The following is a 57226-nucleotide window of genomic DNA, read 5'->3' as shown; positions in this document are numbered from 1 at the left end:
AACCCGGAGAAGATCTGCCGCCGGATCGGATGGTCCCAGTTGCGGAACGTCCCCCGGCACGCCACCGGGTCCACGGCGAACGAACCACCGCGCAGCACCTTGTACCCGGGGCCGAAGAACACCTCCGAGTACTCCTTGTACGGGAACGCCGTGAACCCCGGATAGGGGAGGAAGTCGCTCGCCGTCCACTCCCACACATCCCCGATCAACTGCCGTACGCCCAGCGGTGATTCACCCGCCGGGTAGCCGCCGACGGTCGCCGGGCGCAGATGCCGCTGACCCAGGTTGGCGTGCTCGGGCGCCGGGTCGGCGTCGCCCCACGGGTAGCGGGTCGTACGGCCCGTCACCGGATCGTGGCGGGCGGCCTTCTCCCACTCGGCCTCCGTGGGCAGCCGCCGCCCGGCCCAGCGGGCGTACGCGTCGGCCTCGTACCAGCACACATGCAGCACCGGCTCGTCACCGGGGACGACCTCGGTGACCCCGAAGTGCCGTCGCAGCCACTGCCTGCCGTCGCGCCGCCAGAACAGCGGGGCGCGGATGCCGTGCGCCTTGATGTGGTCCCAGCCCTCGGCCGTCCACCAGCGCTCGTCGTCGTAGCCGCCGTCCTCGATGAACGCCTGGTAGGCGGCGTTCGTTACCGGCGTGGTGTCGATGTGGAAGGCCGGCACGAACCGGCGGTGCGCGGGCCGCTCGTTGTCCAGCGCCCAGGGTTCGGTGGAGGTGCCCATCATGAACTCCCCGCCGGGTACGAGGACTTCGGCGGGGCCAGTGAACAGTGGGGCGGGATCGGGATCGGGCGCCGTCAGGACGTTCGGGCCCTTGCGGAGCTGATGGGTGATCAGCATCGTCTCGTCGTGCTGCTGTTCATGCTGGGCGATCATGCCGAAGGCGAAGCCCGCCTCGGTGAGCCGGGTGCCGTGGAAGTCGGCGCCCTCCAGCACGTCCAGCGCCCGGCCGCGCACCTCGGCGAGATACCGCCGGGCCTCCTCCGGCGGCAGCAGCGGCAGGGAGGGCCGCACGGCGCGCGGATGCTCGAACGCGTCGTACAGCCCGTCGATCTCGGGCCGTATCGCCTCCCGCCCCGCGACATTGCGCAGCAGCCACAGCTCCTCCTGGTTGCCGATGTGGGCGAGGTCCCACACCAGCGGCGACATCAACGGAGAATGCTGGGCGGTGAGATCGGGTTCGTCGACGACGGTCGTCAGGAGCGCGGTGCGGGCGCGTGCGGTGGTCAGCGCGTCGAGCGCGCGCTCCCGGAGTATGTCGGGGTCGGTGTCATTGGTCGATTCGGCGTTCTCGGCTCCGGTCATGCCGGGATGTCCTTCCCGTGGAACAGGTCGAGCAGATCGTCGGCGGGGCAACGGCCCCGGGCCACATAACGGTCGATGAACTCGGCGACGGCGCCCCGCACCCGCTCGCTCGCGCCCAGCCGGGGCAGCGCCTCGGCCGCGGCGGCGAAGCACACGGCCGCCGCCTCCCGCAGCTCGGGGTCGGCAAGGCCCGCGCGGGCGGCGGCGATCCACAGCGGATCACGCGGCGGCAGCAGCGAACCCGACCGCTCGGCAAGGGGTTTGACGGTCCGATAGGCGGTCTCGGCGGCCTCGGCGTCCTCGAACAACGCCGTCGTCACCGCGAGCGGCACCAGCCATCCGTCCTCGCCCGGCTGCGCGTCGATCATCCGCAACTCGATGTGCCCACGCGGCCGTACCGGCGGGAACAGAGTCGTCAGGTGGTACTCCAGATCCTCACGGCTCGGCGGCACATCGGTCCGCGTCCACTCCCGGAACGTCATCCCGCCGGGCACACCCCACGGCCCCTCCTCGGAGCGGATGCACATCACCGGAGCGTCCAGCACCAGCCGCGCCCACGCCCCGCGCGGATCACCGTCCAGCCGGGGCGCGGTCGTACGGCCCGGGTCCATCGCCGCCCACAGCGCCTGCCGGGTCGAACGCCAGCCGGTGACCCGGCCGCGCGCCAGCGGGGAGTGCGCGAACGCCGCCATCAGCACCGCGCCGAGCTGATGCGCCATCCACCAGCGCCGCTCATGGCCGAGGGGCCCCGGCTCCTCGTACCCGGCGTCCAGACACACCTGGACGGAGGCCGACGAGCACATCATGGAACGGCCCTCGGGCCCGAAGCGGTCGAGGTAGACCTCCATCGCGTCGTACCGGGGCTCACGCAGATAGCGGGTCGGGGGGTTCCAGGGTTCATGGCCGAAGCCGCTGATGCCGAGGCCCGCCTCGCGCAGTGTCGCGCGTACGGCGTCCAGGTCGGCCGAGACGGACTCCTCACACTCGGTCAGGGAGGCGGCCGGAGCCGAGCTGAGCTCCAGCTGGCCGCCCGGCTCGACGGTCAACGCCGAGGCCAGGGGGAGGGTCCGCAGTGCGGCGTAGGCCGCCGCGAGTCGTGCGGGTGGTGCCGGGAGCCGCGGTTCCCGCAGCTCGTGGACGTGCCATTCCAGTTCGACACCGAGGACGCGGGGTGGGCCGGTCTTGAAGCAGATGCCCCGCACCAGGGCCTCCACCTCCGCCTCGGTGACCGTGGAGCGCCGCTCCGTACAGTCACTCAGCGCATCTGACATATCGGGAACCTCCTGAGATGCCACCGTGTCGCCGATCCGTATCGGGTGGGTCCGGATCGGCGGTGCTCGTCCCACCCAAGACCCTCATTCGGCTCCGCACAAGGGTGCAGATCGCCGCAATACGGTTCGTCGATCTCTGTTTCCCGGCTCTTCAGGCACCTCTTCCCGGACCCCTGCGGGCCCGTTCACAGCGGAAACTCCATTGCGGTCTCTCCTCAGCATCACCCACGATGCCCATATGAGCACGACGGGGGAGCGCGCGCCTGTCGCGCTCGTGGCACCCACGGGGGTGGAGACGCCATGAGCGCACGACTGCGCGGAATCGCACGGGAGACGGAAGAAATCGTGGCGGCGGGCGGCTATCGGGCCGCCGGCGGCCGCGAGATATCGATAGCGGCGGAAGTGAAGGCGGCGAGGGCCGGTACGCGTCTGTACGGCCCTGAACCGCTGGAGATCCCGCAGGCCACCCCGGTCGCCCCGATGGGGACGCGGATCGAGGTGACGGGCGAGAGCAGCCTGGAAGCCGCCCATCGCCTGACGGCCGCCGCCGATTCCCCCGTCGCCGTCCTCAACTTCGCCTCGGCCCGCAACCCCGGCGGCGGCTTCCTGAACGGCGCCCAGGCCCAGGAGGAGGCCCTCTGCCGGGCCTCCGCCCTGTACACCTGCGTCCGCGAAGCCCGCGCGTACTACGACCACCACCGCACCCACCGCGACGCGTTCTACACCGACCGTGTCATCCACTCACCCGGCGTCCCGGTCTTCCGCGACGACCGGGGCGACCTCCTGCCCGAGCCGTACACGGTCGGCTTCCTGACCTCCCCGGCCCCGAACGCGTCGGTGATCCTCCGTACGACCCCGGAGCGCGCCCCCGAACTACCGCGAGCCCTGTCGGTACGCGCCGAACGCGTACTGGAGGTCGCGGTCACCCACGGCTACCGCCGGCTGGTGCTCGGCGCCTGGGGCTGCGGGGTGTTCGGCAACGACCCGGCGCGGGTGGCGGGCGCGTTCCGAGCCCTGCTGCTCGGCGGCCGCTTCGAGGCCCACTTCGAGCACGTCGTCTTCGCCGTACTGGACCGCACGAGGGGAGCGGTGGTGCGGACCGCCTTCGAACGAGTGCTGGAGGCCTGAGACCTACCGCCAGCCGTAGCGCTCCCGCAGCCGATGAACCACGGAGTTGAACCGCATCCGGTCCAGCGCACAGGCCTCCCGCCGCATGCCCTGCTCATGCAGCCGCAGCACCCGATCCACATCGACCCAGGAATCCCGCCCGGACCGATCCCAGGGCCCACTCCCGATCGGCACCCACTCCCGGTCCCCGTCGTGCCGCTTGCTGGACAACTGCACGGCGAGCAGAGTCCCCCGGGCCTCCCGAGCGACGACGAGCACGGGCCGATCCTTCCCGCGCCCGTCGTTCTCCTCGAAGGGCACCCAGGTCCACACGATCTCACCGGGGTCCGGGTCCCCGTCGTGGGCGGGCGAGTACTCGGTACGGACCCGGCCGACATCACGGGGGTCGGCTTCGGCGGTGGCGAAGGGCCCGTAGCGCCCGGGTACGTCAAGTTCTGAGCGTTCAGCAGAGGAAGTCACGGCGGCCACGGTAACTGTCATGGCAAGGAGCGCCCCAACCGCGCCCCGTTTTTTAGGGGCGCGGGGAACTGCGCGATCAACCACATACAACCCGCGGCCGTTCACTTACAGTCGGAGCTACGGCGGTCACGACTCCTTGTCCACCGGCACCTTCTCAACTGGCACCCCATTGACGGAGGCCGGGCCAGGCGCAGCCGAGTTGTTCATCGAGGCCAGCAACTGCCGAGCCAGACCCAACCCGGTCCCACCCATGGTCAGCGCCTTGGCGAACATGTCCCCCATCCCATCGGCCCCGTTGAGCAACACCATGTTGTCGACGTTCCCGAACGCACTGGCCCCGGCCTCCACGATCTCCGGCCACCGCTCGGCAAGCTGCTGAGCGATCACGGCCTCCTGGTTCTCAGCCAGCGCAGCGCTCCGCGCCGCGATGCCCTCGGCCTCCGCGAGCCCCTTCGCCCGTACGGCCTCGGCGGTGGCGAGCCCCTTGGCCTGGCGGGCGGCGGCCTCGGCATCCCCGGTGGCGCGGGTGGCGTTCGCCTCGGCGGCGGCCGCGAGTTCGGTCTCCTGGGCCTTGGCCTGGGCGGCGGAGATACGGGCGTCGCGCTCGGCCTCGGCGAGAGTCCGTTTCTCGTAGGCCTTGGCGTCGGCCGGCTTGCGGACATCGGCCTGGAGCTGCTGCTCACGCCGTGACGCCTCCAGCTCGGCGACCCGGGTCTCCTGGACGACGACCTCCTGCCGGGCCGCGGCTTCGGCGAGGGGCCCCGCCTGCATGGCCTTGGCGGAGGCCTTGTCCCGTTCCGCCTGGTAGCCGGCCTGGAGGATCTCGCTGTCCCGGGTGGCCTCCGCCATCCGGGCCGCGGCCTGCTGCTCGGCCTCGGTGGCGAGCCGGTTGGCCTCGGCCTGCGCGATGCGCGCGTCCCGCTGGACGGCGGCGGCGTGCGGCATGGCGAGGTTCTTGATGTAACCGGTCGGGTCCTCGATCTCGTGGATCTGCAGCGAGTCGACGATCAGTCCGAGCTTCTCCATCTCCGTACCGCAGGCCGCGCGGGTCTGCCCGGTGAGCTTCTCCCGGTCGCGGATCATGTCCTCGACCGTCAACCCGCCCACGATGGACCGCAGATGACCGGCGAACACGTTGTGCACCCGCTCCGAGACCCGTTTCTGCTGGTCGAGGAAGCGGCGGGCGGCGTTGGCGATGGACACGAAGTCGTCGCCGACCTTGAAGATGACGACACCGCGGATCTTCAGCGGGATGCCCTGATGGGTCACGCATTCCACGGCCAGCTCGGTCTGGTTGAGGTCGAGCGACAGCTTGCGCACCGCCTGCATCCCGGGCAGCACGAGCGTGCCGCGCCCGGTGACGATACGGAAGCCCATCCCTTCCTCCAGGCCCTCCATCTTGTGCTTGGAGCCGGAGATGATGAGTGCTTCATTCGGTTCGGCGACCCGCCACATCAGTTTGAACAGGCCGACCAGTACCAGGACGGCTCCGACGGCCGCCCCCGCGATCATGCCGACGAACATCGGCAAACCCCCTTGGCCAGGTGCCCTTTCGGCACCGAACGTCGGGAGTGTCCCGCGTCACACAACGGTGGTACAGGTGCGGGGGACCGCTGTAGCAGTCCTGATGCGAACCGGTACAGGACCGTCATACGACGGACCGTCAACTGTCGTACGCCGCCGAGACATAGACCGTGCGCGGCGGCAGATACTCCATCACCATCACGAGCGTCCCGGGCTCGATCCGGTCCTTCGCGGTGGCGGGGTAGGCCAGGAAGTGCTCGGCGCCACCGCGTACCCGGATGATCACCTCGCCGACGAGCCCGGGACCGACCGCACCGGTCACCCGTCCCATCAGCCCGACCATCGACGCTTCGTCCATGGTCACAGCGTACGGGGCGGGGAGGGCGGACCGAACAGGTCCCGGGGAGCGGATTGAACTGGTCACGCGGGATGATCCGGAAAGCTGTTCACCGCCCGGTCGTCCGAACCGGCTTACACGGCAGGCGAGTTCGCGGTGGCCCACTCCGGTGGCTGGGGCGGCCACCGTTCGTGCCAGCGCTGGTCCGCCTCCAACTGGGCGGCCAGGGACAGCAGAAGAGGCTCGCTGTTCGCCGGTCCGAGCAACTGGGCGCCCACGGGCAGATCCTCGCCGACGAAGCCGGCGGGTACGTTCACCCCGGGCCAGCCGAGCACGTTCCACGGCCAGGCGTAGGGGCAGGCGGCGATGATCGCCCGGTCGGTGCCGAGTTGGCCGAGGTCGAGCATGGAACCGATGCGCGGCGGGGGAGTGGCGGTGGTCGGGGCGAGCAGCACGTCGTAGCCGGACGAGGTGAAGAGCGCGCCGATACGCCGGTGCAGGGTGGCCTCTGCGCGGCGGGCCAGCCGCAGGGGCGCCCCGCCGAGCAGCCGGCCGAGGCGGGCGGCATCGCGCGTACGCGGGTCGAGGAGGTCCGGTCGGGTGAGCTCGCCGACCCGTTCGGCGATACCGGCGGTGGCGCGCGGGAGGAACGCCAGCCCGATCTGCCCGTAACGCGGCTCCGCCTCCTCCACCACGTGCCCGAGCGCGGCGAGCCGTTCCGCGACCGTGCGGACCCGTTCCCGTACGCGGGGGTCGAGTCGTGCGGGCAGCGCGGTGAACGGGGGCTTCAGGGAGAGCGCGATCCGCAGCCGGCCGGGGTCGCGCCGCACGGCTTCGGAGGCGTCGATGGTGTCGGGGCGGTGCAGATCGCCCTCGTGGTTGCCGCAGGCGGCGTCCAGCAGGAGGGCCGCGTCGGCGACCGTGCGGGCGAGGGTGCCGTTGACGGTGATTCCGTGGAAGGACTCCGGGCGCGGCCAGGTGGAGATCCGGCCACGCTGGGGTTTGATGCCGACGAGATGGGTCCAGGAGGCGGGGATGCGTACGGACCCGGCGCCGTCCGAGCCCAGCGCGGCGGGGACGAGCCCGGCCGCGACGGCCGCCGCCGAGCCACCGGAGGAGCCGCCGGGGGTGTGGTCGTGATGCCAGGGATTGCGGGTGGCGCCGAAGGCGGGCCCCTCGGTGAACGGCCACTGGCCCAACTCGCAGGTGTTGGTCTTGCCGACGACGACGGCCCCGGCCGCCCGCAGCCGCCGTACGGCTTCGCCGTCCTCGGCGAGGGGCGGGAATTCACCCCGGCAGCCGAACGCGGTGGGCTCGCCGGCCACGTCCATGTCGTCCTTCACGGCGACGGGGACCCCGAGCAACGGCCGCCGTCCGCCCGTCGCCAACTCCTTGTCCGCCGCGTCCGCCTCCGCGAGCGCGGCCTCCGCGCGTACCCGCCGAAACGCGTTGACCGTCCCCTGAGCTTCCTTGATCCGCGCGAGCGCCTGCTCCACGAGCGTCCGGGACGTCACCTCCCCGGCCGCCAACGCACGAGCACACTCCACCAGACCCGGCGCACGGTCGGCCGCCATACGGAACACCTCCGAAGAGCAGATGGGCTACCGAACGGTAACGTCTGTTCGGACGCCACGCCACGGCGAGGGGAAAACCTCCCGCCGCGGACGGCGTCTCACCGATGTTCGCCTACGTCCGTGCCAAGTGCCGCATGGTCAGGGCCAGATGGAGGCGGAGGCGGCCCTGAGGGGTGCGCAGGGGCCAGCCGAGGAGTGCCTCCGCGTGGGTGAGCCGGTCCTGGAGCGTGGAGTGGTGCACATTGATCCCGGTGGCCGCGGCCCGAAGGCTGGACGTGGTCGCGATGGCGTGGAGAGTGGCGAGCATCCAGGGGGCGTCCGCGGCGGCCCTCTCCAAGTGCCGTACATCCGGAGGGGGTTCGGCCCCCGGGATGATCGACTCGGCGAGCAGCGCCAGCCCGCCCAGATCATCGGCGTGGACGATCCGCTCGCCCGGATCTTGCGCGGTGCCCTCGGCGGTGAACCGCAACGCCGTCCGCGCCGCCGCCCAGGAACCGGGCAGCCCCAGCACGGCCACGGCGGGCCCGACCCCCACCCGCCCGGCGGGCAGCCCGACCGCGCCCGCGCCGCCGTCCTGCCGTACGACCAGGACGCGGGGCCGGCCGGAGAGGGGAGCGACGGCTCGGGCCCGGGTGGTGGACGCATCGGGGTCGAGGCCGAGGCGGCGGGCCGCGTGCAGCCGGGCGCTCTCGGTGGCGGTGGGGTCGAGCACGGTCTCCACGAGCGCCGGGTCGTCGGCGGGGGAGAGGGGCGCACGACCACGGGTCCGGTCCAGCACGACACGCAGGGCGCCGGTGGCCCGCTCCAGTATCACCGCGTCCACGACGCCGGGTTCGGCGGCTCCGGGGCGCTCCAGCCAGAACGCAGGGGCACCGCCGGGGACCAGGGGTGCCGACGGCCACCCCGGATCGGGCGCCGCGTCGCTGTCCCGGCGCTCCCCGTCCGTCTCGACCCGCACCCGCACCCGCCGCTCCGCGTCGACGAGCCGCGCCGGACAGCCCGCGAGCACGGCCGCGCCGCGCACCAGCGCCTCGATCCCGGCCCGTGACTCGGCCAGCGCGTCGAAGTAGGCGATGACCCGGACAGCGGCCCCCGCGTCCGGGTCCAACGCGGTCAAACGCCCGGCCAGCTCTTTCATACGGTCCATGGTGCGGCATGTTTTTTGGGCGGGCGCCTGAGAGCACCCCGGCGTCCCGTACCTCGACGTCCGTGACGCGCGGGCGTCGGCCGCAGGCGGTGAGCACCTCACGGAAGCCTTCGACGTCGGGCAGTTCGGGCATGGGCGATGTCGCCTCCCTCCCTCACGCGGCCCGTACGGTCGACGGGGCCGCCGTACCGCTGTCGTACCGATGCCGCGCCGCTGACGTACCGCTTCCTACCGCTGACCGAGTACCCGCGCCCCTCCGCATCAATGGCGTTCCGCCCGTCGGGGGCTTCATCCTGGAAAAGGGGCGGACGACGGAGAGGGCGGTATGGACTGGCGCAGGTTCGCCGAGGAGATGGCGACGTTGGCGCGCGATCTTCTGGCGCAGGACTCGGTGGACGCCACGCTGCGGCGGATCACGCGCGCGGCCACCCAGTTGGTCGAGGGCTGTGACGCGTCCGGCATCCTGACCCTGCGCGACGGCCGGGTCGACACGCTGGCGGCCACCGAGGACCTCGTCAACGAACTCGACCGTCTCCAGGAGCACCTCGGTCAGGGCCCGTGCTACGACGCGGCCCGCAGCTCGGTGGGTGAGCGGGTCTTCCGTATCCCGGACTTCACCGAGGAGGAGCCCCGCTGGCCGGAGTATGTGCCCCAGGCCCGTAAGCGGGGGCTGGGCAGCATGATGGGCTTCCTGCTGTACACCGAGGACGAGGATCTCGGCGCGCTGAACCTGTACTCCCGCCGCCCGGGCGCCTTCACGCCCGCCAGCGAGACGGCGGGCTGGCTGCTGGCCTCGCACGCGGCGGTCGCCTTCTCCAGCGCCCGCACCCACGCCCAGCTGGAGCAGGCGGTCTCCACCCGTCATGTGATCGGCGAGGCCATGGGCATCCTCATGGGCGGCCACCACCTCACCGAGGAACAGGCCTTCGACGTACTGCGCCGCTACTCGCAGGAGAACAACGTCAAGCTGCGCGAGGTGGCCCGTCTCGTCTGCGAACAGGGCCACCTGACCTGATGCCTGTGGGGGGGGGCGACGGCCCCCTGCCGCCGCGTCGCCCGGACACGGCGGCTCCCCTGGCACCACTGCCGAACCAGGGGGGCCTGAGCCGGGCCGACCCCCAGGGGTTCGCCGTCGGCCCGCCCTACAGGCCAGGTTTCCCGTCCTCGGCGGCACACACCCGCCCGCGCCACATTGCCGGGGCCTCGCGGTCCTCAGCCCCGTGGTTCGGGGAGCGCGGCCTCACCCCGCACCGTGTCGACGAGGGCCGTCGGGTCCCGGGGCAGGTCGTCGCCGCGCCAGGCGACATGGCCGTCGGGGCGGACCAGGACGAAGGAGCGCTCGTACAGCTTGGCTATCTCCGTGTCGTGGCCCTGGTGCACGGTCAGCGGTACGCCCCGTTCGGCGAACGCGTGCTCGAACGCGGGGAGGCCGTCGTGGCCGGTGAAGCGGAGGAGGACGAAGCCGTGGCCGAAGAGGTCGAGGGTGGAGGTGGTGGGGCGGCCGGGCCCCAGGTCCCACCAGGCGTGCGCGGCGCGGTGGCCCGGCTCGCTGCCGGGCCGCCAGTCGGGGTCCGGCCGGCCGTGGCGGATCGGTAGGTCCCGGTCGTCGATGATCGCCGGGGAGCGGTAGCGCAGCCCGAAGTGGATCTGCGGGGCGTCGAACTCCCGCCGGGCGCCGCTGTTCTCCAGCCGCTTCGCCATCGCGGCGCGGGCCCGCTCGCCCTCGGGGCCGTCGAGCTGGATCTCGGGCGGGACCTCCCGGTTCATGGTGCGCCGCAGATTGTCGTGGGCCTCGTTCAGGCTCTCCTCGGCGATCGGCCGGCGCTCGGTGTCATAGGTGTCGAGGAGGTGCCGTCCGGCCCAGCCGTCGAGCGTGGCGGCGAGTTTCCAGCCGAGGTCGGCGGCGTCGCCGATCCCGGTGTTGAGTCCGAAGCCGCCGGACGGCGACAGGGTGTGCGCGGCGTCGCCGGCGAGGAAGACGCGTCCGGCCCGGTAGCGGTCGGCGACCCGGTGGGTGAGGTGCCATTCGCTGTCGCCGAGCAGTTCCACCGGGGTGTCCAGGGCCAGGGCGTCCTTGATCAGGGCCAGGGCGTCGGGTCGGGCGCCGGAGTCGTCGGCGCCGGAGTCGTCGGCGCCGACGACCAGGTTGTACAGGTCGCTGCCGTTCAGCGAGCGCAGGGGAAAGCGCAGCGTGGACGACCGCATCAGGAAGTGGACCAGGGCGGCCCGGTCGCCGAGGCGTTCCTTCAGTCCGGGGGCGCGGAAGAGGACGTTGCGGAAGACCTGCGTACGGTGGCGGGCCGGAGCCTCGATGCCGCAGGCCCGGCGGATGGGCGAGGAGGCACCGTCGCAGGCGACCAGGTAACGGGCGCGGACGGTTCCGGTGGTGCCGGTGGCGTGGTCGGTGACGGTGGCGTCCACGTGGTCGTCGGTCTGCCGCACGCTGTCGACGGTGGTGCGCAGCCGCAGCGGGCCGTCGGGGTGGGCGCCCACGGCGCGGATCAGTACCGGGTTGAGCCAGTGGGCGGGGCAGATCTGGTCGGGTTCGGGGGTGTGGGCGAAGGCGGGGCGGTTCGCGGCCGTGCCCCGGTGGTAGCGGTGGATCTCGTGGCCGCCGACCTTGGTGACCCAGGCGATGTCCAGGGGGTGGTCGGCGGGCCAGCCGGCGTTCCGGATGGCGTCGGCGACGCCCCAGCGGCGGAACAGTTCCATCGAACGCGGGCCGATGGTACTGACCTTGGGGTGGCGGACCTCTCCGTCACCGGCGTCGGCGATCACGCAGTCGACGCCCCGGTAGGTCAGGTCCAGCGCCAGCGCCATCCCGACCGGGCCGCCGCCCACGATCAGCACATCGGTCCGCGCGTCAGCCCGCTCATCGGTCCGCTCACCGGAATGCGTCATCTCGTTCTTGCCTCTCCTCGTGGGTCCGTGCTCGGGATGCGTGGGCTCGCGGCCCGTGGGGCGGCGAGTGGGCTCGCGGCCCGTGGGGGGCGGGTGCCGGGAGGGCACTCGGCGGTGCCCTCCCGGCGTCTCAGCGCGTCAGGGTCAGGGGCGTTCGGCGGTGACCAGCAGGCAGCCGAAGTCGTCGACGCCCGCCAGGTCGGAGGGCTTGAAGGCGTCGTCGCCGAAGTCGAAGTTGCCCTCGTCCATGGCCACGGGCCGCTCCTCCACGGCCGCGAGCTTGCCGATCTCGTCGGCGAGGCGCAGCGTGGTCTGCTCGGTGACGTCGAGGATCTCGCGCAGGCGCAGACCGGAGCGGTGCAGCAGGGCGACGTAGTCGTCGATGTCCGCCGTGGTCGACATCAGGTCGCGGCAGAACTTGTCGATGCCGGGGTGCCGTACCGCCTTGCGCGGGTGGCGTTCGAAGATGTCGGTGAGGACGATCCGGCCGCCGGGGCGCAGTACCCGGCACACCTCGGTGAACACCTGCTGCCGGTCGGGCATGTGGCAGATCGACTCCAGGGCCATCACGGCGTCGAACGAGGCGTCGGCGAAGGGCAGTTTCATCGCGTCGCCGTGCTGGAAGACGGCACGGCCCGCGACCCCGGCCTCGGCGGCCAGCCGGTTGGCGGTCCTGATCTGCTCCTCGCTGATGCTGATACCGGTGACCCGCGCCCCGGTGTGCGTCACGACCCGGAGGCCGGGCCCGCCCACGCCGCAGCCGAGGTCGAGGACGTGGGAGCCGGCGTCCGCCTTCATGCGCGCGATGAACACATCGGTGAGCCGGTCCATCGCCTCCTCGATGGTGGCCTCGGAGTCCGGGGTGTCCCAGTAGCCGATATGCACATTGGGGTTGAACGTGCCGTCGTTCATCGCGCTCAGCGTCAGCCGGTCGTACAGCTCACCGACGGCTTCCGGCACGGGCAGGGTCTGGGTGGAGTCGGTCATGGGAACGGCCTTTCGGATCGGTCGACAGGTGAACAAGGAAGTGGTCAAGGGGTGTTGGGGCCCCCGCCATGGGCCCGGCCGGTGCCGGCCCACGCCATGGGCCTCGCAGGTGCCGGCCTACGCCCCGGGCCTCGTCGTCGGGACGAGTCCGCGCTCGATCTCCTGGCAGCGGGCGAAGTCCGGCAGCAGGCCCTGCTCCCGCGCCTCGGCGAGGGTGACGGCCGCGCGGTCGCGCTCGGAGAGGATCGGGTCGATGTCCGTGGGGATCGGCAGCCCGAGGACCTGATCGAGGACGGACAGGGAGAGTTCGTGCTCGGCGACATAGCTCTCGGAGAGCATGTACGACATGACGGTGTCGTCCTCCAGCGCCACGAACGCATGGCCGACCCCGACGGGGATATAGCTGGCCCGATGCTCCCGCTGGTCCATCAGCACCGCGTCCCAGCGGCCGAAGGTGGGCGAGCCGACCCTGATGTCGACGACGATGTCCAGGGCCCGGCCCCGGGCGCAGTGGACGTACTTGGCGGTGCCGGGCGGTGTCACCGTGTAGTGGACACCGCGTACGACACCGCGCCGGGACACGCTGTGGTTGGTCTGCGCGACGGGGAAGAGCGGGGCGCCGTGGGCCTCGGTGAACGCGGCCTCCTGGTACGGCGAGACGAACCTGCCCCTGTCGTCGGGGAAGACGCGCGGGGTGAACTCGATGGCTCCCTCGACGGTGAGCGGGCGTGCTTTCACTTCTGCTCCAGTGACTCGGTGAACGACTCGGTGGGAGAGCGGAGTTGACGGGGCGTCACAGCGTGGCGAGCACCTCGCGTACGGCGTGGATGACCTTGTCCTGGAGGTCGGGAGCGAGCGAGGGGTACATCGGCAGCGAGAAGATCTCGCCGGCCAGCGCCTCGGTGACCGGGAGCGAGCCCTTGGCGTAGCCGAGGTGGGCGAAGCCCGTCATGGTGTGGACCGGCCACGGATAGCTGATGTTGAGGTGGATGTCGTAGGCCTTGAGGCGCTCGATGATGGTGTCGCGGCGGGGGTGGCGGACGACGTACACGTAGTACACGTGCTCGTTGCCGGGGACGGTGCGCGGCAAGACGAGGCCGGTGTCGGCGAGGCCGTCGGCGTAGCGCCGGGCGACGGCGCGGCGGCCCGCGATGTAGGTGTCGAGGCGCCCCAGTTTGCGGCGGAGGATCTCGGCGTGGAGTTCGTCGAGACGGCTGTTGTGGGCGGGGGTCTCAAGGGTGTGGTAGCGGTCGTCCATGCCGTAGTAGCGCAGGCGCCGCAGGCGTTCGGCGACGGAGGCGTCGCGGGTGAGGGTGGCGCCGCCGTCGCCGTAGGCGCCGAGGACCTTGGTCGGGTAGAAGGAGAAAGCGGCCACGTCACCGGTGGTGCCGGCCATGGTGTCGCCCTGGCGGGCGCCGTGGGCCTGGGCGCAGTCCTCCAGGACGGCCAGCCCGTGCCGGTCGGCGATCGCCTTCAGCGGGGCCATGTCGACGCACTGGCCGTACAGATGGACCGGGAGGAGGCAGCGGGTGCGTTCGGTGAGCGCCGCCTCGATCCGGTCGGTGTCCATGAGGAAGTCGTCCTCGCGGACGTCGACGAAGACGGGGGTGGCGCCGGTGGAGTCGATGGCGACGACGGTGGGGGCGGCGGTGTTGGAGACCGTGATCACCTCGTCGCCCGGGCCGATGCCGAGCGCCTGGAGACCGAGTTTGATCGCGTTCGTTCCGTTGTCGACGCCCACGCAGTGGTCCACTCCGTGGTAGGCGGCGAACTCCTCCTCGAAGCCGCGCACACTCGCGCCGAGCACCAACTGGCCCGAGTCGAAGACCGTTTCGACGGCGTCGAGGATGTCCGCCCGCTCGGCCCGGTACTCCGCCAGGTAGTCCCATACACGCGTGGTCATCGTCCAGCCTTTCCAGTACTGCGGCGCACGGCCGTACGCCTTTCGGTGGGTGGGGGTCGGGGGCGCCGCCGTCACCGGCTCTCGGCCCGCTCCCGGGCCAGGGCGGTGATCGTGCGGCGCACTCCCTCGGGCAGGGAGATCCGGGGCCGCCAGCCGGTGGCCGCGCGGAACGCGGAGGAGTCGAGGGTGACGCTGCGGAAGTCGGTCACGGGGGCGTGCGCGGGCGGTTCGACGGAGACCACGTCGACCGGGGGCCGCCCCAGGGCATCGGCCGTGGTGAGCGCGATCAGCCGGAAGACGTCGCCGAGCGCGTCGCCCCGGCCCGCGCCGATCAGCCAGTGGCCGCCGACGAGGGCGTCCGGGTGGTCGAGGGCGGCCGTGAACGCCGCCGCGACATCGTCGACATGGACCAGGTCGCGGCGCACGGTGCCGTCGTGCCACATGGTGAGCGTCCGCCCGTCGAGGGCCCGCCGCGCCATGGCCGACACGACGCCCCGGTCACCGGCGCCGGGTGCCGTGCTCTCGCCGAACACGGTGGGCAGCCGCAGACCGATGCCGCGTACCCGGCCCTCTGCGGTGGCCTTGAGCAGGAGGTGTTCGGCGGCCAGTTTCTGCCGGTCGTAGGCGGTCTCGGGGCGGTCGGGTTCGCTGCCGTCGAGCGGTTCCCGGGGCGGCACCCCGACCTGCGAGGCCGCACCGGCGTACACCACCAGCGGGGGTGTTCCGTCGGCGGGCACGGGACGCGGTACGTCGACGAGGTCGCGCATGACGCCGACGTTGACGCGCTCGGCCCCGGGGTCGGACTCGGCGGCCCGCCAGCCGCCCTCCCCCAGCAGCAGATGGATCACCGCGTCAGAGCCCTCGACCGCCTCGGCGAGCGCTGCCCGGTCGGTGAGATCGGCGGTGACGACAGCGGTCTCGGCCGCGCCCGGGGCGGGTGCGCAGGGCCGTCGGGACACGAGCCGGAGCCGGACGGGCCGGGCCGCCAGCGCACGGCTGACGGCCGAGCCGACGAAGCCCGAGGCACCGAGCACGGTGATCAGCGGGGTGTCCCTCATGTCGCTGTCCTCCTCCATGTCACTGCCCTCCTCGCGGCCGGGCCGCCGTTGCGTTGATGCAGGCCAGCAGCGTGCGGGCCTCGACGTTCAGGTAGTGGCCGTGCCGGGTGAGCGCCCTGAGCTGGCCCGGGGTGGCCCAGGTGTAGCCGGGCGGCGGATCGAGCGGGACCTCGTCGGCGTCGACCAGGAGATAGCGGCTCCTGGCGTTGAGGAAGCGTCCGCCCTCCTCGGAGTGGACGGCCTGGTAGCGGATGCGTTCGGGCGGGGCGTCGAGGACGGTGTCGAGGAACGGCGGGCGGTACTCCGGGGGCAGATGGGCGTGGTTGCCGGGTGTGCACTGCACGGTCGGGGCCAGCTCGACGGTGTCCAGGAAGCCGCCCTCGGCCCGGGCGTGGACCAGGACATGGGGTACGCCGTCGATCTCGCGTACGAGAAACGCGGTGATCCCCAGACCGACGGGTTCGAGCAACGGCTGGTCCCAGGCGACCACTTCGCGGTTGCCGGCCCTCACGGAGACGGCGACGACCTTGAAGTAGCGGCCGTCCTCGTGCTCGATCGCCTCGACGCCCCGCTTCCAGCCGCGCACGGAGGCGAGCGGGACGCGCTCCACGCGTATGTCGTGCCGGGAGCGCTCTCCGGTGAACCAGGACAGGAGTTGGGTGTCGGACAGCAGCGCTCCGGGGGTGGTGTCCCGGTACGGCACGCACGACAGCACGGTCCTGGCGTTCATGTTGACCAGGTCGTCCTCGTGGAGCAGTTCGGCGATCTGGCCGAGGGTGAGCCAGCGGAAGTCGTCCAGTTCGGGTACGTCGTCGACGGTCTCGACGATCATGTTGCGGTTGGACTTGCGGTAGAACCACGAGCCCTGCTCGGACTGGAGGACGTCGACGAGGACCCGGTCGGGGTCGGGCCGGAAGAAGTGGTCGATGAGCTTGACGTCCGTGCCCCGGTGGGCCCGTGTGTAGTTGCTGCGGGTGGCCTGCACGGTCGGGGAGAGCTGGAGCGGATGGGGGTTGCCCGGCTCCATCTTGGCCTGCATCAGGAAGTGCAGCACTCCGTCGAACTCCTTGGCGAGGATGCCGAGGATGCCCACTTCGGGCTGGCGGACGACCGGCTGCTGCCACTCCCGGTACGGGCCGTCACCCGAGGGTCCGTCCGACTCGACGACATGCATGCCCTCGACGGTGAAGAACCGCCCGCTGCGGTGCACGAGATTGCCGGTGCCCTCCTCGAACCGCCACTGCCGAAGCTCCGCGAACGGTATCCGCGCCACCTCGAACACATGCGCGCGGCGCCGCTCGGCCAGCCAGGCACGCACCTCTTCGGTCCGCGACCGGGCTCCGGTCGCGGTCGCGGCGGACAGGGCGACACGATCGGCCGTCGCACGGTCCTCACGCGGGCGTACGACGGTGGCGCGGGCGAGCGCTGGGCCGACCCCAGAAGCCATCACAGGTCTCCCCGTCCGGTCAGGACCGCTGCGCGGTGATCAGGACATAACCGGTGTGCGGATGCCCGCCGAAGGCCTCCATCAGGTCGGCCGCCGCGTTCATCCGCCGTGCCGCCCCGGCGTCGAGAGCCCCGGCGAGGCCCCGGAACGCGGCGGCGGCGTGCCCGTAGCTGGCCCGGACCCGCTCACCGATGTCGGTCAGCTCCAGCAGCTCCCAGCCCGCCTCGGCCAGCCGCGCGCGATGCTCGTCGGGGGTGTTGATCCCGGCGATCTCGTACATCCGCAGCATCCCGTCGAGTACGGCCTTGTCGTCGCCGGTGAACGGCTGACGCTGACACAGATCGGCGATGACGAGCCGGCCACCGGGGCGGACGACACGGTGGATCTCCTTGAGCGCGGGCGTCTGGTCGGGCAGGTGCAGCAGCGACTCGATGGCGAAGGCGCCGTCGAAGGCGGCGTCCTCGAAGGGGAGGTCCATGGCGTCCGCCAGCCGGAAGGAGACCCGGCCCCCGGCGTCGGACCCCACCGCCCGCTCGGCCGCCTCGGTGACCTGCTGCTGGCTGACGGTGATCCCGGTGACCCGTACGTCGTGCGCCCCGGCGATCCTGAGGGCCGGTACGCCGATGCCGCAGCCGACGTCCAGCAGTTGCCGGTCCGGGCGGAGCGCGAGGCGCTCGGCGACGAGGTCGGTGAGCCGGTCGGTGGCCTCGGCGATCGGCACCTCGGGGTCGTCGTCCCAGTACCCCACATGGATGTTGCCGCCCATGGCGGTGCCGGCGCCCGCGTCGGCGAACTGGTCGTACACCTCACCGACCGAGTCGGCGGTGGTGTCGGGCTGCTGCGTCATGGCTGTGCCTTCCTGCTTGAACGAAGGGGGTCACGCGGGGTCGGGCAGGTCGAGGAGGAGTCGGGTCGGGCCGTGGAAGACCATGTCGTCGGCGTACTCGGCCTCGTGGGCGCCTCGGCCGAGGGCGGGGATGCCGTCCAGCAGGGCCCTCAGGCCGATCTCGGCCTCGGCGCGGGCCAGGGTCGCGCCGAGGCAGTAGTGGATGCCGAGGCCGAAGCCCAGCTGCCGGTCGGCGGTGCGGTGGACGTCCAGGACGTCGGGGGCCGGGAAGCGCGCCGGGTCCCGGTTCGCCGAGCCCAGCAGGGCGACCACGCGGCTGCCGCGCGGGATGTCGTGGCCGCCGAGCCGGGTGTCCTCGTACGCCCAGCGCGTCACCGCCTGGACGGGCGGGTCGTACCGCATCAGCTCCTCGACGGCGGCCGGCGTCGACTCCGGTGTGGTGCGCAGCTCTTCGAGGATGTCGGGGTGGGCGCGCAGGGTGAGGACGGCCTTGGCGAGGAAGTTGGTGGTGGTCTCGTGGCCGGCGGTGAGCAGATGGACGCAGGTGCCGACGACGCCGTCCACGCTCAGCGGCGATCCGGTGTCCCGGGCGCGGACGAGGAGGGTGAGCAGATCGTCGCGGTCGTCGCCGCCGCGCCGGTCCACCTCGCGCCGGAAGTAACGGGTGAACTCCCGTGACGCCGCCTCGGCGCGTGCGTAGCCTTCGCCGCCGCGCGACCGGGTGGTGCTGGCCTCCTGGAGGGCCACCGCGTTGGCGCGCAGCCAGGTGTGGTCCTCCGCGGGGATGCCGAGCAGTTCCGAGATGACGAGGATCGGGAAGGGCGCCGCGAAGCCCTCGACGAGATCGGGTCGGCGGTGTGCTCGGAGCTGGTCCAGGAGTTCGTGCGCGAGTTCGGTGATGCGGGGGCGCAGACCGGTGACGATCGAGGGGGAGAACTCGGTGGTGAGCAGGGACCGCAGTTCGGTGTGGCGCGGGGGGTCGAGGAAGACCAGCCAGTTCTCGACGATGGTCCGCAGCGCCTCGTGCTCGGCCGGGATCGGGACGGGCGCGGTGTCGGAGCCGGTGTCGCCGGAGGCCACGCGGGCGTTGCGGCCGAACCGCCGGTTGGACAGCACGCGGACCACGTCGTCGTAGGTGAACACGTAGTAGGTGTCCGGTTTTCCGGGCCCCGACGAGGTGCGATGGACCGGTGCGGCCTCCCGGTAGCGCCGGTACACCGGGTAGGGGTGGGCGATGTCCTCCTTGTCCCAGCCCATGAGGTCGAACCGCGGCAGCGTCGCGGATGGCATGCGTCTCCTTCGGTTCCTTCGGTCGGAAGTGCTCGGCCGCACCGGCGGCTCGGCCGTCGAATGCGATCGGCCGCTAGCGGCTCGGTGGGCGGAAGTGGTCGGCCCAGAAGGCGCTCATCTCCCCCACCCGGGTGGGGACGACGGGATGCTTGGCGCATTCCGCCGCGAGGTCGTCGAGGCGGCGGGCGATACCGCGTCGGGCCACGTCGGGCCGGGCCACGGGCGCGGGCCGCTCGGGCAGTTCGAACGACGGTCCGGCGGTCATGCCCCGGCGCCCCGACGGCATGGTGACGAGCAGTTCCGCGAGCGGCCGCATCAGCCCCGTCATCATGTCGATCGCCCCGTTCATCAGGTCCGACCGCCGCAGACTGGCGTCCGGGCACTCACCGAAGTGCTGGGCCATCAGCTGCAACGCCATGAAGTAGGCGCGGTTGAACAGCTCCATGACGGCGCGGGCGTCGGGGTCGGTGACCGTCTCCATCGCCGGGTTCCCGTGCCCGAGCGTGGGGTTCCGTACGACGGGGTAGGCCGGGTTCCAGCGTTCGCCGCCCGGCCGTCCGCCGATGGTCGGGGCGCTGCGCAGCAGGTCGGAGATGCGCAGGAACGCGTGGTAGTGGGACGTCTCGTCGGTGCGCGGGTCGAGGACCCCGCCCTCGCCCTGCTCGGTGATGACGTCGATCGCGAACAACGCGCTCGCGAGATCGTCGACTTCGAGCTGGTAGTCGGGGTGACGCCGGTTGAGGGACTCCCGCAGGAAGAGATGGTGTTCGCCGCCTCCCCTGCCCTTGTCCACCAGGAAGAGGTCCGGGACGCATCCCAGCCCCTCCCGGATGTCCGCGTACAGCTCGCTCAGCGAGGCGTACGGGTGCCGCTCGTCGTACGCGGCGGGGGTCGCCGGACCGCCGTCGCCGCGCCGTACGTCGTCGACCAGGTCCTCGGGCCGTTCGATCTGGACGAACCGCTCCACGCTGCCGGGGCCCAGCCGCTCCAGGGCGAAGTCCAGCGGGACGGCCAGCTCGTGGTTGACGGTGCCGAAGTCGATCCGGGGCGCGTGGAAGGGTTCGCCCACCGCCATGAGGATGTTGTTGACGAGGAGGAAGTGGATCATCTCCTCGCGGGCGATGTTCAGCAGCATGCTGCGGATGCTCTCGTCGAGGGTCTCCCCGCCGTCGCCGCAGGCGAGCCGCACCTGTTCGGGCGTCCACAGGCCCCGTCGTACGTACTCCGCGCCGGCGCCGTGGGTGGGTACCGAGTAGGCGGCGTACAAGTACTGGAGCATCACGGCGAGTTCGATCGCGGCGGCGTCGCGCAGCACCTCGACGAGTCGGCCGCGTGTGGTGATCCTCCGGCCGCCGCGCCCGGCCACCCCTGGCACCGTCATCAGTACCTCGTCGGGCTTCTGCTGGGCCCGCAGGTACGTCAGCAGGAGTCGGGCCTTGGGTTCGGACAACTCCCGGGTGGGCGGCATATAGTACGTCTTCGCCTTGTTGCGCGGGTCGCACATCTGCCAGATCAGCTTGGCGTACGTCTCCACCTTGCAGCGGTCCGCGAGGCTGAAGACCTCGGCCTTCATGAACGAGTGGACGTGCTCGTAGTAGGCGAAGACCTCCCGGTAGACCAGGTCGAAGGTCACCTCGTCCGCGCCGATGCCGGCCAGCCGCCAGTCGTCGGGCAGTACCCGCACCGACAGATATCCGGCGCCGGACCAGTAGCCGAGGGTGTCGTCCTGGTCGTGGGCGAGGGCGGCGGAGCCCGGCGCGTCCGGGTCGCACGGCAGGTCGTCGGGTCCGGTGGACAGCAGGACCCGGGCGGTACCGGCCGCAGCGCCCCGCAGGGTGAGCCGGCCCCGGCCGTCGTCGTCCGTGCCCAGGCGGCAACCACTCGCCCATGGCCCGTCGTCGCCCCGTCGTCCCGCCCGCACCCGGACGATGTCCACGTCGGACGCTCGGGCCGCCGGGTCGCTCGCGATCGGATCGCGGGGAAGCGCCCGGGGGTTGAAGAACTGCCGTACGCCGATGTCGTCGACGGCGGCCGGGCGGCCCCGTACGAAGGACCGGACGAGCACCTCGACGTCGTACTCCGCGTCGGCCGTGTCCCGGGGGTGCTCCAGGACGAGGGAGGCGTCGTCGGCCTGGACGTTGATCTCCTTCTCCCGCAGGTGGACCACCGGGCCGTCCGGGCCGGTGCCCACCAGGTGCAGCGCCTCCTCGGCGGCCTCGTGCGCGGGCATCTCGACGGGCACGGTGACCAGCCCGCCGGCCAGCGCGTACGCCTCCCCGAGGTAGGCGTGCCGGGGCACCCGGGCGACCAGCCGATCGGAGTTCGCCGTGCGCAGTTCGAGGTCGCCGAGGTCGAGCGGTGCGAACTCGGGTCCCAACCGTCCGGATGTGGGCAGCGCGGTGATCATGTTGAACGTGACGTGCTCGTCCGTCAGTTGGACGGTGGCGTTGTGCGGCCCACGGGTCGCCCGGTGTGCCGCTTCCGTACCCTCGGTCGCCCGGCGGCCCGGCACCAGCAGCCGTCCCGCCGGGTAGGTGCGGGGCTCGTGCGGGCGCCAGGGGGCGATGGTTCCGCGCAGTCGCCAACGGCCAGGGCGGTCGGGGGACTCGGGGGCGGCCGGGGGACTGAGCGCGAACTGTACGACGAGACCGCCGAACCCCTCCGTGGCCACCGTGTCCCGCAGTCGCCGTACGGCCGGTGAGAGGTCCGCCCCGTCGAACCAGGTCAGTTCGTCGTCCTCGGGCACGACGAACTGGTGGACCACGGACCGGCGCAGACATCGCGCCGGCCAGTGCCCTTCGGCTTCGCCGAGATCTCCGGCATGACCGGCGTTGTGCCACCTCGGCGGGTGGAAGCCCTGGACGGCGCCGGTGGCCATGTAGCCGATGTCGTGGGAGCGGCCGTCGCGTCCGAAGGCGAACTGTCCGACCATGAGGGTCGTGGTCCACTCGGAGGCCGGGTCGAGGTCGAAGACGCGGGCGCGGTTGACGGTGGTGGCGAGGTACGCGTTGTAGTGCCCCCACATGTCGACTCCCCGTCCGACCACGGGGTCGGCGGTGTCGGGTTCGCCCGCCCGGCACTCGACGCCGACGATCCGGGCGTCGACGGCGAAGTGTCCGTTGCCCGCGAAGTCCTCGCCCTTGGCCGCGCTGAAGGGCCCGTCGGGCGCCGGGCGCCCGGTCGCGTCGTAGCGGGGGCCGAGCCGGTCGAGGTGGTCGTGGTACTCGGCGGGCGGCCGGTGGGCCGGGAAGGGCCGGCCGTCGGCGGTGAGGGCCGTGTTGGTGGCCAGGTCGACGAGGCCGCTGCGGGCGCCCGTGGGCAGATGGGTGGTGGCCGTGCCGGCGAAGTGCAGCCGGGGCAGGTCGAAGACGCTCACGCCGACCGGTCCGAGCGGCTGGGACGGGAGGCGGCGAAGACCCGGCTGGCGCGCGGCTCGTACCACTCGATCTCGTGGGCGGCGTCGATCGCGGACTCGATGGCGCCCTCGATCCAGGCGGGCTTGGACGAGCAGTGCTCGCCGGCGAAGAAGAGGCCCTTCTGCGGTCGGGCGGCCTCGCGTCGCTCGGCCTCGCGGAGCGCGGCTTCCTGGCCCCAGCGAACGGTGGCGGCGCCCCAGGACCATCGGCGGGCGCCCCAGGCCCGGCCCGCGACGGAGAGGACCATGCCGGGCCTGCGCAACTCGGGGTGCATCACGCTGAGTTCCTTGGTGATCAGGGCATCGCGTTCGGCCTCGCTCAGCCGGGCGAGGGCCTCGGCGTCCGGGCCGATGGTGTAGCTGGCGAGGAGGACCGCGCCGAGGGCGGGGTCGCCGTCGGCGGGCGGGTAGTAGGTCTGGCGGACATGGCCGCCGGTGAAGGAGGCGCCCCCGCTGATGCCGTCCTTCTCCCAGAAGGGCTCACGGCAGTGGAAGGCGATCTTCGTCGCAGGCCAGTACTTGGTCTGGTGGACGATGTCCAGCTTGTCCTGGTCGAAGCCGGTGAGCCGTATCTTCCGCAGGACGGTGAACGGGATGGTGCACACGACGTAGTCGCAGGTCCTGGTGACCGTCCTGAGGCCCTGTCGGACGGTCAGGGTCACGGTGTCGTCGTGTACGTCGATGCCGATGACCTCCTGGCCCAGGGAGATCTTCCCCCGGATACGGGAGGCGAGCCGGCGGGGCAGTTCGTCCATGCCGTCCCTGAGCCGCACGATGCTGGAGCTGGTCTCGTCCAGCACGTCGTCGAGGAAGCGTTCGAGCCGGGGCGGGCAGGACGCCCGTACACGGGGGTGGTCGGCGAACAGGGCGTGCAGATCGATCCTGTTGCGGGCGGTGCCGCAGCGATAGGGCGTCAGATCGATGTCGTCGACGAGGTTCAGCAGTTCCACACCGATGTCGTTGTGCGGTCCGTCGTAGAACTGGCGTGGGGCGATGGCCCGGATACTGGCGTCCAGCCAGGCGCCGAACAGCAGGGTGTCCTCGCGGTAATGGGCGCTCGGCAGTCCGGTGGCGAATTCGTCGACCAGGGTGTCGTGTGCCTCGCGGACCCGGAGGTATCCGGCGGAACTCGGCAGATAGGCGGCGTCGTCGGAGAACAGCGTCCGGAATTCCCGCACTTGGTTCTGCAGTCCGAGTTCGGCGATGTAGTGCATGGTCAGCCGGTGTCCGGCGGGGATGCGCATCGCGCCCAGTTCGGCGAACGGGCCGGGCCGGCCGGCGTCGGAGAAGCGGTGGGTGTGGATGCGGCCGCCTATCTCATGGCTGCCTTCGATGATCTGGACGTGGTGTCCGAGGCGTTCCAGTTCATAGGCCGTCACCAGACCGGCGATACCGGCGCCGATGACGGTGACCTGCTTCGGTCCGCCGATGGCGTCGTCCGGCCCGTCACTGTCCTGCAAGGGTGCCGTCACAGGTTTCCTCCAGTACGCGAAATCCAAGGGCCGGGGTCCAGGGGCCGGGGCATGTGCGGGATGAACCGGGGCATGTGCGGGATGAACGCGGTGCCTTTCCCGAAATCCGGCTCAGGGCGATGCCGGGATCGCTCAACGGCAATTCTTCGTAGGGCGGACCCGCGTCCGTATCCCCCGGCGGACCTGCGCGTGAATGGTTCGAGGGGCCGTCCGCCGTGGTGATCGGGGCGGCTCGGCGGCGTCATCCTGCGCGAGTGCGCGGGGTTTTCCCCGAGGCGCCGTTCAGACCCTCCGGCGAGGTGATGCTGACGTGCGTGACCGGTCGCCCGGGGCCCATGGGTGCCTCGGGCCGGCCGGCGCGATCGGTGATCACAAGACCCCTTGCGGAGGCGACGTTGACGCGCGTGTTGATCGCTACCACCCCGGCACCGGGACACGTCGTGAGCATGCTGGAGGTCGCATGCGAACTGGCCCGGCGCGGCCACGATGTGCGGTGGTACACCGGCCGGGCCTTCCGGCGGCAGGTGGAGCGGACCGGGGCGCACTTCGAACCCATGAGCCCGGAGCTGGACTTCGGCGGCAGAAGCCGCGAGGAGGCCTACCCCGAGCACGCGGGCCTCAGCGGCCTCGCGAACTTCAAGATCGGGGTCCGGGACATCTTCTACCGGACCGCGCCCCGCCAGATGGACGACCTGTCGAAGATCCTCGAACGGTTCCCCGCCGACTGCCTCCTCTCCGACGACATGTGCTACGGCGCCTGCTTCACGAGCGAACGCACGGGCATCCCCCTGGCCTGGCTGGCCAACTCGGTCTACATCCTCGGCAGCCGGGACACCGCCCCCCTGGGCCGGGGCCTCGGGCCGAGTGCGTCACCGCTGGGCCGGACGCGCAACGCGCTGCTCCGGTTCGTCTCCGACCAGGTGGTGATGCGGGACATGCGCCAGGAGGCCGACCGCGTCCGGGCCCAGGTCGGCCTGGACCGGCTGCGCACCTCCGCCATGGAGAACATCGCCCGTCCGCCGGCCCTCTATCTCCTGGGCACCGTGCCGTCCTTCGAGTTCCCCCGCAGTGATCTGCTCCCGGGCACGCACTTCGTGGGCCCCCTCCTCGGAACGCCACCGGAGAACTTCGACCCGCCCGCCTGGTGGGGGGAGTTGGAGGGCGACCGCCCGGTGGTGCTGATCACCCAGGGCACCACCGCCAACGACGTCGACGGACTGCTCGGCCCCGCCGTGCGGGCCCTGGCCGACCAGGACGTCCTCGTCGTGGTCACCACCGGCAGCGACCTGGACGTCGACCGGCTCCGCCCGCTGCCCCGCAACGTACGGCTGGAGCGGTTCATCCCCTACCACCACTTGCTGCCGAAGGTGGACGCGATGGTGACCAACGGCGGCTACAACGGCGTCAACGCGGCCCTCGCCGAAGGGGTGCCCCTGGTCGTCGTCCCGGGCTCGGAGGAGAAGCCCGACGTGGCCGCGCGGGTGGAGTGGTCCGGTGCCGGGGTCGTCCTCAAACGGCGGCCCGTGTCCGAGGCGGGCCTGCGCGACGCGGTGACCACCGTGCTGCGTGACGGCCGCCACCGGGAGCGGGCGCGCGCACTGGCCCAGGAGCACCGAAGCCTCGACGCCCCCCGACGGGCCGCCGATCTCATCGAGTCCATGGCCGATTCCCAGGGCCAGATTCCCACCGGAGGTATCACCCGTTGAACACCCACACGAAGACGACCGAGCCGACCGAATCGACCGAGCCGGCCGAATCAACTGAGCCGGCTGCCTCGGCCGAACCGACCGGCGCGACCGGCCCGACCTGCCCGGCCGGCTTGTTGGAAGCCCCCATGACCGACATGCCCGTCGATCCGGGGCCGTTCGACTGTATGCCGGAGCTGCTGGCCGCCGCGCGGGTGGCGCCGGTCGTGCGCATCCCCTACCTGGAGGAGCAGGCCTGGGTGGTGTGCGACCCGGAGTTGGTGCGGACCGCGCTCACCCATCCGAAGATGGCCAAGGACATCACCCTGGTCCCCGACTTCATGCGCAAGCCGGGCCTGATGGTGGGCTCACAGCCGCCCCCGGAGTACGCCCGCGCCATGATCATGAGCGATGGCGAGGACCACGCCCGTATCCGGCGGGTCCATCAGCCGGTGCTGAGCCCGCGCAACACCGAGCGGTGGGGCGAGCGGGTCGGTGTCAAGGTGGGCGGTTTCCTGGACGAGTTGGAGGAGTCCCGTTCCTCGGAGTCCGCCGAGGTCGATGTGGTCACGGACTACACCCACCGGGTGCCGCTGGCCTTCATCTCCGAGATGCTCGGGCTGCCTCTGGAGGCCGAGCGGCGGCTGCGCGGCATCACCGATGTCATGCTGTACTCCTCCGACTACCCGGCCCGCAAGGAGGCGGTCGGCGCGCTGTTCGGGGCCGTCGAGAGCTGGGTGAAGAACCCGGCCCCGCTGCGGGACGGTGTGATCACGGGCTTCCTCGCCGCCGCCGACGGACCGGACGAGGTCACCGAGGGCGAGGTCATCGTCTGGACCGTGGGCATGATCATCACCGGTTACGAGACGACGGGCAGCCTGATCTCCGCGGCCCTGTACGAGGCGCTGCGGCGGCCTCCTCAGGAGCGGCCGGGCACCGACGAGGAGATCAAGAGCTGGATCGAGGAGACCCTGCGGGTGCACCCCCCGTTCCCGCACCCCACCTGGCGCTTCCCCACCGAGGACATCGAACTCGGCGGCTATCTGATCCCGAAGGGCGCCGCGGTGCAGGTCAGTATCGCGGCGGCGAACCGTGAGCCGGACGAGGGCGCCGACAGCTTCGAGGCGGCCCGGGGCGGACACGGCCACCTCAGCTTCGGCCTCGGCATGCACTACTGCATCGGCGCCTCCCTGGTCCGTCTGGAGGCGCAGATCGCCGTACGGGAGTTCCTGCGCCGCTTCCCGAAGGCCGGGCTGAGCACCGGCTCCGCCGTCAAGTGGGAGTCGGAGTGGATGATCCGCCGACTGAGCGCCCTGCCCGCCGTACTGAACTGACGACCACCCGCAGACCGGCGTGCCCTGCCCCTCACCGTCGAGGGGCAGGGCACGTTCGTGTGCGCGCGGAGGCTTGACGTGGTGGCACGGACCTCCGGGTGCCGAACGGGCAGCGCCTGCCTGGTATTCGGGCACACGGGCGGGGGCCTGCCGGTCATGAGTCCATGCGGTCGCGTGGGCTGCGGGGGCGGTGGGTGCCGGGAACGTCGGACCGGCACCCGGAAACCCACCCGTGGCGGCCGCCGCCGGGGGATGTGCGGCCCTTCGCCGCTGACCAGGATGGATCACGCATCCGGCCCTTCCACGGACAGTTGGGGAGATGATGGCTCCTACCTTTGAGGCCGAACCGCAGGGGCGTCCCACGGCGGCCGACGTACTCCGGGGGCGCGTCGGCGCCGCCGGCATAGCGCAGGGGCGCCGATGAAGGCGCTCGTGCTCGCCGGTGGCTCCGGGTCCCGGCTGCGGCCGATCACCCACACCTCGGCGAAGCAGCTCGTGCCCGTCGCCAACAAGCCGGTGCTGTTCTACGGCCTGGAGTCGATCGCCGAGGCGGGCATCCGGGAGGTCGGCATCGTCGTCGGTGAGACGGCCGCCGAGATCGAGTCCGCGGTCGGCGACGGCTCCCGGTTCGGCCTGGACGTCACCTACCTCCCGCAGGAGGCACCGCTGGGCCTCGCCCACGCCGTGGGGATCGCCCGGGACTATCTCGGCGACGACGACTTCGTGATGTACCTCGGTGACAACTTCATCATCGGCGGTATCGACGCGCTCGTGGACCGTTTCCGGGTGAACCGCCCGGACGCGCAGATCCTGTTGACCCGGGTGTCGGACCCGCGCGCGTTCGGTGTGGTCGAGCTGGACGCCGACGGCCGGGTGATCGGTCTGGAGGAGAAGCCGGAGCATCCGAAGAGCGATCTCGCGCTGGTCGGCGTCTATATGTTCAGCGCCCGCGTCCACGAGGCCGTGAGCCGTCTGAAGCCTTCCTGGCGGGGCGAGTTGGAGATCACCGACGCCGTCCAGGAGCTGATCGACTCGGGCTGCCGGGTGGAGTCGACGCTCGTGTCCGGCTATTGGAAGGACACGGGCAACGTCGCCGACATGCTGGAGGTCAACCGCCTCGTCCTGGACGGCGTCGAGGCCGACTGCTCGGGCGAGGTCGAATCCAGCGAGCTGGTCGGCCGGGTGGTGATCGAGAAGGGTGCGACGGTCACCGGTTCCCGGATCGTCGGCCCGGCGGTCGTGGCGGCCGGCTCCCGCATCCACGACTCCTACATCGGCCCGTTCACCTCGATCGACAGCGGCTGCTCGGTCGTCGACAGCGAGGTGGAGTACTCGATCGTGCTGCGCGGCGCGTCCATCGTGGGCGTACGCCGGGTCGAACGCTCCCTGATCGGACGCGAGGTGGAGGTGACGTCGACCCCGCGCATCCTGCGGGCCCATCGTCTCGTCCTCGGTGACCACAGCAAGGTGCAGGTGGCGTCATGAAGATCCTCGTCACGGGCGGCGCCGGCTTCATCGGCTCCCACTTCGTACGCTCCTACGCCGGCCAGGACGAACTGACCGTCCTCGACAAGCTGACCTACGCCGGCAACCTGGCCAACCTGGAGCCCGCCGAGGGCCGCTTCACCTTCGTCCACGGCGACATCTGCGACGCCGGGCTCCTCGCCGAACTGGTCCCCGGCCACGACCTGGTCGTCAACTTCGCGGCCGAGTCCCATGTCGACCGCTCGATAGCCGACGCCGACGCGTTCGTCCACAGCAACATCCTCGGCGTACAGACCCTGATGCAGGCGTGCCTGGACGCCGGCACCCCGCGCGTCGTCCATGTCTCCACCGACGAGGTGTACGGCAGCATCGACACCGGCTCCTGGGACGAGACGGCCCCGCTCAGCCCCAACTCCCCCTACGCGGCGGCCAAGGCGGGCGGCGACCTGATCGCCCTGGCCCACGCCCGCACCCACGGCCTCCCGGTGAGCATCACCCGCTGCGGCAACAACTACGGCCCGTACCAGTACCCCGAGAAGCTCATCCCCCTCTTCGTCACCAACCTCCTCGACGGCCTGCCCGTCCCGCTCTACGGCGACGGCGGCAACATCCGCGACTGGGTCCACGTGGACGACCACTGCCGGGCGATCCGCCTGGTGGCCGACAGGGGCGAGCCGGGCGGGATCTACCACATACCGGGAACCGCCGAACTGACGAACCTGGACCTCACATCCCGCCTCCTGACCGCCCTCGACGCCACCTGGCAAAGCGTCCACCAGGCCCAGGACCGCAAGGCCCACGACCGCCGCTACTCATTGACGGACACCAAGCTCCGCGCCTTCGGCCACAAGCCCCGGATCACCTTCGAAGAGGGCTTGAGGGAAACGATCGAGTGGTACACCACCAACCGAGCCTGGTGGGAGCCCCTGATGGGCCGAAGGCCCAAAAGGGGCGCGGGGCTGTATCAATGTGCGGCTCCGCCGCGCGGGCGCGACCAGCCACAACAAACCCGCACCCGCCAACCACCCCATCGAGGCACCCCAGTAGGCACACGGCATACCCCCGGGGGGGCTACGCCCTAAGCCGAATCAGCGCGGTCCGCGACCGAATCCCCAACTTCCGATAAATCTGCCGCAGATGAAACCCCACCGTATGCGGTGAAATAAACAAATGCCGGGCGGCCTGCTGATTGGTGAGCCCCCCGGCCACCAACTCCGCCACCTTGCGCTCGGTCTTGGTGAGACTCTCCCACCCGGACACCGGCCGCTTCGCATGCGTCCAATGCCGCCTCCGCACCCCCAGCCCCCGCAACCGCGCCCGCACCCGAGCGGCATCGCGCTCACCCCCGAGCGCCCCGAACGCACTCATCGCCCGATCGAACTCGACGATCGCGGCCTCCCGCTCCCCCCGGTCGAGCAACACCCCCGCATGGTCCTCGGCGGCAGCCGCCTGCGCCCAGGGGTTGCGGTGCAGCCGCCCGGCCCGGTCGAGCGCGTCGGCGTCCTGCTCGGCGAGCGCGCGGGCGTGCAGGGCCATGGCGACCACCGAGGGGACGCCGGGGTTGCGCGCACGGAGGTACTCGGTCGCGTCGATCACCGTCGGGACGAGGTCGGGCCGGTCGGCCGCGAGAGCGCACCGCACGCACCAGGCCGCCACGGCCGGCTCCTCCAGGACGACCTCGCGGAGGGCACCGGCCTGTGCCCCGATCTCGGCGATCGCCTCCGCCGCGGCGAGGGGGTCGGCCCGGGCCTCGGCCAGTTGCGCGTTGAGCAGCAGACGCGCCACCCACCAGGGGCTGGAGGCGTGTTGGGGGAAGTCCTTCTCCAGGGTCTTGATGTGGTCCTCGGCCTGGGCGAGCGCTCCTCGGCGCAGCGCGACGGTGGCGAGGACCAGCCAGGCCTGCGGGGCGAGCATCGGAACGTAGGGGCCGTCGGTGCCGACGCCGAGCCTGGCGTCGTCCTCGGCCTCGTCCAACCGGCCCTGGGCGAGGTGCAGTTGGGCGCGGAGCACGGCGGGGACGGCGGCGGTGAGCGTTCCGGTCCCGCCGGCGGTCGTGGCGGCGGCGCTGTGGATGACGGCGGCGGCCTGCTCGTACTCGTCGGTCCTGGTGAGGGTGAAGGCGAGGAACCAGCGGGGGTCGAGGATGGGCGCCTCCTCACCGGTGCGGTCGAGGGAGACGGCCTTGCGCAGGGTGGTCACGGCCTCGCCGACGTCGCCGTCGCGCCACTGGCCGAAGGCGTGGAAGGTCATCGCGCCGACCTGTACGGCACGGGTGTGGCGGTCGGGTGCGCCGAGGATGTGCTGGGCGCGGTCGACGGCGGTGCCGTCGCCGGTGAGGTAGGAGGCGGCGAGGTGGGCGATGACGGCCTCGCGGTGCTGGAATCCGTCCTGCTGTGCCGCGAGTGCGTCGCCCGCGGCTCGGCGGGCGAGTGGGGCGTTGCCGAGGAGCAGCAGCGCGGTCGACATCGCGGCCCGTAGCGCGGCGACGTCCTCGGCGAGGTCCGCCGGCAGCGGACCGGCGAGTCGGACGGTGTCGTCGATGGTCTCCTTGGCGAGGGTGATCGCCCGGTCGAGGCGGCCGGCTCTGGTGAGCGCCTCGACGGCGGTCCGTGCGAGGCGTACCCGCTCGGCGTCCCCGGGGGCGAGGAGTTCCATGCAGCGGCCGGCGAGCGAGGCCGCGGTGGACGGGTCGGCGATCAGCAGCTTGCGGGAGCCTTCGACGATCACGCGGAGTTCGTCCGTGTTGCCGGGCTGGGCGATGTGGACGAGTTGGAGGGCGGCGCGTTCGACGCCGTCGGGGCGTGGCAGCAGGATCTTCGCGGCCTGTCGGCGCAGCAGGGCGCACACCGGTGCGGGGACGGAGTCGAGGAGGACGCGCCGGATCGGTTCGGTGCGGAAGGCGAGGTCGTGTTCGCCGCAGACGAGCAGGCCCCGGTCGACGGCCTCGTCCACGGCCGCCAGCAGACCGACGGGTGCTTCGTCGAGGAGGGCGGACAGATCCTCGGGGGCGAAGGGTGAGCCGAGTACGGCGGCGAGTCTGAGGGCTTTCAGGGTGGGCTCGGACAGGGATCGGAGACCCTGCTGAACGATCGCGGAGAAGCGTTTCGGCACGGGGGCGGGCACCAGGGCACCGCTCCCGGTCGGGGTGTCGCCGCGGGTGCCCGGCTGCAGTCGGGAGACGCCGTCGACCACGCACAGCTCGTCGTCCTCCGCGAGCCCGCGCATCAGCTCGATGACCGCGCGGGGTGTGTCGTTGACGCTCTCCGCGAGGGCGAGGAGCGCGGGGTCGGGGGCGGCTCCGGTGCGGTCGGCGACCAGTCGCGCCAGCGCGTCGCCCTCGATGGGTCCGAGTTCCGGCAGCTGTTCCACCGGGAGCCTCGTTCTGAGTCCGGTGAGAGAGGTCCGCAGGGGCTCGTGGGACGCGGCGTCACGGTCCGTGGTGAAGGCGAGCAGCCAGAGGATCGGGCGTCCTCTGAGGGCCGTGACGAGGTCGCACAGCGCTGTCAGCGCGGGGAGGTCCGCGAGATGCAGGTCGTCGAGTACGACGGCGGTGCGGGCGGCTCCGGCGCGGTGCAGCCGGGCCCGCACCGCCTCGATCGCGGCTCCGGGGGTGGCGTCGGGGCCTGCCGGGGCGCCGCCCAGGACCGTGAAGCCTTCGCCCTCGGCGAGCGAGGCGGCTTCCGCGAGAAGGCGGGTCTTGCCCGCGCCGGGAGCGGCCTCCAGCAGCAGGACCGTGCCGCGCCCGGTGCTCGCCACGGCGCGCAGTCGCTCGCTCGCCCGGGCCAGTTGCCGTTCCCGACCGCGCACTTCCCCCCGGGAAATGGGGTCGCTCGCGGGAACAGCGACGGAAATCGGTTTCTCGCATTTCTCCATTACCGACCGTGAAGAGTTGTGCATTTTCTCCCTCATCGACCAGAACCTCGATCATGCGATTTCACATCCGATCACAGGGCCCGCCCGAGGGGCAAGACCGTCCAAAGATCCCCCCTTTACCGTCCCGCCGCCACCAGGAAATCGCTCGGAAACCGTCCGGAAAACCGCTCGGCGAAAATGGGCGGGGAGATGGCCGAACGGCTACCCGCACCTTCCCCACCAGGGCAACTCCCCCTGACCTCAAGGGCATCGGCACACGCCCACAGGGATACCGGTCTCCGGCGTGCCGCTTGGAACCTGATCGTTTCGATGACCATCTTGTTCATTAAACCGCTCACTCACCCATGGAGCCCTCTCGAAGATGACCCGCAGCGATGACCGGTTTCCCGCCAGCCTTGGCCAGTTTTTACGCGCGGCCAGACTACGCTCCTTCGTCGGGCGGCACGAGGAATTGGCTCAATTCCGCTCAGCCCTCGACGGACCGGCGGACTCGTTCGCGGTGCTCTTCCTCACCGGACCCGGTGGCATCGGCAAATCGACGCTGCTGCGACGCTTCGGCGAGGAGGCCCGCGCGGCCGGCCGCCCGGTGATCGAACTCGACGGACGCCACGGGGAACGCACCCCGTCGGCCTTCGAGGCGGACGCGGCCGAGGCCCTCACGTCCCACCGCCCGGTGCTGCTGGTCGACACCTTCGAGGCGTACCGGCCGCTGGAAGGGTGGCTGCGCGAGTGCTTCCTGCCCCGGCTGCCCGCGGGCTCGCTGGTGGCCCTCGCGGGGCGGCGGCCTCCGGGTGACGCCTGGCGGGCGGAGCCGGGCTGGGCCGAGATCCTGCGGGTGCTGCGGCTGGCGGACCTGCCGCGCGACGAGGCGATCGCCCTGCTGGCGGCCCGTGGTGTCCGACCGGCCCGGCGGCCCGACGTGGTGGCGTTCGCCGGTGGCCATCCGCTGGCCCTCTCCCTGGCCGCCGAGGTGGCCGTACGCGACTTCGGGCACGCCGGTGCCTGGACCCCGACGCCCGACGTCATCGGGATGCTGGTGTCCCGGCTGGTCGGCGAGGTGCCCTCGCCGGCGCACTGGCGGGCGCTGGAGATCGCCGCGTACGCGGGCGCGACCGACGAGGGGCTGCTGCGCTCCGCGCTGCCGGAGGCCGACGCGTGGACGCTGTTCCGCTGGCTGCGCGGGCTGCCGTTCATGGAGTCCGCCCCCGGCGGCATCTTCCCGCACGACGTGGTGCGGGAGGTGCTGGCGGCGGACATGCGCTGGCGGGACCCGCGGCGCGGTCGTGCCGTGCACCGCCGGATTCTGTCCCATCTCATCGACCGCGTCCGGCGGACCCGTGGCACGGGTGCGGACGAGCTGGCCCTGTCGGACGCGCTGCTGTTCCTGCAGCGCGACGGGTTCCTGCCCGGCTGGTACGACGGCGGCGGACGGCAGCACGTGGTGGAGGACGCGTTCAGCGCCGGGGACCGGGAGGGGGTGCTGCGGATGGCGGCCAAGGAGGGCACCGAGACGACGGTGGCCATCGTGCGGCACTGGCTCGACCGGCAGCCCGGGGCGTTCCACGTCTACCGCGACGCGGGCACGGGCGACCTCCTCGGCTTTCTGACCTGGCTACGGCTCACCGAGCGCCGCGAGGAGGACGAGGGCGCCGACCCCGTGGTCGCGGCGGCCTGGGAGCATCTGCGGGGGAAGGCTCCGCTGCGGGAGGGGGAGCACATCGCCGTGGGCCGGTTCATGGTGAGCGTCCAGCCCTCCCCGTCGCCCGTGTTCGACGTCATCAGCACCCGCACCCTGGCCCAGCTGTTCGTCGAGGGCCTGGCCTGGTCGTGCACGGTCATGAAGGACCCCGAACTCGTGCGGGGACACGGCTACTTCGCGCACGCGGCGCCGCCTCCCACGGTGTGGGTCGACGGCCGGCAGTACGGGCTGTTCGGCAACGACTGGCGCGAGGTGCCGCTGGAGGAGTGGCTGGACCGGATGGACCGGATGAACGCGGGCGACTGGGACCCGCCGCCGGAGGACCCCGCCACCGGGACGGCGGCGCGGGCCCGGCTGTCCCGGCCGGAGTTCGACAAGGCGATACGGAACGCGCTGCGCTCCTGGCACCGGCCCGACGCGCTCGCGGCCAACCCCCTGCTCCACACCCGCCTGGCCGCCCTCCCTCCCGGCGCCGACCCGGTCGCCTCGCTCCGGGCCGCCCTGACCGAGGCGGTGGACCGCCTTCGAGGGGACCGGCAGGGCGACAAACTCCACCGGGCGGTCACGGCGGCCTTCTTCGACAGCGCCCCCACCCAGGAGGCCGCGGCCGAACGCCTGGGCCTGCCCTTCGGCACCTACCGTCGCCATCTCTCCCAGGGCATCGACCGCGTCTGCGAACTCCTCTGGCACCGGGAGCCCGGGTCGGGAGATCCACCGGCCGAGTAACCCCCGGCACCCTCACCCATCGTCCCGCGCGCCCGTCACCGCCCGGTCGGCGCGCGGGCCACCAGTGCCTCCAACAGCAGGTCTACGCCTCGGGGTCCAGCCCCTGGTACACCTCGTGCCACGCCCGGCGGTCGGCCTCGCGCGACTGCCGCGGAAGCGCCGGGAACGCGGCGTCCATCGCCGCGTGGCCGAGCACCGTGTCGATGAACACCAGATAGAGGCGCGTGGCCTCGGCCGCCCCGAAGCCCGCCGAGAGCAGCAGGCCGATGCCGGTCTCCACGGCCCGGATCTCGTTCTCCCGCCGGGTCACCCGGTACGAGGCGAAGGCGGCGGCCCGGGGGTGCGCGAGGTATCCGGCGCGCACCCGCAGGGCCATCTCGCGCAGATCGGCCACCCAGTCGTCGCCGGGCGCGAACCCCGCCATGGCATCGCCGATGATGCGGTCGGCGATGGCGAGCACCAGGTCGTCGGTGCCGTGGAAGTAGCGGTAGAGGACGCTCGGGTCACAGCCGAGGGCGGTGCCCAGCCGGCGCACACTGAGCGCCCCGGGACCGTGCTCGCCGATCAGCCGCAGCGCGGACTCCACGATCAGGTCCTCCGACAGCAGCACCCCCGAGCGGGTGGGACGACGACGGCCGCGCTCCCGTGGGACACGACTGAACGCGGCGCCCGGCAGTACCCGTTCGGCGATCCGCTGCGCGCCGGGGCCACCCTCGCCGCCGGGAGCGACTGGCCGGTCAGCAGCCCCGATCCGCTCCAGGCCATCCATGTCGCCGTCGACCGCCGCTCCCCGGACGCCCCGGAGGGCACCCCCGCGTTCCTGCCGGAGCAGCGCCTGGACCTGGGCACCGCCCCCGCCGCGTACACGGCGGGCAGCACCCACACGAACCACCTCGCTCCCGACGCCTAGGGCAAGGAGACCTGGCCCTCGTCCACTCCAACGGCCGCCGCTCCCGCGTCACGGCTCCCGCCCCCACCGGCGCCGAGGGGACCCTCGGCGGGCCAGGTTTCCCGGCGGGGCCGACGGGCACCCGGCGGTCATGCATGCGAGTCGCACTCCGATCGCCGACCAGTCCCTCTCCCTCCTGTCCAAGGGGTACGCCTGGCTCCCCGACCGTCGGCGCCGTACCGGCCGTCCGGTCGTGCGGGCCCGGCTCCTGGGTCGGCCCGCCGTCGGCCTGGAGGGCCCGGAGGCGGTGCGGTTCTTCTACGACGAGCGGCATGTGGAGCGCCGGACGGCCCTGCCCGGCCCGGTGCTGAGCACGCTGTTCGGCCATGGAGCCGTGCACAACCTGGACGGCGAGGCCCACCGCGTACGCAAGGAGATGTTCCTGTCCCTGCTCACCGGGCCGGAGGCGGTGGCGGGCCTGGTGGAGCACGTCGGCGCGGTGTGGGACGAGGCCGTGGAGTCATGGGCCCGGCGTCCCTCGGTCGTCCTGTTCGACGAGGCGAGCCGTGTCCTCACCCGAGGCGTCTGCCTGTGGGCCGGTATCCCCCTCGACGACGCGGACGCGGTGGCCCGGGACCAGGTCGCCATGGTCGACGGCTTCGCCACGGCGGGGCCGCGCCACTGGCGGGCCCGTCGCGCCCGGGCCCGCACCGAGGCATGGCTGAGCGGCCTGATCGAGGACGTACGCGCGGGCAGCGTCGGCGTGCCGGAGAGGTCGGCGACGGCCGTGATCGCGCGGCACCGGGACGCCGACGGCCGGCTCCTCGACCCGCGCACCGCCGCCGTCGAACTGGACAATGTCATCCGGCCCACCGTCGCGGTGTGCTGGTTCGTCGCCTACGCCGGTCACGCACTGCACCACAGGCCCGACATCAAGGAACGGCTGGCCGACGTGGGTGCCGACCCGGAGTACGCCATGGCGTTCGCCCATGAGCTGCGGCGCTTCTACCCCTTCGCCCCCTTCGTCGGCGGCCGGGCCACCACCGACCTCACCTGGAGGGGCGAGCCGATCCCGGCGGGCACCCTGATCCTGCTGGACCTGTACGGGCAGAACCACGACCCCGACCTCTGGCACGAGCCGTACACCTTCGACCCCCGGCGCTTCGTGGACCGGCCGCCCGGGCGGGACGATCTCGTCCCGCAGGGTGGCGGCGACCCCGCCACCGGCCATCGCTGCCCCGGCGAGGACATCACCGTGGCGCTGCTGCGGGCGCTCGGCCCACGGCTGGCCCGGCTGCAGTACCGGGTGCCGGAGCAGGACCTGAGGATTCCGCTCAATCGGTTGCCGTCCCGCGTCCACAGCGGGCTGATCATGGAGTCCGTCCGCGTCCCCGTACCGACCCACGGCGGCGCGCGGGCACCGAACTGATACGGCACCGGGCGCCGAACGGCTCGATGCCGGGGCCGCCGAACGAGAGGGACACATCATGAACCAGCGATCTCGCTCCGCCACCCGGGCTCCGACACGGCCCCGGCCCACCGGCACCGGCCTGCTGGGCATCTACCTCAACGACCATCTGGCGGGCGCCACCATCGGCGCCGAACGGGCTCGCCACATGGCACGGTCGTACAGCGACACAAACCTCTCGGCGGTGATGGGCCCGCTCTCCACGGAGATCGCCGAGGACCGAGCCGCCCTCATCGACCTCATGCAGCGGCTGGACGTCCCGGTACGGCACTACAAGGTCTACGCGGGCCGGATGGCCGAGCTGGTGGGACGACTCAAGAACAACGGCCGCCTCGTACGCCGCTCTCCCCTGACCCCTCTGCTGGAACTGGAGACGCTGCGGCTCGGGGTGGAGGGCAAGGCGGCCCTGTGGCAGACCCTGCGCGAACTCGCCGACCACGAGGACCGCCTGGACCCGAACCTCCTCGACACCCTTCTCGACCGGGCCCACCGCCAGCAGGGCACCCTGGAGGAACTGCGCCGCAGGGAGATCGGCGAGGCGTTCCGGGATGCGTGAAGAGCGCAACCCGCTGGTCAGGTGCCGGAGGTGGCGTCCGCGATGGCCCGGCGTATGTGCGCCACCATCTGATCGCGGTGCGGCGGGTTGTTGCGCGACCACACGGGTGTCTTCCAGTCGGCCGCGATACCGAAGTTGCGGCGCTTTCCGTCTTGAGTGGTCACCTGAAGCGACGCTTTCCTGATCGGCTCTACAGCAGTGATCTCTCCCAGAGGAACGGCCCGGGCCTTGTTCACCCATCCGATCAGCAACTCGATCGCACCGCCGGCACCGGTGGGACCGGCGAGGTCGGCTGACGCGGAGAGAAGACGACCGGCCAGCCGCGTGTCCAACGGGCCATGGTAGAGACGCCGGTTGGTGAGGACGAGGATGCCGCCGATCAGGGCCAGTTCGGTGCCGGGCACGAGGACCGCTCCGGTCTTGGTGCACAGCACTTCCTCCCCGGGCTCCGGGGGCAGAGTGACCCACAGTCCCACAGACGGCCTCCCTCACCTGGCCCCGGCGCTACCGGGAACGTCAACCCGACAGCCGATCATCCCTGCTCGGGCTGACGCGTACATACCAATTCACCAAAGTCGCGGCGCCAGGCGATCCCCTCGCTCGTCATCGCGTGCCTTTCCGGGTGCTGTCGTGATCCACGGGATGGTCCGCTCGGCACGCCCCCGCCTGGTGGGTCAGTCGCTGGTGAAGACCGTGTCGTGCCAGGGCTTGTGCTGCTTGCCGGTGTTCTCCGTCATGACGTGTTCGATGTTGGTGTATTCGTCGAAGGAGTAGGCCGACATGTCCTTGCCGAAGCCGGAGGCCTTGTAGCCGCCGTGGGGCATCTCGTCGTCGGTGTCGAAGGGCAGGCAGACCAGGACCGGGCCGAAGACCTCCTGCTGGACGATCGCCGAGCCTGCGCGGCGCCGGTGACGAGGGTGGGTTCGTAGTAGGCGGTCCGGCCCAGCGGCCCGTCCGGGATGCGGCCACCGCGCACGACGGTCGCGCCTGAACCTGGCCGGCGTTGATGAGAGCTCCCGCGACGGCGCCACGGGCCGCCGCCTCCAGGCCGGCGTCGTCGAAGACCACGAAGGGGGCCTTGCCGCCGAGTTCGAGGTGTCGGCTCGCAGGCTCGCCTCTGGACCCAGCTTCGCGACGGTCGCCACCATCGGCGGGGACGGTCTGACCCAGCAGACCGTGGTGTGGGTGAAGGCCACCGAGGACGGCATCGCCTTCTCCACCGTCGAGGGCCGCGTCAAACACCTCCACCTGCCGCGCGACCCACGAGCCAGCGTGCCGATCACCGACCGCGACAACCCGTACGCGTACGCCGTGGCGCGCGGAGCGGTGACCATCACCCGCGACGGCGGCCCGGAACTGATCGACGAGCTCTCCCACAAGTACGAGGGCCGGCCCTGGCGGGAGACCGCGACAGCGCCCAGGGGGGTCGTGACGGTCCGGGCCGATCGCGTCACCGAATACGGCACGTGATGGCGCCCCCTCGGCGAACAGGCCCGACCGCGTAGGAGCAGGGAAAGGTACCTGCCCTACGATGTGGTCTGACAATCTGCGGAGGATCAATGAGTGAGTACGCCCCGAGGGCAACCGTCGGCCCCCGGCCGGTCACCAACCAGACCCGCCGCGACGCCGTGGTGAACGAGCTGCGCCGCGCCATCCTCGCAGGTGAACTGGAGTCCGGGCAGCGGTTGCGGGAGGTCCAGATCGCCCAGCAGATGGGGGTCAGCCGGCCGACCCTGCGCGAGGCAATCTACCAACTGACCCACGAGGGCCTGCTGGAGCAGCAGCCGTACCGCGGGGTCGTGGTCACCGCGATCGACGAGAAGTTCATCACCGACGTGGCCGCGGTCCGGGTCGCCCTGGAGCAGCTGGCCGCCCGCACCCTCGCCGACGACCCCGACGGCACCCGCAAGGCCAAACTCCGCGAGAGCTGGGAGGTGTACCAGGCCGCGCACACCTCCCAGGACGCCGATCGCCTCCACCAGGCCCACATCAACCTGCACTGGACCATCTGGACGGCCTCCGAGAACGCGATGCTCGAACGCATGTGGCCCACCGTCGAGGCGCAGATCAACATCGCCATCACGGTCGACGAGAGCACCCGCTCCGACCCCGACCGCGCCTTGCGCGTCCACGAGCGGCTGATCGAGGCGATCCTCGACGGCGACCCCCGACTCATCGACGCCGAGGTCGAACGGCACACCATGAACAGCGCCGCGGAACTCCTCGAACTGATCGCCGAACGCAAGAAGAGCGCCCGCGAGCCGGCCACGGACTGAACCGCCGCACCACGCGCACTCCGGGTGAACCCGACCCGTCAGTTCGCCCGCTCGTCCCCGGAGGCGAGGAGTTCCCGGACCGGGCCGCAGGCGTCGCAGTGCCAGAGGCGGACCGTGCCGTCGCCGTGGGAGGTGGCGATGCCACGGCTGTCGGCGAGGAAGGTGACGCTTTCCACGGAGGTACCGAAGTCACCGAAGGTCAGGGGCTCTCCCCCGGTGTGGGTGCGCCACAGGCGTACGGTGCCGTCCTTGCCGGTGCCGGCGACCCAGTTGCCGTCCGGGCTGAAGGCGACGTACCACACGAATCCCTGGTTGCCCCGGAGGACCCGTGGGTCGCCGTCCCGCGTGAGATCCCAGACGCGTACGGTGCCGTCGTCGGCGCCGCTGGCCAGGTGGTGCCCGTCGGGGCTGAAGGCCACCGTCCACACCAGCCCGCGATGTCCGCGCAGGACTCGCAGCGTACGCCCGTTCCTCGTGTCCCGGATGCGCACCGTGCCGCGCGTCTTCTCGGCCGCGCCGGTGGCCACCTGCCGTCCGTCCGGGCTGAAGACCACGGACCGGAGACTGGTGCCGTCCGTGGAAGGACGGACGAACGCCGGGCGGTCGCCGTCGGCGAGATGCCAGACCCTCAGGGTCGCGTCACCGTCGACGCTGGCGACCCGCCGGCCATCGGAACTGAGGGCCACGGACCACGCGCCGTCCACGTGCCCCTTCAGTACGGCCACCGGCTCGCTGCCGCCCGTGAGGTCCCAGATCCGCACCGTGCCGTCCGCGCCCGCGCTGGCCGCACGCCGTCCGTCCTGGCTGACGGCGAGGCCGAGCACTTCCCCGTCGTGCCCGCGCAGCACACGCGACGCGCGGCGACGCGCCGTGTCCCAGACGCGTACGGTGCCGTCCTGGCCGCCGCTGACGACCGGCCGCCCGCCCGGCCCGCCCGCGTCCACGGTCCATGCCGCGCCCTTGTGGCCTCGCAGTATCACCGGGTCACCGGGACCGCGCGGGTCCCAGATCCGTACCGTGCCGTCCGAACTGGCCGTGGCCAGATGGCGGCCGTCCGGGCTGAAGGAGGCGGCCCAGACCACGGCCCGGTGCCCGCGCAGCACGAGCGGATTCCCGCCGCCGGAGGGATTCCAGACCCGGATCGTGGCGTCGTCGCTGGTGGTGGCCACCAGCTGTCCGTCGGGGCTGAAGGCCGCGCCTTCCACCGTGCCGCTGTGGCCGCGCAGCACGACCGGGGCCGCCTTGCCGCCGGTGTTCCAAACCCGGGCCGTGCCGTCGATGCCGGCGCTGATGAGCCGTGTGCCGTCGGGGCTGTAGGCGAGGTCGTTCGTGTCGTGGTCGTGGCCACGCAGCACGGTCAGTACTCGCCGTCCCGAAAGATCCCAGACGCGTACGGTGTCGTCGTGGCCGCTGCTGACGAGCCGGCGCCCTCGGGGGTCGAACGCCACGCCCACCGCCGCGCCTTCGTGCCCGCGCAGGATCGTCGGGGTGCCCCGGCCCCGGGCGTCCCAGAGCCGCACCGTCCCGTCGTCGCCCGCGCTGGCGATCCGTCGTCCGTCCGGACTGAACGCGACGGTCCATACCGGACCCTTGTGGCCGTGGAGTACCAGCGGCTCGGCGGTGCCGTCCAGGGCCCAGGCCCGTACCGTGCCGTCCAGGCCGGCCGTGGCCAGGTACCGCCCGTCAGGGCTGAAGGCCGGGCTCCACGCCTCGCCCTTGTGGCCGCGCAGGACCCGTGGCGTACGGCCGGCCACGCGGCCGCGGGCGCGGTCCCACGCCCAGATCCGTACCGAGCCGTCCTCCGAGGTGTCGGCGAGCCACCGCCCGTCCGGGCTGAAGGCCACGCCCAGGGCCCGTCCCCGGTTGCCCGGAACCGTGCTGACCGTCCGGTCGTCGGCCACGGCCTGCCGCAGGACCGCCTCGGCCTCCGCCGTTGGTGCCGCGGTGTACGCGCGGCGGGCGAGCAGCCACGCCTCGCGGGGATCGGCCTGAAGGGCGCCGCGGGCCTCGGCGGCAAGCCGCCGGGACTCCGCCCGGCCGCGCTCGGACTCCGTCCGCTCCGCCTGCACCACAGTCGCACCCAGCAGAGCGCCGACCACGGCCAGAACGGCCGCGAGGGCCATACCTCCCGCCCACATCCGCCTTCGGCGACGGCCGTACTCGTGGTCCCGCCGGGCGCGCCCGGCAGCCAGGAACGCGTGCTCGCTGTCGTTGAGGTCGAGGCCGCGCAACGCGGGCTCGTCCCAGGCGGCGAGCCGCACTCCCCGGTACAGATAGCTCTCGTCGCGACCGTTCCTCTCCCACTCCACAGCGGCCTCGGTGAGTCTCCGCTGCGCGCGCAGCAGTTCCCGGTCGGTGTCGACCCAGGCCCGCAGCCTCGGCCAGGCCGTGATCAGTGCTTCGTGGGCGAGGTCGACGGTGTCTCCGTCGAGGGTGACCAGCCGGGCTCGGACCAGCTGTTCCAGGACCGCTGCGGCGTCCCCGTGGGCGCTCGCGGCCAGTTCGGTGCGGGGAGCGGGCCGACGGGTGTCCTGGACTCCGGCGCCCGGGGTGATGAGCCGTAGGAGCAGGCCCCGGGCGACAGCGGCCCGTTCGGGGGACAGCTCGGTGTAGAGGTGTTCGGCGGTGCGGGCGATCGCCCCGTGCACACCGTCGGCGGCTTCGTACGCGGCCACGGTCAGGGCTCTGCCCTTGCGTCTTCGCCAGGTCTCCAGCAGGGCGTGCGACATGAGGGGGAGGCCACCGGGTTCCTCGGCCACGTCCTGGATGATGCGGGCGGTCAGCGCGCGTTCCACGATCAGGCCGTCGGAGGCGGCGGGTCTGACGATGGCCTCGCGCAGCTCGTCGTGGGTCATGGGGGTGACCGGCAGCGTGGCCCGCTGGGCGGCTTGTGCCAGGCCGGCGTGCTGGATGAGGTGACCGTAGAAGTCCGCGCGGACGGCGATGACGACGCGGACGCGGTGCTCGGGCCGGGCCAGGGCGCACAGCAGGTCCAGGAAGCGGGTGCGTTCGCGAGGGTCGGCGCAGAGAGTGAACGTCTCTTCGAACTGGTCCACGGCGACGACCGTGTCCGCATCGGTGGTCCGCGGATCGAGGAGATCGGCGTGACGGTGTGCCGGGCGCGGCCCGGGGGTGAGGATCTGGATCACGGCAGGACGTGTCCGACCGGTGTCGGCCTGGCTCAGGCGGGGGATCAACCCTGCTCGCAGCAGTGAGGACTTGCCGCTGCCGGAGGGGCCGACCAGAACGGCCACGTGCTGGGTGCCGACGAGTTCCACAAGCCGGTCGGCCAGCCGGTCCCGGCCGAAGAAGCGGTCGCGGTCGCCGGTGTCGTACCGGGCCAGACCCAGGTAGGGCGAGGGGACCCCCTCGTCGGCGGCACCGGTCTCCTCCTCGGCCGCTTCTCGCGCGGCCTCCTCCCAGCGCCGTTCCCACTCCTTCAGGTCGCCTCCGCAGGCACCGGCATAGGCCAAGGTGACCGCCAGAGACGGTAACCGGTCCCCGGCGGCCGCCTGTGCGAGCGTCGCGGTGGAGTAGTGCGCCCGCTTCGCCATCGCCCGGTAGGTGAGACCGCCGGCCTTCCGGCGCAACTCCCTCAGTTCGCACGCGAATCGCGCGACGGTCCCGCCGGAAGGGTCCAACGGCCGCTCACGACGCCCCATGACCTGCTCCCCCTCAACTCCCTTGCGCACGCTAGGGATCGAGGAGGCGCAAGGCAACAGCGCGATGGCCGCCGGGGGCGCGCACACGGGATTGTCCGAAAGTGGTGAAGGGGGCCTGCCAGACAATCCCCGGCCACGAAAGCTGAGGTCGCAACAGGAGCGGGAGCCACTGGACTCACCGGTCCGACCACCACGGACAAGGGGGACACCCATGAACCTGTTCAAGAAGCGGGCGAGACTGGCCGCGTGCGCGGTCGGCGCGCTGACGGCCGCCACCCTGGCCCTGAGCACCTCACCGGCGTCCGCGAGCGGGACCTACAGCGGTCTCGCCTATGTCTACGGCGGCGGCCAGTTCGAAGACGACTGGGGCAACGAGGGCATTCTGTCGACCGGCACCCACACACGCTCCAATGCCACCTGCCTCTGGCAGAAGATCCTCGCGGCGCACGGCTATCTCGACTTCCCTTCGGACATCGACGGCATCTTCGGTACGCGGACGGAAGCCGCGACCAAGAGGCTGCAGGACGAATGGGACGTGGGCGTCGACGGGGAAGTCGGCCGCGAGACCTTCGGACGAGCGTCGCGGGAGAACCTGGTGCAGGAGGGGGGAAGCACCGACCCCGGCTCCACCCTTGAGCTGAGGTACCTCGGCACGCACTTCAACCTCGACCTCGTGCGCGAGTCGTCCGGCAACTACGGCTTCTGGGACGGGGACGGCAACTATCGGCTCGCCGGCTACAACTACCGGACCTGCGGCTGACGCCTGAAAGGGAGGATCTGCCAGCGATGCGATCCACACTCCGTCGCGCGCTCGCCGTGACCGCGGGACTGTTCCTGTCCGTCACCACGGCACAGACCGCGAGCGCCGTACCCACCGACCCAGCGGCCGGCACCGGGAAAACCGCCGTAGGCACCGGAGTCCCGGCCGCCGGGCCGGCCGCTGCCGCCGCCTGCCCGGCGCCGGGCAGCCGCGTCAAGACACCCACGTCGGCACGTGTCCACCTCGTCGACCCGGACGACTGGCTGCGCCACATCCCCGACTCGACCGTCTACTTCAGCCTGTGGGACAGCTGGAACGGCATCGTCACCATCAGCGACAGCCTCCTGGCGTCCTGCTGGCCCAGCGCCGACAACATCCCGCTCCCGCTCACCAACGCACACCTGGCGAAGACGAGCAGTAGTTCCAAGGTCTACATCTACGACTCGTCCTACGGCGGCTACCGCTGGATCACCAGCGCGGACACGTTCAACCACTACGACTTCGCGTGGGGGAAGATCCGCACACAGGAAATCGATCCCGACTCCGTTCTCCACTCACATCCATGGGACTGAACGCTGTGCACGCCCCTCGCGGAGTGATGTGACGCCGCGTGCGGAAGGTCATGACCACCGGTCTTCGCGTGGTGCTGGGCCTCCGGCTGCGAGGACTGACGCTGAGCCTTCGGCTGCGGGGACTGGCGCTCATCTGGGTCGCGGCGGGCGTGCGGTTGCTGCGGCAGTCGGATGCGCCGTGGGCCGCCGCGTTCCTGACGTTCAAGGACGGGCTGCTTCCGGTCCTGGCGACATGGGTGCTCGGTGTCGCGTTCACCGTGGCCAACCTGCGGGGCGTGACCGTACGCGCGCGCCTGGCCTGGGGAACGTTCGCGACGGGCTTCACCCTCAACTCCCTGACCACCGTGCTCAACGGCGGCATGCCGTTCTCGGTCGCGTCGGCGCGGTACGCCGGGCTGTCCGAGCAGGCGATCGCGATGCCCCCCGTGGGGCATCGGCCGGTCACCGACCAGACGGTGCTGACCGTCTTCTGCGATGTCATCCCGGTTCCGGTGCTGCGGGCCGTGGTGAGTGCCGGGGATCTGCTGATGGTGGTCGGCGTCGCCTCGCTGCTCGCTGCGTCGGCCTCACGTGGTCCTGGCCGCCGCCCCGGAGCCGGCACCCACGATCACCACATCGAGGACCGAGAGGAGGTGACTCCATGGACAAGAGCTCGCTGCGGTCACGCGTCTGGCTCGCGATCGCCTCGATCGCGACCCTCGCCGCCGCCCTCTACGCTCTCGCCGCGCCCTTCTACGAGTCCCACTGAGCCCGTTCCACCCGTTCCACCCGTTTCGGATCAACCCGTGCGGGGTGAACCAGGGTTCCGTGGGCGTCGGCGCAGCTCGGGCATGACGAAGCGTGCCATGTTGCCCATGCGGCGCTGGCTGCTGGTGACCACGCGGGTCGCCTCCGCGAGAATCGCGCGGTCGACCGGAGTGAGGCGTTCCAGACGGACCAGGTCGGTCGGAGTCCGGCCGGCGGTCGCCTGCTCTATCTGCCACGCGAGTCTGATGCCCTGAACGGCGTCGAAGGCGTGGGCGAGTGCGACGGCGTCGGTCTCACCGAGCATGGCCGATCCGCCGGCCGCGAGGAGCCGTTCGTCCGTCGGCAGTGCCGTCGAGTCCACGCTGAGGGCGGCCCAGCGCGCGATATTGGCGATCGGCAGGAGGAACTGGGCCTTCAGATCGATCTTCTTCCTACGCCACGGGGCGGGACGGCCGCTCTGCGCGATGGACGCCGCCAGCAGCACGGACATGGTGCGCGGGTGCATCCGCAGATCCCCGAAGACGCGGGCGACTTCGGGCAGTCCGCGATCGCCGTGGATCGGGCGGCCGTCCACGAGGAGACAGGTCATGATGACGGCGTCATCGGCCTCGGGCGCGGTGATCCAGTCCCGGCCCGCGCGGGCCCAGTCCGCGTGGGTCCGCGCGAACTTCGGGTTCACCGGGCTGACCCCGTGACGGTCGTGCCCGAGGCCGGCTTCCTCCAGTACTTCGGCGACCTTCTGGAACATCGGCCGGTACTCGGCGATCTCGGCGGCGTCGAGGGTGTTGTCGAAGGACGCCGCCGCGTCGATGTCGGAGGACAGCACCGCCTCCCGGCGCCCGTTGCTGCCCAACGACAGCCAGGTGAACGCGTCGAGTCGCAGATGCGGGTACTGCTCGGAGACCAGCTCGATGGTCCGTCGTACGGCGGCGTCGACGATCGCCGAGTGGACCGTGATGATGCGGCTCGGAGCGAGCCCCTTGGTCATGAGGGCGGTCAACATGCCCGGCACGCGCCGGTAGCGGTCCTTGAGGTCATCGACCGTCGTGGCCCGGTGGATCTGCTCATGCAGGGAGGCTCCGGCCGTGGTCGCCGACACGACGAAGTCCTGCGAGGCGACGGCGCCCCGGAGCCTGCCGGCCCGGTCGGTGACGAGCACGACATCGTCGTCGGACTCGACCACGGCGATGAGAGCCTCGGCGGCGGAGGCGCCCAGCCGGATGGACGGCGCGTCCACCCGCATCGCGGTGCTCACCGCTTCGGTGACCGGCAACGCCGAGGCCACGGCCCGCCGGATCGCGGCATCGGTGAGGAGGCCGTAGCCGCCGTTCTCCTGCCGCACGGCGACATAGGGCAGCCCCCTCTCCTCCATCAGGGTCGCCGCCTGCGCGATGGACGTCGTCGGTTCGGCCAGCAGCGGAGACGTCACGATCAGGTCGTCGACGAGGGTGTAGGACGGGACCTCGCCGTTCACCATCATCCGACGGCTCATGTCGACTTCCCGCGCCAGCAGTTGAGCGCCACCGCGCGTCGCGAACACCGGACCGACCAGGTCGGGGTCGAGGCGTACGACAACGGCCTCACCGGTCGCTTCGACGCGCGGCCCCACCGCCTCGCCGAGCAGGGTGGCGACGTACCCGAACACTTCGGTCGGGCCGAGGCTGTAGGCGGGCGGTTCCCGAATGCGGTCGGGGTTCGTCCAGACGCCGACCCGGCCGTGCCACACGACGTAGAGGCCGCGCTCGGGCTGTGCGAAGGCGTCAAGGATCACTTCGCCGGTGCCGTAGGACGTCACGGCGGCACTCTCGGCCGCCCGGGTGAGGTGCTCCGCGTCGAGGCTGTCGAGCGGCGGGCACAGCCGCAGGAACTCCACCAGCGAACGGACGTCAAACGGATGGGCGGAACTCATCTGGGACTCCTTCGATCGAGGGGGCCGGAGGGCGATGGCCGAGCGGCCCCGCGGGATCGCGGGGCCGCTCGGCCTCACCGACGCGCTGTGCCGTGGAGCGGGACCGCGCCGTTCAGTCCAGGGCGGGGTCCAGGGCGGAGTCCTCCTGGCCGTCCCCCTGATGCGCCAGAACCTGGCTGAGTTCCTCCGTCGGGCCGCCCGAACGCACCGCCCAGACGAAGCTGCCGACGGCGATGAGTGCCATGAGGATCAGGTCCGTCGGACCGCCGAGTGCGGGCTTCTCCATCGGGCCGTACTCGCCGAGGTACGAGACGAACAGCATCACAAGGAAGGTGCCGATGATCCAGACGCCGCTGCGCACATGCCGCCGGCCCTCGGCCGTGCTCACGGCGTAGAGCCCGGCCAGGAAAGCGATGATGGCCACGGTCATCGCGGTGAAGTACACGGGGAAGCTCCACCCGTCGGCCGCCTGCTGCTGATCGCGGTTGAACAGCCAGCCCCCGCCGACCGCGATGAAGATCCAGGCGACGCTGAACACACCGGACACCACCCAGCTGCCCACGGCCTTGCTCCAGCCGTTCCGCACGCTGTTGTACGCGCCGTAGACCGGCAGGGCGAGGAACACGATGGTGAACAGGTTGATCAAGGAGACCCAGCCCGCGAAGTAGATGAGCATCAGGCTCGCGACGAACCCCGCGATCGCCCAGAAGTACGCCCACTTGACGCGGACCGGTCGGTGCATGTCGGGCGCGGTGCGCCGGAGCACCATCATCACCGGGCCGCCCATGACGTAGGACAGGGTGAGCGCGACCGACACCTGGGAGACGAAGGAGTACCAGCTCGGTGCCGGGAAGAAAAAGAAGAAGCCGAGCACCGTGCAGACGAGGAGTCCGACGATCGGCGTGCCGTACTTGTTGATCTTCTGCGCGCTCTTGGGCAGTTCACCGTTGACCGACATCGAGTACACGGAGCGGGCGCCGATGCCCAGCCACACCCAGCCGGTCGCCGCCGGTGACAGCGCCGCGTCGGTCAGCAGGATCGTCGCGAACCATGCGAAGCCGGCTGCCGTGACGGCGTTGAGCAGCGGGGACGACGCCCAACCGCTGGTCATCAGGCCGGACCAGTCGCCGGGAGCGACCTTCGCGTCGTTCCAGTCGATGGCGCCGAGGAAGCCGACCTGCAGAACGACGTAGATCACCAGGGGTATCAGCAGACCGCCGACGATCATCGCGATCGGGATGTTGCGCTGCGGATTGACCGCCTCGCCGCCGAAGTCGAGGATCTGCCGCAGTCCCGAGTAGGCGAACACGATGCCGCCGCTCGCCAGCGCGCCGAAGATCGCGCCGGACCCCTGCGGGGCGAAGCCACCGCCGATCGTGAAGTTGGCCGACGAGAAGGCGGTGAACATCAGCACGGCGGTCACGATCGGGATGACGAGCTTCCACACCGTGACCCACTTGTTCGACTCGCTGAGCAGCTTGGCGCCCATCGAGTTGAGGAAGAAGAACACGAACAGCAGGCCGAACCCGACGAGGATGCCCGTCGGCCAGGACAGCACCATCGTGCCGCCGCTCTCGGAGAGCCAGCCCAGTTGGGGCCAGTGGCCGCCGACGTAGGTGATGACCGCCTGCACCTCGATCACCGGCAGGGACAGTGCGGCGATCAGATAGCCCCAGCCGTTGAAGAAGGAGAGGAAGGCTCCGTGGGTGAGCCGTGGATAGCGAACCCCGGCGCCCGATCTCGGCAGCATCGTGCCGAGTTCCATCCAGGTGACGCCGATGACAGCGAAGAACACCGCGCCGAGGACCCAGGTGAGGATCGAGGCCGGTCCCGCGATGCTGGCGGCGGCGAGCGTGGCCAGCAGCCAGCCGGAGCCGATCTGCACGCTCACGGCCAGAGCGATCAGTCCGAAGAGGCTGATCTGTTTCTTCAGGTGCGCGTCGCTGGCTTCATACGCGCCCTCGACAGGGACCGTTGCCTGTGCATCTCTCACGGTGACTCCTTTGTCCGCACTACGCATTGATTGCCTTGTCGATGGGCAGCCGCGATCGGTCCGAGGCCTCGACCGAGCAGAGGTGTGCCGCGGTGACGACGCCGACACCGAGCGGCAGGAAGCCCGTTGAGGCCGCTGCAGCGGAGTCTCTGGACACCCACGCTCATCCGCAGATTGTCAGGCAATAACGGGGAAAGTATGAGCTGCGCGCGAGCCGGTCAACAGATGCGACAGAATTCCTGGCAGATTGCCAGACAAATAGCGGGGTCCCATCGCACCACCTAGCCCACAGGACGGGCGAGGCGCAAGCTTGAACAAAGGGAGCGATATCCCGCGAACCTGTCAGAAGGAGGCGAGATGTCGGAGCAACCCACCACCAGTCCCCCACCTTGGCATCTGGCAGGCGACTGGTTCGATGTATGCAAGTGCGCCATCCCGTGCCCGTGTACGTTCGCGCAGGCCCCGACCTACGGCGACTGCGAGGGTGTGCTCGCCTGGCACATCAGGGACGGCAACTTCGGCGACGTACGGCTCGACGGGCTCAACGTACTCATGCTGGGTTCCTTCGTGGGCAACCCCTGGGCTCGCCGGCACACGGACGCCTACGCCGCGGTCTTCTTCGACGAACGCGCCGACGACCAGCAGCGTGCCGCCCTTCAGGCGATCTTCGGCGGTGAGGCGGGCGGATGGCCCGCGGAGTTCGGCGAGATGTTCGGCCCCGAGATGAGGGGCATGGACTTCGCCCCCATCCGCATCGAGGTCGACGAGGACCTGGCGGCCTGGCGCGCGGACATTCCCGGAAAGGTGACGGCAGCCGCCGAAGCGCTGACCGGCCCGACCACACCGGCGGGCGCACGGGTCCAGGTCCACAACGCCCCCGGCGCCGAAGTGGGCCCGGGCCAGGTCGCCACCTGGGGCCGCGCCACCACCGACCGGGCCGACGCCTTCGGCTTCACCTGGGATCGTTCGGGCAAGTCGAGCAAACACTTCCCGTTCGACTGGACGGGCCCGACCTGACCACACATCTACCGATGGAGAGTGCCGGCCGCGACCTGGCGGACGATGCGTCCAGGGCCAGGTCCAGGTGGAGTCACATGCCGTCCATCGAGGGCATCGAACCCCGCAGTCCCGGCAGCAGCCAGTCCTGGAACGGTGCGAGTACCGCCAGGACCAGGAACGCGACGCCCATGACGCAGCCGATCAGCGGCCCTCGCGACCACAGCTTCTCCACGAAGATCACCACGGCCAGGCCGGCCATCGCCGCCACGTTCATCACACCGAGTGGGACCAGGACGACCATCAGCCCGGCACAGCAGCCGACGCAGTAGGCACCGTGGTGGACGCCCACCCGGAGGTCACGGGCGGGTTTCCGCCACCCCGCGTAGCGCACCAGGTGGCTCATGGGGTCGCGGCAATTGCGCAGGCACACGTACTTCAGCGGGCCGAGCTGATACAGGCCCGCAAGCAGGAACGACGTGAAGCCGATCCAGCGCCCGGCGGTCGGGTGGTCGGCCACCAGATCCCCGGTCAGGGCCAGGGCCGCGTAGGCGAGCGCCCCGAACGCGGTCCACACCATCAGGTAGCCGCCCACGAACTCGACGGTGCGCGCGCCCCGGTCCCAGCCGGAGGACTTCCGGCCGATCCCCCGTACCCATGTGATCGCCACCGGAGCCATCGACGGCAGCATCATGGCGGCCATCATCGTCACCCACAGCAGCAGGAACAGGGGCAGTGCCTTACCCATGGTGCCGGGCTCGACGCCCATGTCCCGGGCCTGGCCGATGGTGAGGGCCCACGCCGGCACCGCGATCAGAGCGACGAGGAACCAGGCGGCCGCGAGATCCCGTTTCGGCAACAGCCCGCCGCCTGCTCCGGTCGGCGAGGGCGACCGCGCAGGGGGAAGGACGGCGGTCGGGGTGAAGCGCATCGGCGTGGCCTCCTGCGGATACGTCCAGCAGACCACTCGCACGCGTGGGGCGCGACCTCTCCCGAGCGTGACGGCGCGGCGCCCTGGCCGGCATCGGCCCCACGCCCTGACCAGCCGACCGCGCAGCGGCTCCAGCACATCACGCGTCAGCCACCGGCACTCGACCATCCCTGCCGGTCAGCGAACCCTCCCCCGTGGCTTCAGCGGCACGGGGGGAAGCTCCGGCGCGGGCAGCGGATCGCCGTCGTACCCCTTCACCTCACCGAACCGACTCCCCGTCATCCAGTCCTCACGCGCCTGGACGATCTCCTCCTGTGTCCTGCCGATCCAGTTCCAGAACATGATCAGCTCCTCCTCGAACGGCTCGCCGCCGAGGAGCATGACGGCGGCGGCGTCCGACTCGGCGCGGAGGGGGAGTTCGGAGCGGCCGCAGCCGAGGTAGAGCATGGAGCCGGGGAGGACGGGGACGCCGTCGACATGGGTCTCGCCGGACATGGCGAGGACGGCGTACTCGAAGTCGGGCTCGACCGGGAGGCGTACGTCGGCGCCCCGGCTCAGCGCGAGGTCGGCGCCGACGATCGGCGTGAACGTGGTGCCGGGCGAGGTCGCCCCGTCGAGGTCGCCGAGGATGAGCGTGGCCCGCAGTCCGGGCGCGGTGACGACCGGCAGTTCGGCGTGGTGCTCGAACTTGGGGTCCGTGTGGCGGTGGCCGTCCGGCAGCGCCACCCACAGCTGGGCGCCATGCAGGAAACGAGCGTGCGACTTGGGGCTCTCCTCCGAGTGCGAGATCGCCCGGCCGGACGTCATCAGGCCCAGCTCGCGCGGCCGGATCGTCTGGAGGCTGCCCGTGGAGTCGCGGTGCAGCACCTCGCCCTCGTGCAGCCAACTGACGGTCTGCAACCCCATGTGCGGATGCGGCGGCACCTGCATTCCGGGCTCGTCGGCGATGTCGTCCGGCCCGTACTGATCGACGAAGGCCCACGCTCCCACCATGCGGCGGCCCAGATTGGGCAGCAGCCGGCGGACCTCGGTCGACTCACCGAGCTTCACCCTGCGCGGGCTGAGGAGTTCACGAACCGGCTCGGCCACCACGAACCCCCGGCCGCCACACACCGTGGGCACCGCCTCGCGATCAAGATTGCTCATGCATCCCAACCTAGCCCCGCCCGCCAGCGTCCGTCAGTCCCAAAAAACAGTAGCCATGGATATAGTCGCCATGTACGGTATTTGCGTCGGCTCGGCTTTCGAACGCCCGTGAAGCACGAGCACGAGCACGAACAGGAAGAACGAGGAACAGGAAACGGAGTGGTCATGACCACCACAACACCCACCGTCAACGGCCGCGTCATCGCCCTCGCCCACTACGCCGGTCGCGCGATCCTGGAGCATGTGCTCAGCGGCCACGGCCTCACGTTCCAGCAGTCGGTGACCTTGCGGCCCGTCGCGATCGCCGACGGGCCCGTCCCCCTCGACCAGGTCCTGGAGCAGGTCACCGGCGCCCTGAAGATCGACGAGGCCGAAGCGCGGGCCGTCGTCGAGGAGTTGCTCTCCGCCGGGCTACTGAAGACGGACCCGGCGCGGCCGTCCCTGCTGGAGATCACGGACGCCGGGCGGGCGGCGCACGCCGGGTCCTCCGCCGAGACCGCCCCGATCTCCGCCCGGATCTACGCCGGCATCCCCGAGGAGGACCTGGCCGTCGCGGGCCGGGTGCTGGCCCTGGTCACCGAGCGGGCGAACGAGGAGCTGGCCACCCTGAAGTAGCCCTGCGAGAGCGGTTGTTCCGGCGGAGCGCCCGGCGCCCCAGGTAGTGGAATATTCAACCGCCAGGGGTGGTTGTGGGGCGTCGAAGGAGGTCAACGATGGAGACGACGTACTACGACCACGGAACACCCGCCGAGCGCTGGGAACGCGCGCGGATGTTCTTCGACGCCAAGGACTACGCCGCCGCAGCGCGCGTTCTCGGCGCGCTGGTCGAGGAGGTGCCGGAGCAGACCGGGCCCCGGCTGCTGCTGGCCCGCGCCTACTACCACTCGGCCCAACTCCGGCGTGCGGAAGCCGAGTTGCGCCTCCTCGTCGAGCGCGACCCGGTGGAGCAGTACGCCCGGCTGCTGCTGGGCCGGACCCTCCAGCGGCAGGCCCGGCACGAGGAGGCGGAGCCCCATCTGCGGATCGCCTCGGCGCTGGCGGGCGACTTCACACAGGTGTGAGCCGGTGTGAGCAGCCGAGCGGCACCCGCACGGTCTACTTCGCCTCCGCCCGGCTGCCGTACGCCCGCTTGCCGCGTCGGTGCGCGATCTCGCCGAGGACGACGTCGATCGCGATGAACGCGGCGAGCGGGATGCCGAGGAGCGGGACGAAGTAACCGAGGACGGCGATCAGGGCGAGGGCCGGGACCAGGATGTACGGCGGTACGTGCTGCCAGGCGCCGCGCGGGATCGGGCGGCCGAAGGACGAGCCCTTGCCGCGCAGCCACCACATGCGGTAGCCCCAGAGGATCAGCACGATCAGCGAACCGGCGAGGGCCATCAGCAGGATCTGGTTGACGATACCGAAGAGGACGCCGGTGTGGGCGTCGATGCCCCAGCGGCTGAGCTTGGCCAGGATCGGGAAGTCGGCGAAGCGGAGCGTGTCGGTGACCTCGGTGGTCGCCGGGTCCACGGCCACCGCGTCCTGCTTGGTGGGCCAGCTGCGCTGGACCTGCCGTACCACGTACGCGGAGGACGCGTCCGCCGGCGGCACGATCTCCACGGGGTCGCCCAGGCCCTCGGCGCGTGCGGCGGCCAGGATCTTGTCCAGGTCGCCGTCGGCGGCGGCCGCGCCGTCCGTCGCGCCGGAGGCGTGGTCGCCGTGGCCGCCCGCCGTGGCCGAGATCGCGGGCGTCGCCTGGTGCAGCTCGGTGCGCAGTACCTCGATGTGGGCGCCGGTGTACGTGGACCAGGTCAGGCCCGTCGCCGAGAGGAAGAAGAACCCGGCGGCGGCCCACACGCCGACCGTGCCGTGCAGCCCCAGGGTGCGGCGGCGGCCGGTGGTGCCGCGCACCTTGCGCAGGGCGCGGCGGCGGGTGAACCAGAGCACGAGACCGCCGGCCGAGATGACCCACAGCCAGCTGGCGGCGAGTTCGCTGTAGAGGCGCCCGGTCTCGCCGAGCTGGAGGTTGGCGTGGAACTTGTCGATCCAGGTCCGCACCGGCAGCGCGCCGGTCGAGCCGTACTGCTCCAGCGCGCCGCGCACCTCGGCCGTGTACGGGTCGACGAACACCGCGAGGGTGTTGGTCTCGTCGACGCCCTCGACCCCCGTCAGCAGTACCCGGGTCGTGGCGTCGTCCTCGGGTGAGGGGCGTATCGCCGAGACGGTGCCCTCGGGGTGCGCCTCACGGGCGGCGGCGACCTGTTCGGAGATCGGCAGCTTCTCGTCGCCCACCTTCGAGACGGTCATCTCGTCGGCGTACACGAACTTCTCGATCTGGAAGGAGGCGGCGTACAGCCCGCCCGTCAAGGCCGCGACCAGCAGGAAGGGCGCCACGAGCACACCCGCGTAGAAGTGCAGCCGCAGGACGAGGGGCTTGAGCGAGGAAGACCAGCCCTTCGTCGTTCCGACGGCGGGCGCGACGGGTTTCTGGGGCTGGTCCGTCTCGGTCGAGGGGGCGATGGTCATCGGCGGGATGCTCCGGGGTGCGGGGACGTCGTGGCGGTTCAGTAGTCGGGGCGTGGAGGCGTCGAGTTCCCGGCGATTCATGTGATGTGGGTCACAGGCCGGGTTGGGGCGGCCCTCCCCGCTCAGGCCACCCCCTCGCCCCACCCCCCTCACCCCACCCGCTCAACCCGCCCGCTCACGCCCGCCGCTGAGCCGACTCGCTTCGCGACAGCCCGCTTGGCATCCTGGCGCGATGGCTTCCGAACGTGATCGCGCCGAGTCCCGCCCCTTGAGCGACCGGGTCGAGGAGTTGCTCGCCCATGAGGGTCCGCTGCCGATCGTGGCGGCGGGCGACCCGGTGCTGCGTCGCACCGCCGAACCCTTCGACGGCCAGCTGGACCCCGCGCTCCTGGCCCGCTTCGTCGCGGCCATGCGCGCCACCATGCACGCCGCTCCCGGTGTGGGCCTCGCCGCGCCGCAGGTCGGGGTGTCCCTGCGGATCGCGGTGATCGAGGACCCGGCGCCGGTCCCGGAGGAGGTGCGGCTCGCCCGGGGACGGGTTCCGCAGCCGTTCCGGGTGCTGGTCAATCCGTCGTACGAGGCGGTGGGGCCGTACCGTGACGCGTTCTTCGAGGGCTGTCTCAGCGTGCCGGGCTGGCAGGCCGTGGTGGCCCGGCACGCCAAGGTCAGGCTGCGGGCGCTGGACGAGCACGGGCAGCCGGTGGACGAGGAGTTCTCCGGCTGGCCCGCCCGGATCGTCCAGCACGAGACGGACCATCTGAACGGCACCCTCTACATCGACCGCGCCGAACTGCGTTCCCTGTCCTCCAACCAGTCCATGGCCGACCACTGGAACGACCCGACCCCGTCGCGTGCCGCCCGGGAGCTGGGGTTCCTGCTGCCCGAGTGATCTGGCTCAGCCCCGGTACGCCTCCAGCAGCCGCAGCCACACCTCGCTGATGGTCGGGTAGGACGGGACGGCGTGCCAGAGGCGGTCGAGCGGGACCTCGCCCGCCACGGCGACGGTGGCCGAGTGGATGAGTTCCCCGACGGCGGGGCCGACGAAGGTGACACCTCGCACGATCTCGTGGTCGAGGTCGACGACCATACGGGCGCGGCCCTTGTAGCCGTCGGCGTACAGGCCCGCCCCGGCCACGGAGGCGAACTCGACGTCCACGGCGCGGACATGGTGGCCTGCCTCCTCCGCCTCGGCGAGGGAGAGCCCGACGGCGGCGGCCTCGGGGTCGGTGAAGACGACCTGCGGAACGGCGACGTGGTCGGCGGTGGCGGCGTGGGCGCCCCACGGGTCGCTCTCCAGCAGGGGCACCCCGGCCGCGCGGGCGGCGATCGCGGCCCCGGCGATCCGGGCCTGGTACTTGCCCTGGTGGGTGAGGAGCGCCCGATGGTTGACGTCACCGACGGCGTAGAGCCAGTCGCTGCCGGTCACCCGGAGGCTGTCGTCGACGGGCAGCCAGGACCCGGGCTCCAGGCCGACGGTGTCGAGGCCGAGGTCGTCGGTGCGCGGGGCGCGCCCGGTGGCGAAGAGGATCTCGTCGGCCTCCAGCCGGTCCCCGCTGTCGGTGAGGACGGCCACGGGCCCGTCGCCGCTCTCGCGGGACACCGCCGTCACCGAGGTCCCGGTGCGGACGTCCGCACCCGCCTCCACCAGCGCCTCGGCGACGAGTTCCCCGGCGAAGGGCTCCATGCGCGGCAGCAGACCCTTGCCCCGGACGAGAACGGTCACCTCGGAGCCGAGGGCCCGCCAGGCGGTGGCCATCTCCACGGCGACGACACCGCCGCCGACGACGATCAGCCGCCCCGGCACCTCCTGGGCGCTGGTGGCCTCGCGGCTGGTCCAGGGCTTGACCTGGGCGAGGCCCGGCAGGTCGGGCAGGTGGGCGCGGCTGCCGGTGGAGACGACCACCGCGTGCCGGGCGGTGAGCACCCGGCGTTCGCCGTCGG

Annotated in this window: 44 protein-coding genes and 4 pseudogenes (2 of these 48 cut by a window edge); 19 read left to right on the top strand and 29 right to left on the bottom strand. The window is 71.5% G+C overall.

Going from position 1 to position 57226, the window contains the following annotated elements:
• Positions 1-1310: the 5' portion of an ergothioneine biosynthesis protein EgtB gene (gene egtB, locus ACWD4G_RS10590; RefSeq protein WP_451292267.1), read on the bottom strand. It extends 40 nt beyond the left edge of the window; the window shows 1310 of its 1350 coding nt (coding positions 1-1310); it begins with the start codon at positions 1308-1310; the stop codon falls past the left edge of the window.
• A complete protein-coding gene (gene egtA / locus ACWD4G_RS10585) occupies positions 1307-2581 on the bottom strand; it encodes an ergothioneine biosynthesis glutamate--cysteine ligase EgtA (protein ID WP_451292265.1) in 1275 nt (424 codons plus the stop codon). Before egtA ends, egtB begins: the two co-directional genes overlap by 4 nt.
• A gap of 300 nt (positions 2582-2881) precedes the next feature.
• Here egtA and ACWD4G_RS10580 point away from each other — a divergent pair, with 300 nt between their 5' ends.
• The gene (locus ACWD4G_RS10580; protein ID WP_451292263.1) at positions 2882-3709 is read left to right on the top strand and encodes a TIGR02452 family protein; all 828 of its coding nucleotides are present in this window, start codon (positions 2882-2884) and stop codon (positions 3707-3709) included.
• A 3-nt stretch (positions 3710-3712) separates the two neighbouring features.
• Here the strand turns inward: ACWD4G_RS10580 and ACWD4G_RS10575 are convergent, their stop codons facing one another.
• The 5 genes from ACWD4G_RS10575 to ACWD4G_RS10555 form a co-directional block, all read right to left on the bottom strand.
• Entirely contained in the window at positions 3713-4168 is a 456-nt protein-coding gene (locus ACWD4G_RS10575; RefSeq protein ID WP_451292261.1) for a type II toxin-antitoxin system PemK/MazF family toxin, read from the bottom strand.
• A 126-nt stretch (positions 4169-4294) separates the two neighbouring features.
• On the bottom strand, positions 4295-5692 hold the full coding sequence (locus ACWD4G_RS10570) for a flotillin family protein (protein WP_451292259.1): 1398 nt from the start codon (positions 5690-5692) through the stop codon (positions 4295-4297).
• Positions 5693-5831: 139 nt separating this feature from the next.
• Entirely contained in the window at positions 5832-6056 is a 225-nt protein-coding gene (locus tag ACWD4G_RS10565; protein ID WP_451292257.1) for a hypothetical protein, read from the bottom strand.
• 107 nt (positions 6057-6163) lie between these two features.
• Positions 6164-7603: an amidase gene (locus ACWD4G_RS10560; protein WP_451292255.1), complete on the bottom strand. Its 1440-nt coding sequence runs from the start codon at positions 7601-7603 to the stop codon at positions 6164-6166.
• A 112-nt stretch (positions 7604-7715) separates the two neighbouring features.
• Entirely contained in the window at positions 7716-8741 is a 1026-nt protein-coding gene (locus tag ACWD4G_RS10555; protein WP_451292313.1) for a helix-turn-helix domain-containing protein, read from the bottom strand.
• Positions 8742-9075: 334 nt separating this feature from the next.
• Between ACWD4G_RS10555 and ACWD4G_RS10550 the strand changes: the two genes are divergently transcribed.
• The gene (locus ACWD4G_RS10550; protein WP_451292253.1) at positions 9076-9765 is read left to right on the top strand and encodes a GAF and ANTAR domain-containing protein; all 690 of its coding nucleotides are present in this window, start codon (positions 9076-9078) and stop codon (positions 9763-9765) included.
• Between the two features lie 197 nt (positions 9766-9962).
• Here ACWD4G_RS10550 and ACWD4G_RS10545 read toward each other — a convergent pair whose 3' ends face one another.
• The 10 genes from ACWD4G_RS10545 to ACWD4G_RS10500 all read right to left on the bottom strand — a co-directional run bounded on the left by ACWD4G_RS10545 (position 9963) and on the right by ACWD4G_RS10500 (position 24070).
• Complete coding sequence (locus tag ACWD4G_RS10545; protein ID WP_451292251.1) at positions 9963-11651, bottom strand: FAD-dependent monooxygenase; 1689 nt, start codon at positions 11649-11651, stop codon at positions 9963-9965.
• Between the two features lie 144 nt (positions 11652-11795).
• Positions 11796-12638, bottom strand: a complete 843-nt coding sequence (gene staMB, locus ACWD4G_RS10540) for a 3'-O-demethyl-staurosporine methyltransferase StaMB (protein WP_451292249.1) — start codon at positions 12636-12638, stop codon at positions 11796-11798.
• Between the two features lie 117 nt (positions 12639-12755).
• Positions 12756-13376 (bottom strand): dTDP-4-dehydrorhamnose 3,5-epimerase family protein, encoded by a 621-nt coding sequence (locus ACWD4G_RS10535; RefSeq protein ID WP_451292247.1) that lies wholly within the window; start codon positions 13374-13376, stop codon positions 12756-12758.
• A gap of 55 nt (positions 13377-13431) precedes the next feature.
• Entirely contained in the window at positions 13432-14541 is a 1110-nt protein-coding gene (locus tag ACWD4G_RS10530; RefSeq protein WP_451292245.1) for a DegT/DnrJ/EryC1/StrS family aminotransferase, read from the bottom strand.
• A gap of 71 nt (positions 14542-14612) precedes the next feature.
• Entirely contained in the window at positions 14613-15617 is a 1005-nt protein-coding gene (locus tag ACWD4G_RS10525) for an NAD-dependent epimerase/dehydratase family protein (protein WP_451292243.1), read from the bottom strand.
• A 1-nt stretch (position 15618) separates the two neighbouring features.
• On the bottom strand, positions 15619-17046 hold the full coding sequence (locus ACWD4G_RS10520; protein ID WP_451292242.1) for an NDP-hexose 2,3-dehydratase family protein: 1428 nt from the start codon (positions 17044-17046) through the stop codon (positions 15619-15621).
• Between the two features lie 19 nt (positions 17047-17065).
• Positions 17066-17893 carry a methyltransferase domain-containing protein gene (locus tag ACWD4G_RS10515; RefSeq protein WP_451292240.1) on the bottom strand — a complete coding sequence of 276 codons (828 nt, stop codon included), beginning with the start codon at positions 17891-17893 and terminating at the stop codon, positions 17066-17068.
• A 30-nt stretch (positions 17894-17923) separates the two neighbouring features.
• Entirely contained in the window at positions 17924-19183 is a 1260-nt protein-coding gene (locus tag ACWD4G_RS10510) for a cytochrome P450 (protein WP_451292238.1), read from the bottom strand.
• Between the two features lie 73 nt (positions 19184-19256).
• The gene (locus ACWD4G_RS10505) at positions 19257-22559 is read right to left on the bottom strand and encodes a ferritin-like domain-containing protein (RefSeq protein ID WP_451292236.1); all 3303 of its coding nucleotides are present in this window, start codon (positions 22557-22559) and stop codon (positions 19257-19259) included.
• Entirely contained in the window at positions 22556-24070 is a 1515-nt protein-coding gene (locus ACWD4G_RS10500; protein WP_451292234.1) for a flavin monoamine oxidase family protein, read from the bottom strand. Before ACWD4G_RS10500 ends, ACWD4G_RS10505 begins: the two co-directional genes overlap by 4 nt.
• 446 nt (positions 24071-24516) lie before the next feature.
• On the opposite strand from ACWD4G_RS10500, the gene ACWD4G_RS10495 reads away from it, so the two are divergent.
• Entirely contained in the window at positions 24517-25776 is a 1260-nt protein-coding gene (locus ACWD4G_RS10495) for a glycosyltransferase (RefSeq protein ID WP_451292233.1), read from the top strand.
• Here ACWD4G_RS10495 and ACWD4G_RS10490 read toward each other — a convergent pair.
• Positions 25766-25915 (bottom strand): hypothetical protein, encoded by a 150-nt coding sequence (locus tag ACWD4G_RS10490; RefSeq protein ID WP_451292232.1) that lies wholly within the window; start codon positions 25913-25915, stop codon positions 25766-25768. The genes ACWD4G_RS10495 and ACWD4G_RS10490 overlap by 11 nt on opposite strands.
• Here ACWD4G_RS10490 and ACWD4G_RS10485 point away from each other — a divergent pair.
• The 3 genes from ACWD4G_RS10485 (at position 25905) to rfbB (ending at position 29656) form a co-directional block, all read left to right on the top strand.
• Entirely contained in the window at positions 25905-27089 is a 1185-nt protein-coding gene (locus ACWD4G_RS10485; protein ID WP_451292230.1) for a cytochrome P450, read from the top strand. The genes ACWD4G_RS10490 and ACWD4G_RS10485 overlap by 11 nt on opposite strands.
• Positions 27090-27509: 420 nt before the next feature.
• A complete protein-coding gene (locus tag ACWD4G_RS10480) occupies positions 27510-28574 on the top strand; it encodes a glucose-1-phosphate thymidylyltransferase (protein WP_451292228.1) in 1065 nt (354 codons plus the stop codon).
• Positions 28571-29656, top strand: a complete 1086-nt coding sequence (rfbB, locus tag ACWD4G_RS10475; RefSeq protein WP_451292226.1) for a dTDP-glucose 4,6-dehydratase — start codon at positions 28571-28573, stop codon at positions 29654-29656. The genes ACWD4G_RS10480 and rfbB overlap by 4 nt, the downstream gene beginning before the upstream one ends.
• On the opposite strand, the gene ACWD4G_RS10470 is transcribed toward rfbB, so the two are convergent.
• Positions 29646-32330, bottom strand: coding sequence for a LuxR C-terminal-related transcriptional regulator (locus ACWD4G_RS10470; protein WP_451292224.1), 2685 nt, complete (start codon positions 32328-32330; stop codon positions 29646-29648). The two genes, rfbB and ACWD4G_RS10470, sit on opposite strands and share 11 nt — an antisense overlap.
• A gap of 478 nt (positions 32331-32808) precedes the next feature.
• On the opposite strand from ACWD4G_RS10470, the gene ACWD4G_RS10465 reads away from it, so the two are divergent.
• A complete protein-coding gene (locus ACWD4G_RS10465; protein WP_451292222.1) occupies positions 32809-34872 on the top strand; it encodes an ATP-binding protein in 2064 nt (687 codons plus the stop codon).
• A gap of 35 nt (positions 34873-34907) precedes the next feature.
• Here ACWD4G_RS10465 and ACWD4G_RS10460 read toward each other — a convergent pair.
• Positions 34908-35548: pseudogene (locus ACWD4G_RS10460) on the bottom strand (TetR/AcrR family transcriptional regulator).
• Here ACWD4G_RS10460 and ACWD4G_RS10455 point away from each other — a divergent pair.
• The 3 genes and pseudogenes from ACWD4G_RS10455 to ACWD4G_RS10445 form a co-directional block, all read left to right on the top strand.
• Positions 35513-35767: pseudogene (locus tag ACWD4G_RS10455) on the top strand (amidohydrolase family protein); the annotation flags it as partial. The pseudogenes ACWD4G_RS10460 and ACWD4G_RS10455 sit on opposite strands and share 36 nt — an antisense overlap.
• A gap of 145 nt (positions 35768-35912) precedes the next feature.
• The gene (locus tag ACWD4G_RS10450; protein WP_451292221.1) at positions 35913-37190 is read left to right on the top strand and encodes a cytochrome P450; all 1278 of its coding nucleotides are present in this window, start codon (positions 35913-35915) and stop codon (positions 37188-37190) included.
• Positions 37191-37248: 58 nt separating this feature from the next.
• A complete protein-coding gene (locus tag ACWD4G_RS10445; RefSeq protein WP_451292219.1) occupies positions 37249-37785 on the top strand; it encodes a hypothetical protein in 537 nt (178 codons plus the stop codon).
• Positions 37786-37802: 17 nt separating this feature from the next.
• On the opposite strand, the gene ACWD4G_RS10440 is transcribed toward ACWD4G_RS10445, so the two are convergent.
• Both ACWD4G_RS10440 and ACWD4G_RS10435 read right to left on the bottom strand, forming a co-directional pair.
• Positions 37803-38261: a hypothetical protein gene (locus ACWD4G_RS10440; protein ID WP_451292217.1), complete on the bottom strand. Its 459-nt coding sequence runs from the start codon at positions 38259-38261 to the stop codon at positions 37803-37805.
• Positions 38262-38459: 198 nt separating this feature from the next.
• Positions 38460-38883, bottom strand: a pseudogene (locus ACWD4G_RS10435) (aldehyde dehydrogenase family protein); the annotation flags it as partial.
• Here ACWD4G_RS10435 and ACWD4G_RS10430 point away from each other — a divergent pair.
• The gene (locus tag ACWD4G_RS10430) at positions 38881-39255 is read left to right on the top strand and encodes a TIGR03618 family F420-dependent PPOX class oxidoreductase (RefSeq protein WP_451292215.1); all 375 of its coding nucleotides are present in this window, start codon (positions 38881-38883) and stop codon (positions 39253-39255) included. The pseudogene ACWD4G_RS10435 and the gene ACWD4G_RS10430 sit on opposite strands and share 3 nt — an antisense overlap.
• 89 nt (positions 39256-39344) lie before the next feature.
• Positions 39345-40061 carry a GntR family transcriptional regulator gene (locus ACWD4G_RS10425; protein ID WP_451292214.1) on the top strand — a complete coding sequence of 239 codons (717 nt, stop codon included), beginning with the start codon at positions 39345-39347 and terminating at the stop codon, positions 40059-40061.
• Between the two features lie 38 nt (positions 40062-40099).
• On the opposite strand, the gene ACWD4G_RS10420 is transcribed toward ACWD4G_RS10425, so the two are convergent.
• Positions 40100-43723: an nSTAND1 domain-containing NTPase gene (locus ACWD4G_RS10420; RefSeq protein WP_451292212.1), complete on the bottom strand. Its 3624-nt coding sequence runs from the start codon at positions 43721-43723 to the stop codon at positions 40100-40102.
• Positions 43724-43934: 211 nt separating this feature from the next.
• On the opposite strand from ACWD4G_RS10420, the gene ACWD4G_RS10415 reads away from it, so the two are divergent.
• The 3 genes and pseudogenes from ACWD4G_RS10415 to ACWD4G_RS10405 form a co-directional block, all read left to right on the top strand.
• Positions 43935-44483 carry a peptidoglycan-binding domain-containing protein gene (locus ACWD4G_RS10415; RefSeq protein ID WP_451292211.1) on the top strand — a complete coding sequence of 183 codons (549 nt, stop codon included), beginning with the start codon at positions 43935-43937 and terminating at the stop codon, positions 44481-44483.
• 26 nt (positions 44484-44509) lie between these two features.
• Complete coding sequence (locus ACWD4G_RS10410; RefSeq protein WP_451292209.1) at positions 44510-45055, top strand: hypothetical protein; 546 nt, start codon at positions 44510-44512, stop codon at positions 45053-45055.
• A 50-nt stretch (positions 45056-45105) separates the two neighbouring features.
• Positions 45106-45594 (top strand): annotated as a pseudogene (locus tag ACWD4G_RS10405) (DUF5317 family protein); the annotation flags it as partial.
• Between the two features lie 239 nt (positions 45595-45833).
• On the opposite strand, the gene ACWD4G_RS10400 reads toward ACWD4G_RS10405, so the two are convergent.
• The gene (locus ACWD4G_RS10400; protein WP_451292207.1) at positions 45834-47711 is read right to left on the bottom strand and encodes a putative nucleotidyltransferase substrate binding domain-containing protein; all 1878 of its coding nucleotides are present in this window, start codon (positions 47709-47711) and stop codon (positions 45834-45836) included.
• A gap of 112 nt (positions 47712-47823) precedes the next feature.
• Positions 47824-49704, bottom strand: a complete 1881-nt coding sequence (locus ACWD4G_RS10395) for an APC family permease (protein WP_451292205.1) — start codon at positions 49702-49704, stop codon at positions 47824-47826.
• Between the two features lie 357 nt (positions 49705-50061).
• Here ACWD4G_RS10395 and ACWD4G_RS10390 point away from each other — a divergent pair, with 357 nt between their 5' ends.
• Positions 50062-50721 (top strand): DUF1326 domain-containing protein, encoded by a 660-nt coding sequence (locus ACWD4G_RS10390; RefSeq protein ID WP_451292203.1) that lies wholly within the window; start codon positions 50062-50064, stop codon positions 50719-50721.
• 73 nt (positions 50722-50794) lie between these two features.
• On the opposite strand, the gene ACWD4G_RS10385 is transcribed toward ACWD4G_RS10390, so the two are convergent.
• Positions 50795-51631 (bottom strand): DUF2182 domain-containing protein, encoded by an 837-nt coding sequence (locus tag ACWD4G_RS10385; RefSeq protein WP_451292201.1) that lies wholly within the window; start codon positions 51629-51631, stop codon positions 50795-50797.
• Between the two features lie 177 nt (positions 51632-51808).
• Positions 51809-52777, bottom strand: coding sequence for a pirin family protein (locus ACWD4G_RS10380; RefSeq protein ID WP_451292199.1), 969 nt, complete (start codon positions 52775-52777; stop codon positions 51809-51811).
• 165 nt (positions 52778-52942) lie between these two features.
• Between ACWD4G_RS10380 and ACWD4G_RS10375 the strand changes: the two genes are divergently transcribed.
• A complete protein-coding gene (locus tag ACWD4G_RS10375) occupies positions 52943-53392 on the top strand; it encodes a MarR family transcriptional regulator (protein WP_451292197.1) in 450 nt (149 codons plus the stop codon).
• Positions 53393-53490: 98 nt separating this feature from the next.
• Positions 53491-53838: a tetratricopeptide repeat protein gene (locus ACWD4G_RS10370; RefSeq protein WP_451292195.1), complete on the top strand. Its 348-nt coding sequence runs from the start codon at positions 53491-53493 to the stop codon at positions 53836-53838.
• Positions 53839-53872: 34 nt separating this feature from the next.
• Here ACWD4G_RS10370 and ACWD4G_RS10365 read toward each other — a convergent pair whose 3' ends face one another.
• Complete coding sequence (locus ACWD4G_RS10365; RefSeq protein ID WP_451292311.1) at positions 53873-55285, bottom strand: PepSY-associated TM helix domain-containing protein; 1413 nt, start codon at positions 55283-55285, stop codon at positions 53873-53875.
• A gap of 232 nt (positions 55286-55517) precedes the next feature.
• Between ACWD4G_RS10365 and def the strand changes: the two genes are divergently transcribed.
• Positions 55518-56174, top strand: a complete 657-nt coding sequence (gene def / locus ACWD4G_RS10360) for a peptide deformylase (protein WP_451292193.1) — start codon at positions 55518-55520, stop codon at positions 56172-56174.
• Positions 56175-56180: 6 nt separating this feature from the next.
• On the opposite strand, the gene ACWD4G_RS10355 is transcribed toward def, so the two are convergent.
• Positions 56181-57226, bottom strand: the 3' portion of a protein-coding gene (locus ACWD4G_RS10355; protein WP_451292191.1) for a dihydrolipoyl dehydrogenase family protein. It continues 436 nt past the right edge of the window; the window shows 1046 of its 1482 coding nt (coding positions 437-1482); the start codon falls outside the window, past its right edge — the gene reads right to left on this strand; the stop codon is at positions 56181-56183.

This window comes from Streptomyces sp. NPDC002643 (assembly GCF_053592555.1).
The sequence above is the reverse complement of the archived record's forward strand: the minus strand, read 5'-3'. Positions and strand labels throughout refer to the sequence as shown.

Bases quoted from the DNA above. Each gene is read 5' to 3' on its own strand.
- ACWD4G_RS10520 (WP_451292242.1), bottom strand. From the start codon at position 17,046: ATGGCTTCTGGGGTCGGCCCAGCGCTCGCCCGCGCCACCGTCGTACGC.
- ACWD4G_RS10450 (WP_451292221.1), top strand. From the start codon at position 35,913: ATGCATGCGAGTCGCACTCCGATCGCCGACCAGTCCCTCTCCCTCCTG.
- ACWD4G_RS10380 (WP_451292199.1), bottom strand. From the start codon at position 52,777: ATGAGCAATCTTGATCGCGAGGCGGTGCCCACGGTGTGTGGCGGCCGG.
- ACWD4G_RS10495 (WP_451292233.1), top strand. From the start codon at position 24,517: ATGCTGGAGGTCGCATGCGAACTGGCCCGGCGCGGCCACGATGTGCGG.
- rfbB (WP_451292226.1), top strand. From the start codon at position 28,571: ATGAAGATCCTCGTCACGGGCGGCGCCGGCTTCATCGGCTCCCACTTC.
- ACWD4G_RS10390 (WP_451292203.1), top strand. From the start codon at position 50,062: ATGTCGGAGCAACCCACCACCAGTCCCCCACCTTGGCATCTGGCAGGC.
- ACWD4G_RS10425 (WP_451292214.1), top strand. From the start codon at position 39,345: ATGAGTGAGTACGCCCCGAGGGCAACCGTCGGCCCCCGGCCGGTCACC.
- ACWD4G_RS10560 (WP_451292255.1), bottom strand. From the start codon at position 7,603: ATGGCGGCCGACCGTGCGCCGGGTCTGGTGGAGTGTGCTCGTGCGTTG.
- ACWD4G_RS10370 (WP_451292195.1), top strand. From the start codon at position 53,491: ATGGAGACGACGTACTACGACCACGGAACACCCGCCGAGCGCTGGGAA.
- ACWD4G_RS10510 (WP_451292238.1), bottom strand. From the start codon at position 19,183: ATGCCATCCGCGACGCTGCCGCGGTTCGACCTCATGGGCTGGGACAAG.
- staMB (WP_451292249.1), bottom strand. From the start codon at position 12,638: ATGACCGACTCCACCCAGACCCTGCCCGTGCCGGAAGCCGTCGGTGAG.
- ACWD4G_RS10365 (WP_451292311.1), bottom strand. From the start codon at position 55,285: ATGACCATCGCCCCCTCGACCGAGACGGACCAGCCCCAGAAACCCGTC.
- ACWD4G_RS10480 (WP_451292228.1), top strand. From the start codon at position 27,510: ATGAAGGCGCTCGTGCTCGCCGGTGGCTCCGGGTCCCGGCTGCGGCCG.
- egtA (WP_451292265.1), bottom strand. From the start codon at position 2,581: ATGTCAGATGCGCTGAGTGACTGTACGGAGCGGCGCTCCACGGTCACC.
- ACWD4G_RS10545 (WP_451292251.1), bottom strand. From the start codon at position 11,651: ATGACGCATTCCGGTGAGCGGACCGATGAGCGGGCTGACGCGCGGACC.
- ACWD4G_RS10570 (WP_451292259.1), bottom strand. From the start codon at position 5,692: ATGTTCGTCGGCATGATCGCGGGGGCGGCCGTCGGAGCCGTCCTGGTA.
- ACWD4G_RS10415 (WP_451292211.1), top strand. From the start codon at position 43,935: ATGAACCTGTTCAAGAAGCGGGCGAGACTGGCCGCGTGCGCGGTCGGC.
- ACWD4G_RS10375 (WP_451292197.1), top strand. From the start codon at position 52,943: ATGACCACCACAACACCCACCGTCAACGGCCGCGTCATCGCCCTCGCC.
- ACWD4G_RS10445 (WP_451292219.1), top strand. From the start codon at position 37,249: ATGAACCAGCGATCTCGCTCCGCCACCCGGGCTCCGACACGGCCCCGG.
- ACWD4G_RS10410 (WP_451292209.1), top strand. From the start codon at position 44,510: ATGCGATCCACACTCCGTCGCGCGCTCGCCGTGACCGCGGGACTGTTC.
- ACWD4G_RS10400 (WP_451292207.1), bottom strand. From the start codon at position 47,711: ATGAGTTCCGCCCATCCGTTTGACGTCCGTTCGCTGGTGGAGTTCCTG.
- ACWD4G_RS10490 (WP_451292232.1), bottom strand. From the start codon at position 25,915: ATGTCGGTCATGGGGGCTTCCAACAAGCCGGCCGGGCAGGTCGGGCCG.
- ACWD4G_RS10465 (WP_451292222.1), top strand. From the start codon at position 32,809: ATGACCCGCAGCGATGACCGGTTTCCCGCCAGCCTTGGCCAGTTTTTA.
- def (WP_451292193.1), top strand. From the start codon at position 55,518: ATGGCTTCCGAACGTGATCGCGCCGAGTCCCGCCCCTTGAGCGACCGG.
- ACWD4G_RS10555 (WP_451292313.1), bottom strand. From the start codon at position 8,741: ATGAAAGAGCTGGCCGGGCGTTTGACCGCGTTGGACCCGGACGCGGGG.
- ACWD4G_RS10525 (WP_451292243.1), bottom strand. From the start codon at position 15,617: ATGGAGGAGGACAGCGACATGAGGGACACCCCGCTGATCACCGTGCTC.
- ACWD4G_RS10580 (WP_451292263.1), top strand. From the start codon at position 2,882: ATGAGCGCACGACTGCGCGGAATCGCACGGGAGACGGAAGAAATCGTG.
- ACWD4G_RS10550 (WP_451292253.1), top strand. From the start codon at position 9,076: ATGGACTGGCGCAGGTTCGCCGAGGAGATGGCGACGTTGGCGCGCGAT.
- ACWD4G_RS10420 (WP_451292212.1), bottom strand. From the start codon at position 43,723: ATGGGGCGTCGTGAGCGGCCGTTGGACCCTTCCGGCGGGACCGTCGCG.
- ACWD4G_RS10385 (WP_451292201.1), bottom strand. From the start codon at position 51,631: ATGCGCTTCACCCCGACCGCCGTCCTTCCCCCTGCGCGGTCGCCCTCG.
- ACWD4G_RS10515 (WP_451292240.1), bottom strand. From the start codon at position 17,893: ATGACGCAGCAGCCCGACACCACCGCCGACTCGGTCGGTGAGGTGTAC.
- ACWD4G_RS10530 (WP_451292245.1), bottom strand. From the start codon at position 14,541: ATGACCACGCGTGTATGGGACTACCTGGCGGAGTACCGGGCCGAGCGG.
- ACWD4G_RS10485 (WP_451292230.1), top strand. From the start codon at position 25,905: ATGACCGACATGCCCGTCGATCCGGGGCCGTTCGACTGTATGCCGGAG.